The following is a 54,216-nucleotide window of genomic DNA, read 5'->3' as shown; positions in this document are numbered from 1 at the left end:
AGGAATGTTAGAAAAATTTTTTAAGTCTTATTTATTGCCATCCTGATTATCTTCTTTACCTCTTATTTTCTGGATAGCATGATATTTTACCGCTATGTAAATGATTAAAAAAAGTAGGGGATAAGAGAATAAATCTGAAAGTTCCATGAAATTTACACTATACTTTCCTAGCAATAGTTTAAAATCCATTAAAACTTGCATGATAGAAAGTACAATACGTACTAGCAGAAGCAGCCCTAATAATATCACTTCTTTTTTAAACATACGAATATCTTTCTAACTAAAATCAGACAACAGTTCATCAGCTTAACACCCCAATATTCCCCAAGATTGCCCTAATACTGGAGCCACAAAGTTCAGATTCATTTTATCATCCTTTATCATATTTTTCTTCACTTCTATAAAGTAAAATAAATGCCATCAAGAATAGTGAAATTGTAGGTATGTCAAAATTTTCAAACCATTCAGGTAGATTTATTTTGTTTACATCAGCGACTATTCTAACAATGATATAAACCATCGAACTGCAGCATACAGTAAACTCTAGCCAAGCTTTTTGTAACACTTGAACGACTTTCATCTCAAACCCCAATCTGATGTTCCATCAATTTCCAATCTTACTTTCTTTTGTTTTGTACTTATATCCTACATAAACCAACCCAAGCAGAATTGGATAGGCTTATAGATAAAACAAGGTATTGATCGGTTTTTTCAGAATCAAATACGTTACAATATAGATAATGACTGACACGATAAAATAACCTTCAGCAAATCCCAATAAAAATTTTTTCATAGCAGACTCCTATTTATCTGACAAGAATGGCAGAGTTTTTCCGCCATTCACACGCACAAAATCTTTTCATTCAGATTCATCATTTATAGTTTGGATTATTTTTTGACAAATCGTTGCAAAAAATCCCAAAATAGCCTGAGGCAATCAATCCAACTAAATACCATTTCCAATCAAAGGATAACAACGAACCTGTACGAATTACATGAAGTACGAGATTGAGACCCATTGCCACCAAAGGAACTATGGTAACAATGTATTGAGATCAGTGTTGCGATTCATACTTGATTTTCTTTTACGATTTGCCACAAATTTTTAAATTAACGTCTACTTCCCAAATGACGCCCATACATATAGGTAACGACTCCTAAAACACCCCAAGCCACTGCTGTAGAAGTAGTAACAATGAAACCTCCCTTAGTTACAGCCAAGTCTTCCTCTGTCATAATAGCAAATTTTTCATCCAGTTTCTTCATCTTTCATCTACTCCTTTTTAAATAATACTAGCTAATCCAATAGCTACTCCAACCAAAAGTCCTACTATTCCTGAGGCTGATATAATTATAGCCGCACATTCTTCTGAGATATTCATTTATTTCTCCATTTTTTTAGTTCTTATTTCATTGATAACAACTAAAAGATGATTATTCTATAGCATTTGCCACATACTAATAATAGTTCTCTTTAAACCTTGTCTTTACCTGAATCTAAATAACTCATCATCAAAATAAGCATCGGAACAAATAACTCTGTTTGGAAATATTTTTCAACATTAAAGGTGATTACATGTAAATCCCCCAATATACAAAGCACTCCAAAAATAATTAAAAAGGCTCCCATTATATTTTTTAGATTTTTCATACAAGTTCACTTCTATCCAAATTTACGTTTTAAATCTTGACCAATTAATCGACCACCAAGGAAAATTGCCAATCCTGCACCAACCGTGGCTATGGTAATTGATCCACCTTCTGTATTCATCAATTCTTCTTCTGTCAATTCTGTCCATTTATTTAAATTCATTTTTTCTCTCCTTATTATTACATAAAATAGCCCCAAGCAATACCACCAATTAGTAAGACACCTCCTACAACTACGGCGGTAACCGACCCCCCATCCACTTCCATTAGCTCTTCTTCTGTAAGAGCTACAAAGTTCTGTTCCATTTTGTCAAAGTTTGTCATCTTTTTTCTCCTTTATTTTTATAGTTTTTTGTTTGCAATTTTTAACCTTTAAACCATTTTAAAAGCCAAATTGGATAAATAACTGAAATAATCATTTCTAATCTCCTTCCTTTTCTTCTTACTTATCTATTCGAAAAATAATTTAAAATAAATTTATTTATTTCAAAAACCACTTAATTAACCATGGATACAAGCTTGGTATAAACATGAAGTAATCTCCTTCCTCTTCTTCTCACTTGTCTATTCGAGAAATCATTTTAAAATAAACAATTAAATCAAATTTATTTTAAAAACCACTTGATCAACCACGGATAAAGACCTGTCACATACATCAGCAATCCTCCTTTTTTGTTCTTATCTCTTTATTCGTAAACTCAACTATAAAATTTCAAAATCTTATCTTTTTCGAAAAACAAAAAAACAACATGACTTGCATGTTGCTATATGTTAGATTTTATCTTTAATGGCTTTTAATACATCTGCCACACTTTGAAGATGGTCGATTTCTTCATCACTGATTTCAATTCCAAATTCATCCTCAATGGTTAGTACGAATTCCATCAAATCTACCGAATCAGCATCCAAATCATCCTTCAAGCTCAAGGCCTCTGTGACTACAAAGTCTTCTCCTTGACGTTCTTGGATGATGGTCACGATACGGTTAAAAATTTCTTTATCTGTCATATATATTATTCTCCTGAAAATTCACGCGCAGTTTGAGCAACTACGTCTGTTTCTAGCATGGTACGAATCTGACGAATCGTACTGTACACAGCCTTGGCATCACTTGATCCATGAGTCTTGACAACCGGCGCCTTGACACCAAACAAGACTGCACCTCCAACGTCAGAATAGTTGAGCTGCTTTTTCAAACCTCTAAGACTATCCTTAAGAAGAAGAGCACCTAATTTAGCTCGCAAACCGCCACCTGTAATGGTATTTTTTAGTAAGCCCATGATTCCCATGGCTGTACCTTCAATGGATTTGAGCACAGCGTTTCCCGTGAAACCATCTGTTACGACTACATCAGCAACGCCATCCATTAAATCACGCGCTTCCACATTACCGATAAAGTTCAAACTCTCATCAGCTACTAGCAAGTCATAAGTTTCCTTGCGGAGTGGATCTCCCTTGCTGCTCTCGGTCCCGTTATTAAGCAAACCAACTCGTGGTTTTGCAATTCCACGAACATTTTTAGCGTAGAAAGAACCTAGGATGGCATATTGATGAAGGTGATGGGCTGTGTTTTCTGCATTGGCACCGAGATCTAGCATATCAAAACCTTTCCCATCAATAGTTGGCAAGGTTGACATAAGCCCAGGTCGATCGATATTCTTGATACGACCTACGATGAAAAATCCGGCCGCAAGCAAAGCACCTGTATTTCCTGCAGAAAGAACAGCATCTGCCTCTCCATCTTTGACAGCCTTGGCCGCCAAGACCATACTGGCATTTTTCTTCTTACGGATGGCTCTTGTAGGCTCATCGTCTGAATCGATTTTTTCATCAGTATGGATAATACTAACGCGCTCTGTAGCTGTTAGATATTGCTTAATTTTACTTTCATCTCCGTAAAGTTGAATCTCAATATCTGAAAAGTCAGCAAGAGCTTGATTGACTCCCTCTACAATAGCTTGAGGTGCATAATCGCCACCCATTGCATCTACTGCGATTTTTTTCATTTGTCTTCCTCTTTTAGTAATTGTCCCCAATCGGCTAGGGAATCAATAAATTTCTTTGATTTTAGGTGAATCCCGACGTACTCTTCGTAAATCTGGTCCATAAACTTACGCAAGTCTTGCTTAATTTCTGACTTGAGCGAAATAGTCTCCAGAGTATCAAAATCAATGGCTTGAAATTGATTGAGCAGATAAGGAATATTGGGATTTAGATGACATCGTTTCTCATCCTCATGATAATGCTCTGGGCAAAGACAGGCTCCATATTTGAAAGAAAAGTCAAAGGCCTGACCTACTCGATGACAAAAAGTACACTCATTAAAGTTTAGACCAATCCCAAACCGTGTCAAAATCTGAATTTCAAAAATATTAGTCAAGACCTGATAATCTAAGCCCTCTTCCATCAGCTCTAATGTCTTCTGCAAAAAAGCAAATAAAGGAGCGTCCTGCTGATTATCCTGCAAACTCGCATCAGCCAAGGCTGCCACATAGGTCGCATAAGCCATGGTAAAGAGATCACTATTGATCCCTGGAAAGGTCATCACCTCATGATAATCCTCAATATAACTGAGTCCATCATCATTGATGCGCAAGAGAAAACGAGCTAGCACCAAGGGCTGAATAACCGGAGCCAGTTTTGATTGACCAGCGTGTTTCACAAAAAACATGCGCTTGCCTGCCTGTTCTGTAAAGATTTTAACAAGCTTATCATCCTCTCGAAAATTTCGATTGTAAAGTACTAAACCCTGACTTGTGATAGATTGAATCATGCTTCTCTCATGTACTCCTCAAGTCGTTTCATAGCTTCTCTGATGGTTCCCATGCTAGCTGCATAAGATAGGCGAACATAGCCCTCTCCATACTGTCCAAAGGCAGCACCAGGGATGAAGGCGACAGCCTTTTTCTGGGCAAAATCTTTCAGAAAAGCAAAGGAATCTTGATTATAGCCTGCTGGAATCTTAGCAAAGATATAAAAAGCACCATCTGGTTTGATAATCTCAAAACCAAGTGCAGTCATCTTCTCGATAATGTAGTCCCGACGTTGGATATATTCCTTCTTCATAGGTTCCGCATCATTCTTACCAGCTGTCAAAGCTTCTACCGCTGCGTGTTGAGCCATGGTGTTTGCGGCAGTGACCAAGTACTGGTGACTCTTGATGAGTTGAGCTGTAAAGTTTGCTGGTGCAAAGATAAAACCTAAACGCCAACCTGTCATGGCATGGGATTTGGATAGACCATTGATGATAATGGCCTGATCTCTCAGCATAGTACCCAGCGATACATGATTTTCCCCTGTATAGGTCAATTCTGAGTAGACTTCATCACAGACTACGAAAATCTCATACTTACGTAAAACAGCTGCCAAGTCTTCTAATTGCTCGCGACTATAAGTGATTCCTGTAGGGTTGGCTGGATAGTTGAGAATAACTGCCTTGAGCTTGTCCCACTGCTCCAAAATTGCCTTTTCCAACATCTCAGGCGTCAAAACAAAACCATTTTCAGTTGTATCAATTTCGACAATCTCTGCACCAACTAGATTAACTATTGGCTCATAGCCAGGATAGGCAGGAGCTGGCAAGAGAACCTTGTCTCCTTCCTCCAAAATGGCTGTCAAAGTAGCTGATAAAGCTTCTGTCGCACCAATTGTAACCAAGATTTCATTTTCAGGATTGTAGTCCAACTGATACTTTTCTTTTACAAAATCACTAGCTGCTTGGCGTAAGGTCAACAAACCGCTCATCCCTGTATAGTAGGATTGGTCTTGATCGATGGCTCGCTTTGCAGCCTCCTTGACATGATCTGGCGTTGTAAAATCTGGTTCTCCCAAGGTCAACCGCAGGACTCCAGGAATCTCTGAAATAGCCTGGTCAAACTGACGAATCAAGGAAACTTGAATCTTATCTAATTGTTTATTAAATCGCTTGGTTAAGTCCATAGATACCCTCCTTGCTTAAAGAACATATGTCTATTATACTACAAAAGCTCTCTGACCGCAAAATTACATCCAGAATTAGCCTTCCAAAGGCTTTCTATTTACTTTTTTCCGAGATAAGATTATAATAAGGAGTATTTATTTTCGGAGGTTTTTATGTCATTTCTATCAAAAAATTGGGCAGGACTGTTAGCCTGTCTGATCATTTCTATCATCTCTTGGGTTTTAGGAGGCTTTCTGCCTGTTGTAGGAGCTCCTGTTTTTGCCATCTTTATTGGCATGATTCTCCACCCATTTCTCACTTCCTATAAACAACTAGATGCTGGTTTGACTTACAGCTCCAAGAAATTGCTTCAGTATGCTGTTATCTTGCTTGGGTTTGGACTCAATATCTCTCAAGTTTTTGCAGTAGGAAAATCTTCCCTTCCTGTCATTCTATCTACCATTTCTATAGCCTTGATTGTAGCTTATCTTTTCCAACGCTTTTTTGATTTAGATACAAAACTAGCTACCTTGATCGGTGTTGGTTCCTCTATCTGTGGAGGTTCTGCCATTGCAGCGACAGCTCCCGTCATCCATGCCAAGGAAAAAGAAGTCGCCCAATCCATCTCTGTTATCTTTTTCTTCAATGTCTTAGCAGCGCTTATTTTCCCAACCCTAGGAACCTGGCTTCACCTATCAAATGAGGGCTTCTCCCTCTTTGCAGGTACTGCGGTCAATGATACTTCCTCTGTAACAGCCACTGCCAGCGCCTGGGATAGTCTTTACCACACAAACACTCTTGAGTCTGCTACTATCGTCAAATTGACCCGTACCCTAGCTATTATCCCTATCACTCTCTTCCTCTCTTACTGGCAAAGTCATCAACGAGGCAACAACCAAGGAGTAAAACTTAAAAAAATCTTCCCTGTTTTCATTCTCTACTTCATCCTAGCTTCCCTGCTAACCACCATCCTTACTTCCTTCGGTGTCAGCAGTAGCTTCTTTGCACCTCTCAAACAACTATCTAAATTCCTCATCATCATGGCCATGAGCGCTATCGGTCTCAAAACCAATCTCATTGCTATGATTAAGTCCAGCGGTAAATCCATTCTTCTTGGTGCCTTCTGCTGGATTGCCATCATCCTGACTAGCCTGGGTATGCAAACACTCATCGGTATTTTCTAAGACAAAAGGTAGCCCGCAAGCTACCTTTTTATTGTTCAAGAATTAAGCGTGTATGTTCTCTCTTAATACAACGGTTCATCACGATATCATTGCAACCTCCAGCACACAAGATTTCTTCCGCTTCTAGACTTTCAAGTCCTAGTTGCGCCCAGAAAATCTTAGCATCAGCCTTGAGAAAATCTCGTGCCACATCTGGTAGAAACTCACTACGACGATAGACATTAACGATATCTACAGGAAAAGGAATCTCAGCTAGGCTGGCATAAGCCTTTTCTCCCAAGATTTCACCACCTGCAGCCTTGGGGTTTACTGGTATGATTTTATAGCCACGAGCCTGCATTTCCTTTGTCACTCGATTGCTAGTTGTTTCTTCACGATCAGACAAGCCCACTACTGCTAGAGTCTTACTAGTTGCTAGATACTGACGAATCACACCATCACTTGGATTGATAAATTCTTGAGTCATAAAAATCCTCCTTTTTCATCAGTATAGCATATTTTGAAAGGGTTTGCAGAATTCTGCTACCAAAAAACTCCCAACAAGGTCTATCACTTTGTTAGGAGTTTTGTCTTATCCAATGAATTCGTTAGATTTTTTTCTCAATACTAAATAATGGAGATAGAGGACGTTTTTCGTGGATACGGACGATAGCATCCGCAAGAAGGTGAGCAATAGAGATTTGCTCAATCTTATCAATCAAACGTTCTTCTGGTAAGTAGATGGTATCCAAAACAACTAATTTTTTAATCGCTGATTTCTGGATATTGTCCATAGCAGGCCCTGAAAGAACTGGGTGCGTACAGCTTGCGTAAACTTCGACAGCACCAGCTTCTGCAAGAGCATCCGCCGCATGGCAAATAGTTCCAGCTGTATCGATCATATCGTCAATCAAAATACAAGTCTTACCTTCTACCTTACCAATGATGTTCATCACTTCACTGGTATTCATCTTGTCCACGCTACGACGTTTATCAATAATGGCAATCGGAGTTTTCAAAAACTCTGCCAATTTACGAGCACGAGTCACCCCACCATGGTCCGGACTGACAACCACATAGTCAGAACCAACCATGCCACGACGCTCAAAGTAGTCTGCAATTAAAGGAGCACCCATCAAGTGATCGACAGGAATATCAAAAAATCCCTGAATCTGTGCAGCATGCAAGTCAATCGTCAACAAACGATCCACTCCAGCCACTTCAAGCATATTTGCCACAAGTTTTGAAGTGATTGGCTCACGCGCTCTCGCCTTTCTATCCTGACGTGCATAGCCATAGTAAGGCATAACAACGTTGACAGATTCTGCACTGGCGCGTTTCAAAGCATCTACCATAATCAAAATTTCTAGCAGATTGTCATTTACAGGTGAGCTAGTTGATTGTAGGATAAAGACGTGTTTCCCACGGATCGATTCTTCGATATTAACTTGAATTTCTCCATCTGAAAATTGACGTACAGTCGATTTTCCCAACTCTATCCCAATCTCTTGCGCCACACGCTCTGCCAATTCTCTATTTGAAGAAAGGGCAAACAGCTTTAAATCAGAAAAAGACATGATTTCCTCCAGTATTTATGTATCACTTGTGTTTTTTCACAACATTTTTCCAACTACCATTGTAGCGCTTTTTTCTTGATTTTTCAATAAAAAATAAGACAATAGTAGACATTTATACCCTTGCCTTGTGCTCATTTATATTCCTTATATTCAAGCTGAAATGTGACAACTTAGACATTCTATCTCATGGGAAGATAGGAACTCAAAAAGGAAACGTTAGTAGACCTCTCTCATACTACCTGTATCCACATCATAAACAGCCCCTGAAATAACGACATCATCTGGAATCAGTGGAGACTCTCGAAGTAACTGCATATCCTCACGAACACTCTCCTCAACATCTTGAAAAGGGAGAAAATCTTGACCCGAGACATCAACTCCTAATTCTGTTTTTAAATGTTCTTGAAACTCTTCGTTTTGAAATGTTTGAGCACCACAGTCTGTATGATGAAGAACCACAATCTCTCTTGTTCCCATTTGTTGCTGGGAAATCACGAGTGAGCGAATCATATCGTCTGTCACTCGACCGCCCGCATTCCGTAAAATGTGAGCATCTCCAAGTGCTAGCCCCAAAGCTTGTGCAACGTGCAGACGTGAGTCTATACAAGTCACAATGGCTACTCTTGTTTTCGGCTTGATTGGCAGATTTAACTGCCCATGCAGGGCAACATAAGCCTGGTTAGCTTGCATAAACTGTTCAAAATACGACATGACAACACACTTTCTTACTTTTAAGATAATTTGAAAACCAAATTATTTATCTTCTATCTTACCATCTTTTCTTTGTCTTATCAGTTTTCAACTTCCATATAAAAAAACTAGAACAGAAACTTCTAGCATCTAGCTTGGGTCCCTATCCTAGTTTTTATTGTTATGATTCTTTTTGGATATACTTGTTGAGAGAGCCTGCAAAGCTTTGAAGATTGAGACTTTGTACATAAACCTCACCAGTACCTCGGAAGGTATTCACCACTCCTTCACCTGTACCAATAGATTGCCAGAAACCATTTTCTAAGTGGATATGATAGTCCAAAGACTGGCTCCAAGCCACCACATGGGCATTGTCAATTGTCACTTCTTGGTTTTGGAGTTCAATTTTCTTAATCGAACCAAATGCATTTGCCAAAAGCGTTCCCTGACCTTGGGTTGTCATCACAAAGAGACCGCCTTGCCCTCCGAACAGAGCCTTCCCAATAGACTGACGCTCCATTGTATAGAAAGCTGTACCATCAAGAGCTAGAAAGGCTCCATCATTCAATCGATATTGCTTTTCTCCTAGCTCGAGAGCAATCACTTGACCAGGAGTATCTGGTGCTAAAGCAAGGTTGCCGTTGTCAGACTCAGCAACAGCTTGCGTGATAAAGGTACTTTCGCCAGAAACCATGGAACGCCCCACAGCTTTGACAAAACGTCCCAAACCAGAACCGCTAGCATTGAGCTGGGTATTGAGGCTTACGTTAGGCGTGTGGTAAACCATACTACCTCGCTGGATATAGACGGTTTCTCCTTGATTGAGTGACAACTCTACCAAAGGAAATTGCATATGACTGTCCATAGAAAATTTCATCAGAAATTCCTCCTTGTTTTAATAAATGTTAGCAATAAAATAATTAGTAATCTAAACCTGAGTACAACTATTAGGAGAATACTTTTTTCAAGACTTCTCCGATAGTCGTCACTCCAATTACCTGAATTTCCTTAGGGGACTTGATACCAGTCAAGGAATTTTTCGGTACATAGATTTTTGTAAATCCAAGTTTCGCAGCTTCATTGATGCGCTGCTCGATACGATTCACACGCCGAATCTCTCCAGTTAAGCCCAACTCTCCCACAAAACATTCTTGAGGATTGGTTGGTTTGTCCTTGTAGCTTGAAGCAATAGCAACTGCAACAGCCAGGTCAATAGCAGGTTCATCTAATTTGACACCGCCAGCTGATTTGAGATAGGCATCCTGATTTTGAAGCAAGAGACCTGCCCGTTTTTCCAAAACAGCCATAATCAAGCTAGCACGATTGAAATCAAGGCCTGTTGTAGTCCGCTTGGCATTTCCAAACATAGTCGGTGTTACCAAGGCCTGCACTTCTGCAAGAATAGGACGGGTTCCTTCCATAGTCACCACGATGGACGAACCGGTTGCTCCATCTAAACGTTCTTCTAGGAAAACTTGACTCGGATTGAGCACCTCAACCAAGCCACCTGATTGCATCTCAAAAATCCCAATCTCATTTGTCGATCCAAAACGGTTTTTGACCGCTCTTAGAATCCGGAAGGTATGGTGGCGTTCCCCTTCAAAGTAAAGAACCGTATCCACCATATGCTCCAACATACGAGGACCCGCCAAGGTTCCTTCCTTGGTCACATGCCCGACAATAAAGATAGCGATGTTATTGGTCTTGGCCAGCTGCATGAGTTCTGCAGTCACCTCACGCACCTGAGAAACAGATCCTTGAACTCCAGAAATCTCAGGAGACATGATGGTCTGGATAGAGTCAATAATGAGGAAGTCTGGCTGGATTCGCTCCACCTCTGCGCGAACACTCTGCATATTGGTCTCTGCGTAGAGATAAAACTCACTATCAATATCACCCAAGCGCTCTGCTCGTAGCTTAATTTGCTGAGCAGACTCCTCCCCACTGACATAGAGAACTGTCCCCACTTGAGACAGCTGGGTTGAGACTTGTAAGAGCAGAGTTGATTTCCCAATCCCAGGATCCCCACCGATAAGGACAAGACTTCCTGGTACCACTCCTCCACCAAGAACTCGGTTAAACTCCTCCATCTCTGTCTTGGTTCTATTGACATTGATGGAAGTTACCTCAGCCAATTTCATAGGTTTAGTTTTCTCACCTGTCAAGGACACACGCGCATTCTTGACCTCTGTAACCTCAACTTCCTCAACAAAAGAAGACCAAGAACCACAGTTTGGACAGCGCCCTAAATACTTGGGGGAATTATATTCACAATTTTGACACACAAATGTCGCTTTTTTCTTTGCGATGATAAACCTCTTTCTAAATCTCTATCTCACACTCAATCACTTGGCAAAAATCAATGGTTTCATTCGGTACAAATTGACGCATGAGCATGCGATGAGTGACAACAACGACTGTCTGATAGTCTAGGTACTTGGCCAACGATTCAATAAAGCGAACTCTCATATCCTCAGCGGTTTCATATTGTATCGGGCTATCCGGAAGGAGATTCCCATTATTTCCTAGAAACAGAGTACGAGCTTTTTCAAAATTCTCTACGCTACTTTCATAGACTTGCCATTCATGCAATAATGGCTCTACCCTCAAAGGAAGGCAAGTAGCACAGGATACATAAAAAGCCGTTTCTAAAGCTCGCGTCACTGCAGAAGACACCAGGATATCAGCTGAGGCAAACAAAGGATTTTTGCAAAGTTCCTGAGCTTGTTGTCTTCCTTTCTCAGATAAGGGTGCCAAATCTATCCCGAATCCAGTATAGGAACGCTCCTCTAACTCACGGTAATCTGGCTCTCCATGACGTACAAAGATAATCTTCATTCTAGTGCCCTGTCGATCCAAATCCACCAGTTCGAACACCCTCAGCCACATCTCCATCTGCGATTAAGAAAGGCGCAAAGACAGCCTGGACCACACGTTCCCCAACTTCAAGAACAACCTCTTGGTCTGTGATATTCTTCATCTGTGCAAAAATATGCCCTTCATTCCCAGGATTTCCATAATAATCCCCATCAATGACACCAACCGAGTTAATCAAGACCAATCCCTTCTTACGAGGATTTGAAGAGCGATCATAGAGATAAAGAACCTCAGTCGGCTGCATATAAGCCTTAACCCCTGTCGGAACCAATACAATCTCTCCTGGAGCAATAACCGTACGCACAGCAACCTTTAAGTCATAACCAGCCGCATGCGCTGTCTCACGCTTCGGCAACAAATTTTTATCTGTAAAAGTCGAAACCAATTCAAAACCACGGATTTTCATAATTTTCTCTTTTCTATTATCATTTATTCTAGATTATTCTATCTTATTTATTCGGAAAAAGCACGAAAAAAAGAGCACACAACAGCTTATGAAGATACGATAATTTACACTGTTTCACAATACGTTGAAATTTAGAGCTTTAAAGCGAGAGCAAAGTTGACTTTTTACATCGTTTTACAGACATTTACGACATTTTTGCCCCTTTTTTGCCCCTTATAAAACAAAAAAAGCCCGCAAGCCTGAGCCTGCGGGTCGTTAAGAAGAAAAATAGAATCTCCTTTCTTTATTTTGTGGTAATCAAGCCATCTGGCTCAATGTTAAAGGCTTCTTTATCAGCCATGCGACCGTCAGGAAGCAGCATGTAGTATCCACCATTGTAAGGCACAAATGTGTTCGATTTCATATCGCCGTTGACAGCATCCAGGTAATACCATTTTTCGTAGTATTTGACCCAGCCGGTCTGCATAGAGCCATCACGATTGAAGTAATACCATTTGCCATTGATTTTCTTCCAGGATGTGGCCATGTAGCCGCTAGAATCGAACCAGTACCAATTCCCGTCGGTGTGTTTCAACCAGCGGTCTGCGTACATATATCCACGACTATCGAAGTAGAACCATGATTTGTTCTCTTCGATGTACTCAAATTGATCTTTGGGATAAGAACCATTTGCACGAACCCACCAATAGCCCGTGTCGTTCTTCTGCCAACCTGTCTTGACCTCTTCGGCAGCTACAGATGGATTAGTCAGACGATACACATAGTAGTAAGGTCGTCCTGCATAGAGCCAAATATCGTCATGATCGTTCACTGTGATACCGTTGAAACGATAGTTACAGTGGATAATGTTATCACTATCCACGAAAATACCAGTATGGCCACCTGCTCCGCTAGAGTAGCCACGACGTCCCCAGATGAAGATATCCCCACGCTGAGCATCCCACGGAGTATTCTCAGAGATGAGCTCATATCCGTTCTTTTTGAGCCAGTCATGCTCATACTCAGTATTGACCGCCCATCCGGCGGACGCTGCTCCAGCGCTCGTCAAAGCGTAGTAGACCGAACTTGAACAATCGTAAGAGTCGGGGCCGTTACGATCGTCCATGCTGTAGGATACTTGACCTTGTCGTGCTCGCATCCAAGCAATAGCTGTTTCAATGTTTACTGCCATAATCATTCTCCCTTCCAGCTATCATTCATCTGCTTGACAGCTGACTCGACGAATGTATCTAGATCTTTATCAGTCATACTGATGTTATATTTGCCAAGCTCAGCACGAATTTTAGTGCGAGCTTGCTCCAGCTTCTCTTCACCTTTATAGCCAGTTTCTGAAGCGACCTGCTCAACTGCATTGACCGCATTCTTGGCCAAGATTTCAACAATCTTGATGGTCTTTTCTCCACCCTTTTTGATAAGAAAATCCTTAATCGATTTGACTGCGATGCCAGCCAAAATTACAAGAATGCTGATTGCTCCATTTGCGATAATTTCATTGATTTGTTGCATTTGTATTTTCCTCCGCAATTTCTAAATTTAAGTATTTGTTAAACAGGGCATCAATACGCCCATTCCCACCTAACTTCTTGTAGCTAGAGTGCATTTTGTGAACGATATCCGATTCATGAACCGTTGTATAACCACGCTTCAGAGCGGTCGTGATGTCACGCTCAAGTCTCAGATACATTGTTGCCAGATGTGCTTCATCATGCACAGCTAACTTGTTATTGATTTCAGTTATATTTTGCTTGTTCTCCTCACCGATTGCATGAATAGTGCTCAATTCGCCCTTCAGCTCCTTGAATTGTTCTTGGTTGAGGTGACCTGCTTTACTGGCTCTCATCCCAAACCAACCAGTAGCGACAACTCCGATTGTAGGAGCTAGCTGAGTGATCGCATGTATCATTTTCTCAATTATTTCAGACCATGACATAAAATCCCCCTCTAATCAATCCGTGGCATGACCACAGTCAACACACCTTGCTGAAGCATATCAGATAGTGACTGCTCTTTCCAAGTGTAGCCCTCTGTGGCCTGCATCTGGAACTTGAAAATGGTCAGCGTGCCCTTTGGCCATTTCGGATTAGTGTCAAACGGATAAGGCATGGCAATGATGTCTCCGTTGTTGTAACGTTTGTCCTTAGCAAGCGGTTTGATGAAATTTGCTACCTTTACATAGGCAAAGGTCGGCATGCCACCATTTTGAGATACTACCACGGCACTCAAGACCTCAGTGATAGCTGACACCATGTCGAGGTTTTCCTTATTCTCTACTGTCGCTTGCTCTACCTTAGTTGCCATTTCTTTATTTTGCTTGAGCTGCGCCTCTACCTGGTTGAATTTCTCCTTTTCGGCACGCAAAGGAAAGTTTTCCTGGTAAAGAGCCTCAAGAGCTAACTCAAAAAGTTCAGTATTGGACAAGCTGATTTTGTCAGCTGGTAAGAAAATTGGCACGATAGCACTGTCTGCATTGATTAGCGTGACCTTGGTAGCTGATGCTGTTCCACTTGCATCAAATTCTTGGGACTTTGTCCCGTACTCTAATTTCATAGTTCCTCCTTAAATTTTGAATGAAACATTATCGAAGTTGAGCCAAGTAGCGTCAACGTTCCCCTTTACGACTACGTTACCGCTTGGATAGATTCCGATAACCGCAGAACCATAATCATTGTTTAGTGCGGTCTTAAATAATGTTGTGGATGGTCTGAAATTTTCAGGCAAAGTAAAGATAATTGACTCACGGGTAGTATTTCCGCCTTTACACGTCCCTTTTAAATAAACAATCCCGTCGAACGTTTTTGAAAACTGCACTTTTTCATACTCAGGATGATGGCGCCACCCATTTTGTAGGTTGGCATTTTGCCAAGGTGTGCTCTGAATGTCATCTTTGGTAGCAATCTCTTTCCATTGCGTTGGAGCCCATTTATTGGCATTGTTGTAGGTCCTAAAGAAAAACCTATTTGATGTTACCCCAGTGAAAAATTGAACGCCTTTCCAACTATCAAGCCAATAGTTTTGAAATAGTCCCCAATCATTACCAGTAGGGTTATCTGCGTATTTTCCATTTCTCCAACCAAATTCTGTCGCCTGCTTATTCCAAACATCATCCCATTGAGCGCTACCTCTACTTAAGCCACCATAAGCATTAGTCAGCTGATACTGCTGAATTGGCTTGTTATTCGAGTAGATATCGCCTAGAACATCTAATGAGCCTGGTTTCCCAAATTCTGCAACCTTACCAATGCCTATACGTCCGTTCTTATCATAGGACATTACTACGCTTTCAGTTGCAACAGTAGCTGAAAATTCAACGCTTGTAAACTTGTCCTCAAGCTTACCAATAATCACAAAGGATTTATTCGATGGATAATTCCCCGCCATGTTAGCAGCTGAGTTAGTCAATGTATGAACACTTGTAAAATTACCAGATGCACTACCATTATCATCCGTGAAATTCTCATTACCTATCTGAGCAACTTTGAAAGTTAAGGACATTACATTCCTTTGCTTTCCTGACTGCATTATAGGAGCTATTCGGGCATTTCTTAACACTTGCAATGTATTTGGATTGCCTCTAGTTCTAAGCGCGGAAAAACTAAAGGAAGGGGCATAATACTCAATCACGTTGATAGTAATATCTTTAGTATCTGATTGTTTGCCCCGACTATCGACAACATAAGCTCGAATGGTTGCCAAACCGCTAAAGTTCATGATACCAAAACTACCACCGTTTTTAGTTACGACCATTTTTCTATTAACAATTTCAGCTCGATATCCAGTTATGGTAGAACCATATGCGCCAGACGCATTGTTGAAGTTTACTTGGATATCTGAAATGATTTGTAAAAAGTCATTTCCACCCAAAAGCCGTCTTGCGACCGTATTCATGTCAGTTAATGAAAGACCTGTGAAGGTAGGTTTTACACTGTCTGGGATTTTAAAGTGCCAGCCATTAGAGTACACATCGCTTCCAATTTGGGTAGACCCATTATATGTTCGAACACAGATGTCCATTAGCCCGGAACTAGATTTAGGTAAGTGTCGAGCAAGATCTAAAGATGGGGTAAAGGATACACTTGTCCCATGGTTCTTCCCTAGGTCAATCCATTCGCTTCCAAAAACTCTATACCAGACTTGATGAGTAAACGAGTTAACTTTTCGATTAAATATAACGGTATGAAGTGAGCCTAAATTTCGATTTCCTTCTAAGCTAGAAATTTGCGTAGACCTAGGAATTTTGTCGAATGTATAATTCGTCGAAATTGTAATGTTGCCATGAACTCCGTTATTGGGGTCAAAAGATGCCCAGACAGACATAGTCTTTGTCCCGTCACTGTCATGAGGGATTGTAACCTCTCCACTTGCGAGCGTTACCTCTTCTCCGGACGTATCGTAATCCGGGTGACTGCTATGAACACTTGCGCCATTTAACCAGACAGAAAGGTTACTGATATTTCCATAAGTCCATGTTCTATAAGCTCCATCGCGGTCGATAGTAGCCCGCCACCTTACTTTCGAAGAGTTATTAGTAATGTCCTGACTAACTTGTTCGACGTAAAGGTTCAAATGCAATGGGCCACTAGAATTGATAAATTTAGTCATTTTCCTCTTTTTAACCTCCTACATATCGAATAACATTCACATCTTTGTCAAGATAATACTGTTCTGTTCTAAAGCGTCCGATTTGAACTGACGCGGTGAAAATACCGTTGTCGATATGAATCACACCTTGCGAAATATACATTACTTCCTTACCTGCAGAAAACATAGAAATCCTATCATGACTGACTTTGATTGATGAACTAGCATTGTTCTTTCCAATGATGAGCCCCTCATTTGAAGCGCTCATATAGGTATCGATGAACTTTTTCATCTCCTTCAAGCCACCAAATTCTATTGATAAAAACTCAATTCTTCTGCCCGCTTCGATTAAATCAGATTCAGATTTTTTTTGGCTTTCTGCATTTGATTTTACCAAAGCATTATAGGCTTTTTCTAAATCACTGAACTGATCCATTGTCGCTTTAGCTTTTAATTCTACGTCATGAAGTTGAGCTTTTTCAGCTAGAGCATTTAATTGGTCATTAGTCAATTTATGGTCAGCTTTAGAATCAAGCTGTTTTTGAGTTTCTGACCAGTGAGGTTGCCAGCTCGTCATAGGTATAGCTCCAACTGTTAAAACAGCCCAATTAGCATTACCGACTCCCTCTGGTTCTACAGTGAAGAATGATACAACGTCTCCAGCGTTAAGGTTTTTCTTGGATGTAAAAGTAGCACTCCAAACATCCAACTCAAAGCTATATGCTAAATTTATCCACTGCCAGCTATCGCTAGAATTTTCACGAATCCCAAAGTTAAGTGTACTGTTATCACTCCTCCACCACCTAACACTCAATGTGTACTGTTTACCAGATTTCAAAGGTTCAGCTAAGATGAAATCTTGTCGGTGCTTATTTCTCCATCCAGTATTTGAATCCAGTAAGATATTACCCGATTGCTCTGTTGTGCCAAACAAAGCTGTCCACTTGTACAATTTAGGATTTTGACTATCTGCCTCAGTGAAATCCGTTAGCGTGCCTAGATAGCGTTTGTTAGTACTATCTGTTGTACTAAAGCCATCACGTCCATCAGCAGAGTTAGCCCAAGCACGGTGAATATAAGGAGTCCGCCCATCTGCTCCAGGCTTACCTGGAATGCCTTGAGGGCCATCCTCACCATTCTTTCCATCTGGCCCTCTCCATTTAGTCCAGCGATAGTCAGCAGGATTTTTGCTATTGGTTGCATTAAAGTCAACATACACCCCGACATAGGCTTTGTCAGCATTTGTTTGACTGAATCCACTACCTGTTACAGTGTCAGCGTAGGCCATGTGAGTGTACTGTGTACGGCCGTCAGCTCCCTTAGGGCCTGGAATACCTTGGTCACCTTTGACTCCTTGCAAACCTTGTAGACCTTGTAAGCCCCGGTCTCCCTTTTCTCCTTTTTCTCCTCTGTCGCCTTTTGGTCCGGTATCTCCTTTATCCCCTTTTTGACCAGTTTCACCCATTTTTGCCACAGAAAAACCTGTCTCAGAGGTATTATCTGTATAGTTCCAGGTTGTTTTAGTCCACAAATACTGACCAGCTGGAACGCTAGGGATTTGAGACAACCATCCACTAGTTGGTGGAACAGTTCCTGATGTGGAGCTAGCATAAACTACGGTTGTTGCACGGATACCCACGCCATCCTTGCCAGCGACACCATCTCTACCAGTATTTCCGTCCCTACCAATCCTAGCTACTGAGTAGCCAGTTTCAGAGGTGTTGTCTGTGTAATTCCAGGTTGTTTTAGTCCAAAGATATTGACCGGCTGGAATAACTGGAACAGTGCTTATCCATCCAGAACTAGGAGCGCTAGTCCCTGATGTAGACGATGCGTAAGCAATAACGGTAGATTTTAAACCCACTCCATCCTTACCAGCGATACCATCTCTACCAGGATCTCCCTTCGGCCCTGGGATACCTTGGTCGCCTTTCAGGCCTTGCAAACCTTGGACACCAGGTACCCCCTGTTGCCCACGTTCCCCTTGAGGTCCAGGAGTCAGTTCAATTTTTTTTAGATCTTCTTTCGTCGCTACATCTTGAGCATTGATAGTGAGCTTATCAATGTTCATCACAACTTTGCCGTCACGTACGGAAACAATCTCTTGCAAACCATTCATGATTCGCAAACGTGCTAAATCCAGATCTCCAGCAGTTATATTTTTGGCATTTAACGTAATGTAATTACCAATTGCTGCAGAAACTTTTTTTGCTAGCAATTCATCAGTGGTTATCGTATTGACAATTTCTCCGACATTAGCGCTGTCTGCCTTTTTAACCCATGAACCTTCTACACGTTCCCACATTTCAACATAGCCACCATTAGGTTTAAACCATATATCTCCATTTTTTGGTTTGGTAGGGCTTGATGTATCAAGGTACATACTACCTTGTTTAGTGATAAGTTCGTCCAAATACTCTATTTGACGTTGCATTGACCCCTTATATTTATAAGTACCTTGTGCAACTCCAGCAGCATTTCCACTACTATGGGCAGATAAACCACCATCAAACGAAAGTTTGTAGGACAGCATTGGAATATCAAAATAGATATTTTCATCCCAGTGTACTGTAACCCAGTCACCGGATTCCATGGCCATATCACCACGCCAGGACAATGTATATGGATAAAAGTTAAAATCACGGTATTCATTGAAGACACGATCCAGAATTTCTTGTGTAACCCATGGATTTTTTAACTTCATGATATTACCTGTGGACAATCCTGATTTATACACAACCTTATCAGCAGACTTACACTCAATACCTTTCAACCTGTAAGGTATCTCGTCACGTTCTAATCCACCTGGCTTATACATATCTTTTGTGATATGTCTTGATGTTGTCTTTAGCTTGATAAAATCAAGCTTCCCATTACGATTAAATCTGACGAAACTTCCTGATAATTGCGCTAAATAAACTAACGCCTCACGATAACTTGTTTTTTCTAGTTTCTTCGCAACTTGATCATTTACTAATTGGATATTAGTATCTGTCGTGATACCTGTCAATCTCACGATTTCTGATAAAATATCCCTTGTATAAGCTGGATAAGTAAGCTGACTATCATAAGCACCAGACAATCTAACAAACTCGTCCTGTAGCTTAATTTTGGTCTTTTTATCATTACGATCTAGCTTGACCTCGGTAACAAAAAACTTGCCAAGTGGGACGGTTTTACCCGCAATTGCTACCGACATTGTTGCTGGCATCATTTCTTGCAGACCTTCAATAATCTCTTTAATTTCAATTTCTAGACTATTGATGTACCCACCACCAATTGTAAAATCATTACTATTACCGATGGAACTGTCGTAAGTAGCTGATGCAATTTTGGTTTTTGTGTATCTCTTACCATTTAAGTCAAAGTTAGCCTCAAACACGCGCAGATGGTTCTCTATTGCTTTGATATAATCTGATGTTACTTCTAGCATAATTCCTCCTACTGCTCGATAATAGATACAGATAAGCCGTTGTAATAGGTCACACCGTCACTCAGACGCCCCATTACTGTCTCTGTGATAGTCCCGCGATAACCAGTGATAGACTGTCCTAAAATGTTTGCAGTAAAAAATCCGGCTACCAATTTAGACTTGATAAGATTTCTTTCTGCTTCTGTGATAATTCCCCATTTGATGGAGAATGTACGTTTTTCTGCAATGACGTCACCCGTCATCAATCCACTAGCACTACGACCCGTAGAAGATGACCAGATAATATCATTATTGATGCTGATTTCAACTGGAGAAGCAAGAGCTACTCCACCTACTGATATTTCACTCATGCATACCTCCTAAATCATGAGGGGGGATTCCCCTGTTTTAATTGCAATTTCATTGATTTTATCTACAATCTTCTTGGTGATTTTATCACCATCAATTGTCAAATCAAGAGCACGAACCGCTTGTAACAACTGTGTCAGTAAGGCTAGAACTTCTGGTCCACCGCCATTATTTGACAATTCCGCTGCACGACGTGCCATTTCAAGCATTTTATTTTCCGGAGCAACAATCTCACCGTAATGCTTGTTGTCACCAATCATGGCAATTTGTGGTGTATTGGCCTTAACAAAGCCACCTTGAGCAAGTCGAGGTAGTCCAATGTAACTAAATCCACCGATATTTACACCAGGTAATTTATTAATCACGCTAATAGCGCCATTGAGTAAGCTGATACCACTATTGATTGTGCTTTCTACCGTGCCAAGTACCCCGTTAATAACGCTACGTACAGCACCGCCAATGGCGCTTCCAACCATGGTTCCAACATGAGTAAACGTTGAGCGTATTTGCCCCCAAAGTCCGCTAAAGAACCCGACAATGCCCGAAAATGCATTCTTGACATTGTTATATGCTTCGCGGAATTTTGAAGAAAACCACCCTGGTATGCTAGCAAGAGCAGATTGAATATTACTCCACTTCCCTGCAAACCAACTTGCAATAGGATTGAAGATACCTGTTAAACCTGCCCACGCGCTGCGGAATTTGTCTTTGAACCAATCAGGAATAGAAGCAAGATTGCTTTTTAACTCATTGTAGCGTTGAGAAAACCAAGAACCAATACCGGTAAAGATAGCAACAATGGCATCCCAAGCTTGTTTAAACTTATCCTTGAACCATTGAACAACAGGTGCAAAAATGGTCTTAACAGATTCCCACCAACGGGTGAACTCTGCAATCATCGAATCGATGTCAATTCCAAGCGCGGCCAAGAGAGATTTGATAATACCGGAAAATAGATTTTTAATTCCGTTCCAAGCTAAATCCCAATCACCTGTAAAAACACCCGTTACAAAATCAATCAAACCAGATAGAGCTTGAGCAAGACCACTGATAATATCAGAGAGTGCCGCAATAGCATTGATCAACGTTGTACCGACAACTTCTACCAATCCACTAAGAATCTCCATGAATTTTTCGACATCTACATTCGAAACAAAGTCTTCCCAAGCAGCTTTGAAAAAATCAAAAAAACTACCTAAAAGCATAGAGAGATTATCGATAGCTGGTTTTACATGAGCGTCATAAACTTCCGAAAACTTTTCGCCTAATTTTGATAGAACTGGATTGAGGTAAGTATTCCACCCATCCAAAAAGCTTTTCATCAACTGACCAAAACCACTTGTCAAAGAGTCAATAAATGGTTTTGCTTTGTCATCGTACACACGTTTCAACGCATCACCAACATCATCTACCAGTGATTCTAAACTTTCAAAAACAGGAGCGATGCCATCTAATAATCCTGTCCAGGCTTTTACTAACTGTGGAACATTCGGAACTATTGTTTTTTCAATTCCTTTAGCAAAATCTCCTGCTATCTTACTGCCTAATTCGATTACTGTGCTACCAGCACTTAAAAACGCAGATACAATCGCACTGCCAATTCTAACAGCGCCAGAAGATGTGATGACATCGTAAAAACCATTTGAGAAAGCTTGAACGATATTACCAGCAACCTCAGCTACATTTCCTATGTTGGTGAGTAGAGACACGAGAGCACCTTTAATACGCTCTTTTTGGCGCTGTAGTCCGTTGGCTATACTTTCGGCTATAAAGACTCCTATCCCGAGAGCAACAGTCCCTATCGAGCCAATAAACTGCCCTAGAGCATAAGCTATCTTATCAAGCATGGTTTGGAATGAAGCCACAACTTTTGGATCTGTAAAAATCTCTTGCAGTAATTCACCGATTCGTTTTAAAGCACTCTGAAGGCGTTCAACACCATCGAATCTAAATGAAGCATTGAAACCGTCCTGAAATAATTTGACGAGTTCAAGCAATCGTTTAAATAATCCATCAAACAGACCGTCTAATTGATTCCCACCTTCAGCAATTTTCCCCATATCGACTTCAGCGCCTTTAGGTGTTCCACCACCTCCGCCGCCTGAACCACCAGGACTGCCTCCGGAATCTCCACCACCATCTCCGCTATCGGATGAGTCAGATAGTTTATTGACTTGGTCAAATCCCATGAGAGATTTCATTTCTTGAGCAGCTTTCTTAGCTGCTTTACCAGCTCCATCTGCAGCCTTCCCGGCTCCTTTGGCAGCTTTTCCTAAGTTGCCAGCTCCTCCTGCTGCACCATCAGAAGCCTCTCCTAAATTACCAACTGCATCAGCAGTTTCTTGAATACCGGATCCTTTCATAGACTTCTTGCCAGTAAATAGTTCTGTCAATGCTTTAAAAGCATTACCTACTGTCAGCAATTTGCTGAGCAAAAAGTTAATGACTTTGATAACTGGGGTAAAAATGTTAATCAAGCCAACTCCGACGCTTGCCATAAAGCTTTCGAACTGTAGCTTCATAATCCTAACTTGGTTAGCCCAACTATCAGATGTCCTAGCGAAGTCGCCACTAGCCAGTGAAAGCTTGTCTGTTACAAATGCGAACCGCAAAGCAACTTTTTCAGCCTCAGACATTTCTTGTGTCGTCTTTCCAAATCCATTAGCCATTGCATAGGCATCAAGTGCTGATTGAGTCATGACCACACCTAAATCTTTAAGTGTCTCTGTTTCACCAGTAAAGACTGATTTCAGCTTTGTGTAGGCTTCATCTTGACTAATATTATAAAAAGATGCCACATCGCCCGCTAAACTAGTTAAGGCTGTTGACATCTCATAAGCTTTTTGTTCGTTAAAACCAAAAGCTTTAGTCATCGCACCGAATGTACCGATGTATCGTTTTGCCATGGTCTCTGATAACCCAGAGGTATACATAGCTTGTTTTGCAAAGTCATCGACTTGCTTGCTCATGCGTGGGAAAGCAACGTCAACAACGTTTTGCACTTCGTTGAGATCTGAGCCGAGCTTGATAGCTTGAGCTCCAAAATCAACAAGTTTCTTGATTGCAAATGCTCCTGCAAGCATCTTGGCAGCTTTCGTCGCCATCCCTTGCAAGCCACTCATCTGCCCTTTAAATTGTTTGTCGTTGACGACAAGGTCAAGACCAATCTGGCCAACTGTCTGCGCCAATAGCTATCACCTCCTACTTAGCCATCTCAACAAAGGCTTGTTTTAATTCTTCAAGAACTTGAGTCAGATCTTGTTCAGTTTTCTCTTTGGCAAGTTTCAATCTCCATTCGTTGCGAATACGGTGCTGTCCTTCTGAAAATACCTCTAGCATTTTAGGGTCATCTTCGCTTCGAATTTGGACGATTCGACCAAGCGGTGTTTCTCCAGACAAACCAGCTAAGAGAGCCTTGAACTCTTTCCACTTCATATTCTTAAATTCATTAGAGTATACAGATAAGCCATACTGTGTCCTAAGAGAGCTGACGATTAAATCGAAATCCTCAAATAGGTCATAGTATGGCTCACTGTTCTCCCGCTTCTTCTTCTCCCATGACCAATGTCATCGCTGCTTCAATAACTTTAGTTAAATCAGCGAAATTCAAACGCATTTCATCAAGTGTTTTGCGACTATTTTCAGGGAAGATTAGCTCAAACATTTCCATCATTTTTTTGGCAGATGGAGTTCCTTCTTCATCACCGATAGTCTGCATCAGAGTCAGTACAGTTGTTGCATCTGTATTGACTTCAATTTCAGCATCTTTAATTTTCAATTTTGGATTCTCTTCAAAATTGAGTTTTTCTGTGATATCAATTACTTTTGACATTATTCGGTTTCCTTTTCTTCAGATAAAATGTTGATCAGTACTTGACCAGTTCGATTTTCTTTGTTTGCCATAGCTTCGATTCGCTCTTTGGATTTACCGCTTAAATCAACGGTATCTCCAGCCTTGTATTCGATACCTGTATCGATATCAATAAAAGCTATGGTTGCTGTTGCGTTGGTTTCTTCAGCTTCAACCATATTTCCTCCTTAAAATAAAAAGAGGGTCGAAACCCTCTAAATTAACCTGCTGGCACCACTTCCGGTTTACCATTTGACATGACGTCAAATGACAATGGTGCAACACCTGTTGAATCCCCCGAGATAAAGTCCTTAAGATTGATAACCGCGTCTTTAAATTTGATTTTAGTTCCATCTGGGAAAGTCCATTGGAAGTCCGCTTCAGAATCGCGACCATTTTTAAACGCAAGACCTGCAATGTAGTCGTTACCTGCATCACCTACGTTTCGTTTACCAGAAACAGAAATTGTAACTGACTTCGCAGTCATCAAACGACGTGTCCAACCTTTTTGGTCAAATGGTTTCCATTCTTCAACACCATTGTCAAATGATACTGAGAATGATTCCATGTCTGCAATATCAACAAGTGATTCAACTCCTGCAGTTCCTTTATTTACTTGGAACTGGTTTTCATATACGGGGAATACCCCAGTTTTCTGAGCCATTAGTTGCCCTCTCTTTCGTAATATAAATCAAGCTCGATAACACGCTCATACACGTTATTATCATCTGTTCCTACATCCACAGGCTCGTTCTGTAATAAGGCAATCATCTTAATAGGTGTTCCACCGATAACAACCGATTCAGCCTCAAATAGACGATTATAGAGGTACTGAGCACGCTTCTCAGTCTCATTCGCATTCTTGTTCCAGTGAATTAAGATGCTGATTGATTTGACATCATAGCTTGCCAGTGACCTGCCTCCGATTGCTACCCGAGGACCATCGATTGTCTTTCGTTGATAGATGCCTATACTGTTTTCTTGCTTATTATCGAGCTTGCCAATGTAGTAGTTGTTAGCTGCATTAAATGTTTTAATCCAGTCACGGACTTCAGCTAGTGTAATCATGCTTAAACCCCCGTGATTTGTTTGTAAAGTCGCCCGTAGGCTTGTTTTATTTTGTGTGACTTCTTGCCACCATCAGCCCAATCCTCAAACCACTTTCCTTTTGCATGAGGGTTTTCTTTCGTCTGAAATTGATATTCAGGATGAAAGTACAATCGTCTTGCGTAAGGAGTGGAATGTACCAGGCTTACTACACCTTGGGATGAACGTGAGTAGTCTGGAGCCATTGCTTCGCCTTGCAACACACCTTTATCAAATGGAACGACTTGTGCCTGCACAACTTCTGTATGCAGGTATTCAGCAGTCTGTTCCAGTGCTATGATTTGAGCCCTTTCCAGTTTGCGGATAGTGCCAAAATCTAGCTTTACTGTAGACTTCGCAAACATAGCATCACTCCAATCCGATGTAGGTATAGTTGACAGTCCCATCTGGATTTCTAGCTTTCCGGCTATCCACAATCCTCCTGACAATACCAAATACAATTGCAGTCCCACCGCTCAATGTAGGCAAATACGGTGCAATATCACCAACGAAATAAGCTGACCCAGTAATTTGGACCAGCTTCTTCTGTTCGGTTAGGACTGTTTTGGCACCGTCCTGATAATTGCATTTTAGATTTTCTCTAAACGCCTCCAAAGGTTCGCCATCTTCAGAAACTCCCTCTTGGTTGACTGTGACTGTGATTGGCGTCTGACAAAATTGAGGTAAGACAAGTTGTGGAAATTTCATCAAATAACCCTCCTCGTCAATCCTGTTTGCTTCAAAAGTTCATAGGTTTTGCGATAAATAACAATACCTTGTTCGGTGGCAATGTTCCAATTTGATCCTAATTGCATTGACACACCATTAATACTGTAGTTTGAAACTGTAGTAGCTATCAAATCAGCATTAACCTCTTCAAAGTCAACAATCTGACAACAAGCCTTTCGGATAACTTCCTGCTGAAATGGCGTCAGATTGTCGAATCCAATGCCACGGATTCGGTTGAACGTAAGTATATCAATCTTGTCAGAAGCTGATTTAAGTTTGCTAGCCAGAACTTCTGAATCAGCAGAAATCACACCAACAAACGTCTTTTTGTAATAATCTGGACTAGCATACATGACTGTTACTCCTTAGCTCCTTTGAGCTTCTTGATTTCATCCTTAGCATCTTTCAAGTCAGCTAAAACTTTTTCGTACTCCTCTTTTGAAACCTTGTCGACAGATTCACCATATTTTAATTCACCATCTTCGTAGATTTCAAAGCCACGACCAACAAAATCATTGATCGCTAACTCATCAATATCATAGACGCGAGCGCCTTTAATTGCTTTTAATGCCATATACTACACCATCCTTTCTTACGCTGTCGCGTTGATAAAGATACCAGCTGCTTTATTCTTGATCAAGAATGCATCCATGTAGAAGCGAGATTGGAGCAAATAGTTGTCAGCTGTACGTGAGTCATGACCTGGTGTAAATACTTTGATGTAAGAGTATTTTTCACGAGCAACTTCACAAGATGGGTGGATTAAGATGAAGTTCATTTGTTTCGCTTCATCTGTTGCGACACAACCATTTGTAAAGTTGTATTGTGATTTCATGCGAGCTGATTGCACTTGTTTGATTTTAACGTCATCAAGGCTATAGATAGAGCGTTTGACATCGCCATTTGAACCATTCACTCCTAGCACACGTTGGATGTCTTTAGCCTGTTTGAAGAGCTTGTTGACAGCTGGAGTGACATACAAAATGCGACCTTCAGATGGGACGCCTGCTTCGTCCATTTTTTCCATGGCGTCATCAAATTTTTGCAAGATATTTTCTGCAGTCAATGTTGTAGTGTCGATAGTGGCACCGTTAGCAGTATACTTACCTGCTTCTGTGTAGAGTTTTGAGAACACGTAGCAATCTTTTTCAGGAATACCTTGTTCAGTTTCCAGAGTGTTTTGGACATTGGCAATAGAGACGACAAGGTTTGTTTCATCAACATCCATAGGATCGATTGCAAATTCGATGTCGCGGTCATGTTCGAGTTTCTTTGGTTCCCAATCGTTTGAAATTGTTCCAGAATTAAAACCGATAGTTTGACGATTGTGGTCTTTGTAACCAGATACTGTGATGTTCGGCAACTTGATTGTTTGAGCGTTGATAAATTTCACTTGCGGATTTGAGTTAAACAAATCTACAGACGCAAGTTCTTTTGCATATTTCTGATGCAAAGCTTGTTCGAATTGTTCTGCGTAGTTATAAACTGTCATAATTTAATTCTCCTTTTTCTTAAAGACCAAACGCTGCAGCAATGGCATCAGTTTGGTTAGTTTGTTGTGTTTTACCGGTAGATCCGATTTGTTGAAACCCAGTTGATTCTTCTTTGTTTGGCTTCAGTGCAGGAACGTCTTCCAAAACTTTTGCGACAATAGCTTTGAAATCTTCTGGTTTCGATTCAAGTGTGAGAGTTGATATATCAGCCAATTTCATCACATAAGGTAGTACACCAACAGGCAATCCTTCCTCGATTGCTGCTAATTGTAGATTTCGCTCTAAATTAGCTTGTAATGCACTTGCTTGTGCCTGCGTTAACTGTTGCTGTAGTGATGTGACATCTGGTGTTGCATCAGCTTTCTGCGACTTAAAAGCAGTAATAGCTTGAGCCATTTCTTCACCACTCAATCCTTGCTGCTTAAAGTAATTTTTTAGCACGGTGTCTTCAGCAACCTTTTGCTTGCCTTCGACAATGCTAGCGATTTTGTCATAGTCAATCTCAGGAGTGCTAGCTGGTTGAGTTTGGCTTGACGTGTCTTGTCCACCTGCAGAGCCAGTTCCTGTATCTGCATTATGGAAAAATAGTTTGCGTTTGAACATAGCGTTCTCCTTTCAGTTTTAAGGGTGTCTCCCTATTTCAGTTATTGTCACTGGTGTCTCCACGTAGTTTTTAGTCTTCGGACAAAAAGAAAACCGTATGGAATCCCGTACGGTTAGGTTTTATAGTTTAATTTCTTCAATTTTCGCACGTTGCTCTAGAGTAGAAAGATAATCCCACATAACTGAACGCTGACGTTTTAACAAATCAATAGGACATTTAGGTTCAAACTCTAACTGTCCTTTCTCGTATTTGCCAATCATCATATCCAACTTTTGGAATCGTTCTTTCAATTCATAGTATTCTTTTTTAAATCTTATTTTCCAATCTTCCATATCTTTATTCCTTTCAAACATAAGAAAACCGCCTCGATTTCGATGCGGTTTATAGCAATTTACAGTAATTTATAGCAGTCTATTCCTGCAAGTCAAGATGTCGGATCACCACCTAATCTTTAATGGCACGATTTGAAATCTTGGCGTAAACATCCACATAAGTCTCTTTCTTGTCTCCGTTATGCGTGATTTCTGCATAGTTTCCACAAGGCTCACTTGATGTAATTGTATTCGTACTAACAAGAGCTTTCCAATTTTGCAGGGTCTTGCTAAACCAAACTACAAAGCAGTCTTCTACTTTGATTTCACGATCTGATAAGCGCGAAAATTCTTGTGATGCCAATTGTTTTGCTTTTTCTAACATTTCATTCCTCCGTTTTTTCATATGTTTGTGCAAAAATATCAGGCTTGCATGGATAAAATTCACCTTGCACGCCTTTGATGATGTAGTCACCTTCTGTTGCAATCATCAATCCTTCAAGTGTTTCTATCTTTAAAACCGGATTATCCAAATCAGCATAATCTACACGAATTGGATCCAATCCTAACTCTGACAATTTCAAAATTGATTCTTCCGTATCTACGAACCGAACCGCCTCAATGACTACTGGTTTCTTTCTGTATTTCATTTTTTCAATCCTTTTCTGAGTACAAAAAAAGCACCTTATAGGCGCTCTGTGATATTAACAATCGTAAAATACATGCTTCTCACGTTGCAGTCTACGTCTTTTCTCATCTGAATCATAGCCGTACTCATCTGCAAAATAATCGTATTGATCTTTGATACATTTGTCTAGTTTCGCTTCAAAGATATCACTCTCTTCTTGTGGTCCATAGATAGCCGCTACAGGAAAAATCGGGGCTACTAAACGATATCCAAAGATGTCGCTGAATGTATCTGCTTTTTCTGCTACACGTAGATAGCTTTCGATAATCCGCATGACTACCTCTCCTTTAGTTTATTTATAACATAATTATAACTCTCAGGAAAAGTTTTTTCAAGTATTTCTCTGCGTTCATCATCAAATTGTGCCTCAAACACATGCGCAAAAAACTCACTCTCTATATTTCCTTTTTTCTCCCAGTAAACGAGCGAGTGCGAATACTTACCTTGTATTCTACCTTCACTCAACGCTCCTAATATATCAGATGCCGAAGAGGCTTTATCGTTGATATGGATTGCTTCGAAAATAGCATCATCAGATAAATTGATAAAGTCTTTACGCAGAAGTTGAAGGATTTTTTTATCCTTTGTGAATTCCCAACCTAGTTTCTCATCTATTTGATGACCAAATTCATGGAAATAACCAGTACCAGGTCCGCGAGGGTCGTCTACGTCCTTATACATGTTCAGGAAGAGTTTTCCAGATTCATATCTCACAACTCCTGTTTCTGCAATAGTTGCAATCGCCGACTGGTCGGCTAGTCTTGCAAACAAGTCTTGCCCAAGCTCTGTACCTCCCTTGAATTTTTTTCGAGTCGCATCGATATACATGTGTCGTGTCTCTGCAGCAATCTTCTTCGAAGCTACGCCACTAGTATCTCTAGGCAATCTCTGACGATTGATGAATTTCTTGTAATCACTATCACTTTCGAGTGAAAGCTCTTGGTATAATTTGTATCCTTTTTCCGCTTCAAAGTATTTCAGATTTTCTTCTGCATTAGACTTAAGTTTAGACCATTCTTCCGCCCTTAATGTGTACTTCTGAACATTGTCTTCATCGAGACTGAACTGCGATAATCTGCTAAATCGTTTCTCCTGTCGCTTAGCATGCTGAACTTTGTTGTCCAGTAACTGTCTTTCCTTGATGTCGTCCAATTCCTGATTTGTAAATATTTTCTCTGGCTCGCTACTGATCCCAGGGAAATAAGTTGTATGCTTATCTTTGCAGTTAGGATGATACAAACCAGCTGCCATTGCAGAACTTAATAATGGATATGGACCATCATCCGCACTGCCTCCTGACCAGACATCATCAATCAATACTTTACCTTCAAAAGGCATACACAGAGGACATGCATTCGATCGCTTGTTTAAGATAACAGTATGAATCCCCCACTCCTGGCGCTTGACTCCCTCACCCATTAGGTAGGCTCTTTTGGTTGCTGTTCGAATGGCCATATCGGCGTACGATACGATATTGACCATGGCCCCGTTACTGTACTGGATGCATGTGATACCCCGACTTAGAAAATCCTTAGTGGCCATATCCACTGACTGCTCATAAGTCTTAGCTCCTGTGTTAGCTGCTACCTGAGCATCAAATATTGTGCGCCTGTACTGGTCGTCTGTATACCGCAATACAGCATGCTCTGCCGTCTTCATATCATGCTCGACCGAGTTAAGTAACGCATGCAACTTTCGTTCGTTGATAGCAAAAAATGAAGCCCCTAGATTATCTTTTCCACTGTTAAATTCAAAACCGTTCTTGATAGCTTCCAGGATAGACATTTCCTCATCATCCATGCCTTGCCTATAGGCTTCTTGTATAGCTGTGGAAATCTTGCTATTGATATTGGCAAACTCTTTGCTATATTTTTTGGCATTATCTCGCTTAAATCGTTCAAGCTCTTTCAATTGAGCGACCTGCCATTGTTCCCATTCAAAACCTTCAGCAGTTTCCTCTGCCTTATGCCTTCCTAGATTTCTAATCATGGAATCAAGCAGATCGTTTTCAATTCGCTCAAATGCTTTAGATACATCATAAGCCATTGCAGTACACCTTAAAACCTTGCGCTTTAAAACTTCTCAATTGTCGTTTCAAAGCTGTTTTACTAGGCATTTTGAGGTTGAGCATATCCAACTTGTTGTTCTTCTCAACAGCATAGATACCGAACTCTACATTATCGCTCGCTATCTGTAGAAGTCCCTGCGCTTCCTTCTGACTCATGTGATAGATCCTCTGTCCTATCGTCACCGTCTTCAGCATCTTCAGCCTCCTTCTCTATCTCAAAATCGTTAGCAACTTCATTCAATGATGGCACGTTGATTTCTGTCACACCTTGCTCCACTTTGATTCTTGCCACTTCCTGGTCTTTCCATTCCTGGTCTTTTGAGTCACCGTATAATTCCTCAACGCTCGCTTCAATCGACATGATACCACCTGTCTTAGCCTTAGAAACTGTCTCAACCTGTGATTCAAAACTAGGGTTAGCATACTCACCAAACGGCACGTCGACCTTGACTTTCTGTAGCGGGTTTTTCTTAAGCACACTATCAGCATTCAAAACCATACTAATTAACTTTGGCAGGTAATCTTGCAGAGCTGTCACAATAGCATTGCGAGTATAGAGAGTTGCCTTTTCTTTCTCACGTTGTGCCTCAGCATTATCTAGCTTCTTGACATCGATACCGAGTGTTGATGGGCTAATGATACCTTGTAAAGCTAAATCAAGCGCAGTCACGTATGTACTCAAATAACTTTCGTGCGGGATATTAGCTTGTTGCAATGTGATTGTGTTCTTTGCATCCTCGCCCATTGCTGTCTCAACCTTAATAAAGCGATGGTCAAAAGGATTGCCCTTACTAATTTCGCCTGTGTAGGGATCTCTGGGAAGTAAGTTCTCAGGAATATACTCTCGTGATCGTCCAGAACGAAGAGCATCCATCCACTGACTCCAAGACTCATCCAAGCTATCAAAGGCATCTGTCTTACGATCATAGATAGATTGACCACGGCCTTTTACTTTAGGTGACGTGTAAATCTTAAACGGCAAGCACAAGATAACAGATTTATCGAACTCCACATCGACAAGGTTAGCGGTGTACTCTGTCGCGCTCATATCTAGCTCAGTTTCACCCCTGTAGAGCTTATAAGTTAATGAGCCATATCCGTAGATTTCCTCGAGCAAATAGCTCCGTCTGTGTTCTGTGAAGTGCGTGCGGAAAATAACTTCTTTCAATCTTCCACGGTTGTAGATGATTTCAATTCTATCTCCACCAACCCATTCAACAATAGGCAATGCTGTAAGTTCCGGATCAAATGAAATACGAAAAGCACCATCACCCATCACAAGACTATCTTTAATCGCCTCCTGCAGTTGATCGTGGAAGTTGCTATCTTCAGCAATCTCTTCCCACAATTTTCCTTGTGTTTCCTCGGAAAATTCTAAATCATTCATATCGTGCAGCGTGATATCTACCAACCTATCAACGATGAGACCAGGGATTCCTGTATGAATCTTTTTAATTTCTTGCCCAGGAGTGCTTGTCGCTCCCCAAAAGTTGATGTTGCTGTGTGGTAATTGCTTGTAGAGCTGGTCCAGTTCGTATGAGTCACCGCGATACCAAATTTGGTTCTTTGCTGCATTATCTTCAAACGTCATTGCCTCTGTAATTGTGATGACATTTGGCTGTGCCTGTTCCAGTTTGAGAAAGCTTCTCATACTCCTTCTGATCATATCCATTATTCCCACTTTAGTTTTCCTTTCTTCCGATTATCTTCCTGTATGGCAACCATGCATACTGATTCGCATTGATTGTGTGATCATTTGCATCTTCCGGCTCATCTTTTCCTTCTTTCCATGAGTAAGTGTTTAGCTCTTTGATATGATTCATACAATGACTTAACACATAGTAGCAACCTTGAGCTAACCAACCAATTTGGAAGTTGATCCGATCAATAATCTTGGTTTTCTTATAAGCATTGTTAAAGATATACAGACAGCCGTATTGTCGCTTGTATTTGTTTAATTCTGTAATTGTCGCTTGGTCCGCACTATCAACAAATACATCACGCGCCAGCCCCCACTCAGCACGATTCTTTTCTAGGAAATTGATAAACTTGACCACAGTATCAGATGGTGCAATCGGTACATCAAGCTCAGCGTTGTTGTAGACTTCCTCATCCAGCGTATATAATTTCCCGTCATCTGATATCCCTTGGAAAATCATTGCAATTGTATCCGGACTACTTGCTGAGTAAGCTGTATCTAGTCCAGCTGTGAACCGCTGGAACGTGACCGTATTCTTTACAAAAGACTTACTCAACACATGTCTTTTACTATCAAAGTTAACGAAGACAATTCCTGTTGCTCGGCCACGTAGACCAAGTATTTTATTTTTGTAGAGCTTAGTCCCAACTGGTGCAGCATCCTTTTTCTTCTGGATGGCTTCTGGTGTTAGTGACAGGTTGTCATTAAACGTAAAAAACCAGTAACGCCATTTAGGGTTAGCTGGCTCTGATAGGTCTCGCATAATTTCTTCCGGCACATCGCCTGCGTATTTTTTGTACGGTCTCGCCTTGTTGATGAACTCTTTGTAGACTGGTAAATCAGGATTATCCGGATTGAGCGTTGCCATCAAATAATCATTCCGTGTGGACAACTCACGAACAAACTCAATGTCAGCCGTGTTGACCTCATCAATATAGACACATCCATACTGACCACCAAGGACCAGCTTCCATTTTTCCTTATTGTCATATCCCAGTACATAAATGATTTTCCCCTCAAACTTGATGTGAGGAATCTTCGAATCTTTATCACCATTACCACAGTAGACGGCTGATTTGTGTATGTCTAAAATTCCGTTATCCTGATTAATGATGTTCTTTTCGGCTACACCAACTGTCTTTGCTGCAATGATGTGAAACTTCTTCGAACTTCTGCTGACTGCTCGCATAAACTTGACACCAACACCAACCGTTGTTTTTCCAGCTGCCGTTGTACCTTCCAAAAAGTCCGCATCAACATTATTAAAGCTGTTGCAAAAGTCGATGTACTTTTGAGATAAAGGGAAGCTATTCGTCAAGTCCATCACCGCCCAACTGACTGACGATATCGTCAAACTTCTTAGTCTCGGTAACCGTTGCATTGATGTCTACTTTATCAGTCCACATTTGATGTCGTTTCCCTAGTAACTCCAAAGCTTTGTTCCTATCGCTGTTCTTTGTTGGATATTCGACAAGTTGAGGGATTTCATTGTAGACTTTTACAGACTTACCAGTCACGGGATCAGTCATCAACTCAGCTACTTTTGTCGTGACCACAATTGTCTCTTTTGCCTGACCTGATGCAATCTCTGACAACATCACAAGAATTTGTTTTTGAGTCAGGATTTTTTCGTCCTGAATTTCATCCATTCTTTTTTTGATATATTCAGAAATGTCAACTTTTGTCAACAATCTTTGTCCTTGACTTCTAGCAGTCTTTTCACTATACCCTGCCTTAATAGCTGCATCTGTTGCATTCCCGCTGATGATGTACTCATCTGCGAATCGTCTTTGTCTTTCATTCAATTTTCCATCACCACCTTTTTAATAATTAAAAAAGCCACTCGATGAGTGACTTAATGCAAGGCGACTACTACCTTGCGTGTTAATTAGAAATCAATTTGAAGTTTTCCTTTTTTTATTTTTTGTAGTCATTTAAAACCTCTGAGGGAATCAAACCCTCTAGCTTATAACTTACCTAGGATATAAGTAGCTATGCAATCATGCAAGGTCCAGTCGCTCCGCAACCATTTGTAAGTTAATGAGTGATATATGAATGCTAAGCCTACTGCCTACCCCATTCTGGGACACAAACGCTCAAAGGAGAGTGTGGGATTTGAACCCACGGACCGCACATAGGCGACCACCCGTCTAGCAAACGGGCGCATTCAACCTGACTCTGCCAACTCTCCATATCAGGGAAGACTTACTGCCTTACCCCTAATTCTTGATACTACCATTCTAACAGATTTTTAGAACCGTGCCGTCCCAAATAGTCCCATTTTGAACTTATGACATCAGATAACTTCTTCTAAGGCTAAAATTGCCTCATTCTTCAATCTGTAATAGGTTGTACGACTCATTTTCAAGTCATAACAAATACTATCAGCCGTACCTTTATTGATATAAGTCATTCGTAGGATTGTTCTATGCTTAGGATTTGTCAGCTTGTTAATCATCCGCCCCAATTCCATTTTTCGATTGATTACAACATTGGTATCTTTCTCAATTTCGTCTTTCATCGTGATCAACTGAGCGTACACATCATCAATCTTTCTTGTCTGCCCACCTTTTACTTTAGCTTCGGCCCACTTTGGACTTGAGAGCAGGCCAGCCTCAAGTTCGTTGATTTCGTCAATACGACTCTGGATATCCATGTCAAGGTTCTGTAATTCGCTTAAAAGCTCTTTAGCCTTCACTCTCTATCTCCTTTGTGATATAATAATAGTGTTTGAAATTATTGCTGAGGTAGAGAGTGCCTTGGCTTTTTTTAATGCCATTATCGTCTATGTTCTACAATGGTTTTTCCTCAATTGTGTCTGCTCGTTCTCTATCTCCTCGATTAGCCAGTCGAGATTCTTTCTGGCTTTCTTCAGGTCTTCAAGACCGTTTTTCTTCTGAAATCTCAATTGATACTTCAAGGCATTTCCAAGATAAAATCCTTTCAGCTGTTCTGGTGTCATGAAGTTTCTTAAAGCATCGATAGATTCCATGCCGTATCTACCTTGGTAATGGCTCGGTTTATTTATATTGTCAATTATTTCTAGGTTCATTATTTATCCTCTTCCTTATTTTCTAAAACTGCATCTTGTATAAAAGTATTACCAATTCCATAGCGCATGTATTCCTCAGCTGTCACTTCAAATGTTTCTTCAATTTGCTTATTACCTGCATATCCTGAAACGACCAGAATGTATTTTCTTTTGGTTCTTGTTGGTACAAGTACTGAACTTTTCCCAGACACCACGGGTATGAATGTTGTGTGAGGTTCATCAATGTACTTATCTACTACTGTCCCACTCGAAATCTGGTGACATGCCACGAGGAATGATGCGAGTAAAACAACACATAGGATTTTTAAATTTTTCATGAATATCCTCACAAGAACAAACTAGCTAACCATATCAAGAATGCACATGTAATGATTTTCGAAATACTGCTTTTTACAGCATATGAATAATCCTCTTCAGATTCTTTTTTGCTAGATAGCACAGGCCAGATGAAAGATAGTAGTGCATCCATCCCTAATGCTTGCCAGACTGTAATTTTACCAACTGGAACAATTGTTGTGATAATCTCATTCCAACCATACTGAACCACAAATGGCGATACAACGATTACAAATATCGCTCCTAAAACAATTCCTAATTTTTTCATTTTACTTTTCCTCCACTTCTTTAACTGATTCCATAGTCTTAATAATTTTTTCTAACATAGATTTATGTAGCGTGATGTAATTATTTTTCTTCACTTGTTCACAGAAGATACAAATTCGTTTGCCAAAATAATTACAATTTTCAGTCGAACGGTAACTTTTATCTGCTTCAATTTCTTCTTTATTAGCAAAACTAACAAGAATTACTTCATCAGATTCGTTCCAATCAGGAATTCCCAGACATTTGTGTACATTTTCAAATGCTAGATCCGTTAAAATATCTTTAGCCATCATTCTCCTCCGTTTTCTAAATCCCGAATCCTGCCCATCTGCCAGATATTCAATGCAGCAGATAGAACAATCCATATTGCTATGAATCGCTTCACATTGCACCTCCTGAAAAATTATTAGCAATATTTTGTACCTCAGTATCAATTAATTTATTTCTATAATTCAATATCGGGGCCATAACATCATTTGTCAATGCAGGCTTCAAAATGATTTCATTTGTTTCCAAAAATCTTTTACCGTTGATTTTGATTTTGATGTCATAACCGTTAGCGATATGTTCAAGGTCATCTTTAGACAGGGAGATTTCAAATTTACTCATTCTTCCAACTCCTCAAGTTTCACCTTATACAATCGCTCCCCTCGATACTTGCTCTCAAGCTGAGCCTTGCATTTAGCAGCATCACCCACTTTCTTAAAGAAGTGAGTTTCATCTACCATATTGTCAAAATATAGTGTTACTGTGTATGACATTTTTACCTCTTTTTTTCAAACTGCTACCGTACTACCGATAAATTCTAAAAAGTAAAAAATATTTTTAAAGAATCCCTATTTTATAGGCTTTCTCTATTATTACTATTATTTTATATACTTTTTTTAAAAATATAGGTAGAAGAGTAGTATTATATATAAATATTAAATAAAAGTCAGTAATATCAAGGGGTTAGACTGCTACCGATGTCTCATTTTATCGGTAGAATGCTACCGATCTACCCCCTCAACTGCTACCGATGACTACCGATAATTTTTAAATTGCTACCGATTAGTTTTTTCCGAATTCTTCACTCTTACGAACCCTTTTGTACTTTTACCTCCTGCCCGGAAAACACTTTTTTTCCAATCAGGATGATTATCCATGATCATGTTAATCTTCGTTGACAGCTTCCTGTCATTCGAATTTCTCATAAATAAGTTGTACATCATTTCACGAGTTGAGACCTTATCTAGTTTTTTGCTTCCGGGATCAAAGTCGCTACTGTTATCGAAATATTTACTTGTGTATTGATGTTGTTGCTGAATAGACCAGTTTTGCCAATTTTCAGGGACGGGCATATCAAGATATTCAAGCACTTGTAATTCAACTTCATCACGATACATGAACTGTTCGCGGTAGATATTCAATTCATCCTCTGTATTTTCATCAAACATCAAATCAGCACCAGCACGATAAATTGTAACAGCTTCCCCCCAAATTTGTTCGATTGTATCAGGCTCGATTTCCATTGGATGTTTCTTTTGTCGTTTACTATCTGCCATAATCGGGAGAAATCGACGTTCACCGGTTTTGTCCTTGAGGTATTCTGTTTGGTTAGTAGTCCTGGCTAAAATGAAGTTTTTGGCAAATTCTTCTGTGCGTTTCATGTAGGGCTTACGATACCGTAGGCTGGTTTTAGAAATAAAGGCTTTAGTTTCTGCAAAGCTCATACGATTACTGGCCACCATTTCGTCGTCGTTGACGATTAGGCTTTTTAACATGATGTCGTAATTATCTTTATTAGAGAAATCTGTTACGGCATCCGTATACCATTCGCCACCCAATTTTTGAAGGAGGGACGTTTTCCCGACTCCTTGGCCACCGACCAAGTCCAGAACATAGTCAAATTTAACGTAGGGATCATAGACCTTGGCAACTGCACCAACTAGCCACATTTGAGCGATTTTAGAAATTAAAGGGTTATCTTCAGCGCCAAGATATACTTGAAGCATGCGGTCAATCCGGTTTCTCCCATCCCACTTTTCAGCTGCTCTCTCCATATACTCAATAACTGGATTGTATGATCTTTCTGAAAAGAAAGTCTCCATGCCATCAAGCATCGCTTGATTTGAGAAAGCAACACCTAACACACTTTCAAAGTAAACTTTTACGACTGAATCAAAGTTAGAAGGGAGCTCACCTTTTTTAAAAAGAGTGTTGCCAATCTTGATGTCTTTAAGGAGTTCATGTTCCTGAGAGAAATCATTGTGTTTTAAATAAATACTTAGTTGATCGTCAGCTTTAAACGCCACAAGTACATTCATCGGGCTATTTGCTTTGATGTCACCTTTTGCATTTGTAATCATTTTATCTTGTGAATTTATACTTACTACATCACCGATTACTCTCACCTCCTATCTTTTTTAATCATACTTTCAACAGTACGCATCACTTCCTTTTCAGTTAAAGGGTTTGGGCTATTTGCATTTGCCAATCTTGCAAGTTGAACAACTACACCATCGTCGACTGCCCGATATAAGAGACCACCTACAAACTTGGCTAGTTTGTCATTTCGTCCACCCTCATCACCAAAACCAAGGGCAATTGTTTCAAAGAGATCTGTTGTTTGGGTTCGGTCTCTAATATGCGAACGTCTAGCTAAGTCCCTAAGACCGTCCTTACCATCATACTTATAGCCGTGAGTTTCGCCATACTGTTTTTTAATAGCATGTATTAATTCTTTGGAAGGAGTAACCATCGTACCACCTTCCTTGGATTTTTCCAGATCCCACTCATACTGTCCTTTTTCTGTTGCTGATGGAGCAACCAAAACATAATTGTTTTCATGGGCCTTGATGTCCACACCAGGTAAAAAACCAATCATCTGCGTTATGGGGGTGTCATCCCTTTTGAAGTAGAAAAGGTGTTTTCCGCCGCTGGCCGTTTTGGCTTGCAATGTTGGTTCAATCAATCCCAGATATTTCCATTTTTTCAAGGACTCAAAACCATTTGACTTACCGTGCTTGTCAATATCAATAACAAAGAAGTTAGTTGTTTTTAAAGCGATGTTGGCATTAGGAAAGCCATCCCAAAAACTTTCAATTTCCCTTGCAGTCATGGCAGGTTTATCAGCAAAATCAATCAAAGGCATCTTGTTTTTAGGATTGATTGGAATGACTGAGAACCCTAACTTTTGATACTGTAATGCGTATTCTTTCATCGACGGCATGATTACTTCTCCTCTTTGTAAATATAAACAAGTTCTTGGGCCATATAATTTGATTCATATTCATCTTCAGTCATTTTTAAATAAAATAACAACGATTGATAAGCCTCTTCAAATGTATTGAATGGTCCTAATCTTTCATCAGTTTCATCAATGACCCAAAACTTGCTATTTTTTAGAAAGGGAGGTCATCTTCATCAATATCAGCTTCAGTCAGCGGTTGTGCTTCTTCTTCTTCAAGGTCATAGTTTCGAAACTCACGGCCATCTTTTCCCTTAGTCACAGAGATAACAAGGTTGTAGTAAGAGCCAACTGCCTTACGTTGTAGAGCCTCTTCCAAGGCTTTACCGTCTTCTTCATTTCCTTGCATACTGTCGCCAGCAAGGACCAAGGCTTTGATAAAGAATTTCATGGTGCGTTCAACTGCCCAGTTAAGGTTCTTACCGTTCCATTCAGTCAGTGTGCCAAATGTTGCAAATTCAGAGCGTCCACTGTAATCACCGCCACGGATTTCAAATTGATAACCAAGGCTTTCCCAGCCTTTGTCCGATACGTTGAAGGTTGCTTTCTTCAGGACTACTGGATAAGTACCAGCTGGGATTGGTGCAGGACCGTTGGCGCTGTCTTTGCGTGGGTCAAAGCCCTCTTTTTTGATTGATTTTGCGATATCTAGTAAGCTCATGTGTATTCTCCTTTATTTCTTAAAATAGTTCATCATCAGAGGCAACTTCTTTCTTAGGCGCCTCTTTTGGCTTTTCGGTTTTCGCTGGTTTAGTTGTCTTAGCTGCTTCTTTCTTTTGCGCTGGCTTACCTTTTGCAGGTTCAACAGCCCCACGGATAGTTGCTAAGATTTTCAAAATAGCCTTGTCATCAACATGGTTCACATAGTAGGTCTTACGCTTGCGGTCAACCTCACGGTTGTAGTTGTTGCCGAGTTTTTCAGTGTGGATCATCAAATCAGAGTTTCCATTGATAAGATTGACATACTTATCTTTCAAGCTTGGTTTGTCTTTGGTGGCATTGCCATTGTCATCATATTCAGATACCTGACGGCTGATGTAAATAACATTCATTGGCAATGCTTTGAGGTCAATGACTAATTCTGTGATAGCTTGGTTAAAGAAGTCGTATCCTTTGCCGTATGGAATTTCCGACAAGGATTTCAAGCGAGGTTTACCAACTGGGGTTAATTCATCACAAACTGCAATCTTAATCATTTCAATAACATCGTCAATTACATCAATAACGACTGTTTCATAAGAGTGCTTCTGTGTCTGGAGAGCAAGCAAGATATCTCCAAGCTGCTTAATTACTGAATTGGTAATTCGTCCCTTGTCATCTTTTTCATTGATCAGCTGAATGCTTGGAACCGTGTTAGCTTCTGCATTCCCGTCTGTGTTCAAAACGATTGGATTTGGGAATTCATTTGCAAGATAAGACTTTCCGCTCATGGTTTCACCGTAGATGAAAAAATTTCGTGGGGTATCTTTAGGAACTTGTGGTTTATTTGCTGGAAGTGTAAATGCCATAATCATAATCCTCCCAAAATATCTTCGATTAAATCTTCAATGGATGGAAGATTATGCTTGATAGGTTCAACTTCTGATCCGTTCGGATAGCTCATCTTGTATTCAATTTCCAGGGCGACAATCTCACAGTCAAAAGCTGCAGCGAGAGCCTTGTAGGTCTTTTTGTCTCCTTCATATTTTTCACGGGGGATTTTTAAACAGTGAGTGATGCAGCAATATTCTGCTTGAAAGGCTAGGCTCCCACGATCTTTGTAAGATTCAAGAAATTTTCCGGTTTTACGGCTACGAAATACGATCATTTCAGTTTTTTTGTTCATTTTGTTTTCCTCTTTTTTTACTTTCTTTATAATAAAATTCGATAATATTCACATCATGCTGCTGCCGTGAACCAGTCACGCGCCACAACAATTGACGATAGTCATCATATTCACCAGAAGACTTATCCACCGGATCCAGCACGACAACCGTTTGATATTTATGCTGCAGACCATCAACCCCCACTCCAAGAACTTGACTGGTAGCAACCACGATTTTCTTATCAAGTCCTTCTTGGATATCGCCCGTCCAGATTCCAATTTCAGGGTGGCGCTCGCGAATGACGTTGACAATCTGCTTAGACTTGCTGACAATCAGCATGTCATGAGGTGCTCTCTCAATCAAACCGTCTAGCTTTAGCATGAGAGGGGTATCAGCGTTAACTGGTTTCAACTTTGGAAAATCAACGGCCACACCAGTTTGATTTAGGTACTGTTCAAAGGTCTTGCGACCAAAGGACTGTTTGGCCATAGCCGTCTTGTCTCCAACAGTGACCAGGTTAAGCTGCCTAAACTCAGCTAATTTCTCAGGGTTTCCAGCTTTAACTGTGACTGGATAGAACTTGGTTTCAAAACCGTTATTTTCAGTGGCATTCTCAATCTTTTCAATGTCTTCCCAGCGGAAGAAGTTCGGCAAGTTTGAGATATAACTTTCATAATTCCTGAAATCTTCCCACTTCTCTTTTGAGTAGCTGAATGGATCATAGACCATTTTCCCATGAGTCTTTTGCCAGTCAAATTTATTATTTGGGGTTGCCCAACCAAATACCGTTTTTTCAAGCGGATAGAAATTTTGTCCTTTTTTCCGGATTGGTGTCGCTGAAAGACCTATCGTGTATTTTCGCTTTATTTTGCGATATAAGGCCACTTGTTTGTCAGACGACATGTTCTGCCATTCATCTACTATCAGCACATCACAATCTAATTTATGCCCCTTTTTGACTTGATTTTGAAGATATCTATCCGTTTGAATGATAATCTCAACATCTTTATCAAAATTCATAAACTTGACTGCATCAATCCAACCATTCAAGATTGCCAATCTGTTGTTTGTGATGATGATTTTCTTAGCCTTTTTATGTTTTGAGATAGCTAGAGCGCATATAGTTTTACCCCGACCCCCTAAAGCTTCAAGAAAAATTCCATTTGATAAGTGGTCACTTCTTTTGACTGCTTCAGCTTGCCACTTTCTTAACGTTATTGTTATACTCACTCACCACCTTTCCAATATCTTGAATTACTTCTTCAATATCATTTCTCATTGCCCAAAATAATCCAAGTCTTGCTACCGCTCTGACATCCTGATGGTGGCTTTTCTCGAATTTCCATAATCCCAAAATTTTTAATAACTCATTTGGAACATCTGATTGATACCCCGCGTTTCGTTGCAATACGGATTTTGGAAAAAGAATTTGAAATAAAGCTATTGTCTCAAGAACCGAATTATCTTTTGATTTATCGTTGTCTCTAGCTTCAAATTTCTCAATGACGACTACATCAGCTTGCAGGAAACATCCCACTTCTTCAAACCACTTACGAATGTCATGAATTTTTGCGGAGGGTACCACCCAATGATCTACTAATTTTGCGTTATCGAGTAAAACTATGCCATTTGTGCTATCTACAGCCTTTGCGCTACCAGGATCAATTGCTAAAATTTTCATCAGACACCAACTTTCTCCGTTAGCACTCCTGGATAAAGGGCCGTGTTAAACCAATTTTGTTTGTTAACTTTTGCAAAGGCAAATAGCGCCTTAATTTCTTTTGCTTGTTTTTCGAATCTTCGAATATCTTCCTCGGATTCAAAAATAGGTTTTTCCTTGTATTTAGCGACTGTGACCAGTTTGTACTCTGGAGTAAATACCGGTTTTTCATTTCCTTGATCAAGATTTGTTTCGTCTACTTTCACAAAACGAATCGCAACATCGAATAGAAATCCTTCTGTAACAAGTACTTCAATTGATTCTGGTCCAATCACAACTGCTAGCGAATCCGTTACTCGTGTTTTGTTCATCAATTCCATTACTTAATCCTCAAACTTCTACTTTCTTGCAAGGTAGCACCTTTGACCTTCTTACCAGCGTTCAATACTTCCTTAATTGCGTTTTTATCAGGTTTTTTAGTAATTACAAAATATTTCTTTGGTAATAACTCTTCGTCAACAACCACAGATGGTTGATTTTTTGCCAGATAAACAGTAAAAAGTAGCCCCTTAACCTTGTCATGTCCGGTGATTTCAAAAGCTCCTTGTAAGCCAGTTTTAAGCCGTGTGATGTCATTATCGATTGACTTACATCGTGCAGTCAGACGATCAATCTCTTCTTTGAGCTGTTTCTTATCAGCTTCTTTATTTTTGATAACCTTGACCGTATTTTCGACTTTCTCCTCGAACTGATCAGTCCAATCAATCGAATCAAGGGTATCAGCTTTTGTTTCTTCGTCCAGCCCTTCCATATCATTGATTTGTTTAAAAATCCCTGTTAGTTCGTATAAACTAGCCATTTTTTTCTACCTCTCTAATTTTGTTTGTAAGTTTTGTTAGCCCAATACCAGATTTAGTCAAATCAGCGTTGGACGTGAATAGATGATTTTGATTCATTCTAGCAATTTCGTTTTTAGATAAACAAGCTAGGTTTGAAATATCATAGTTTGTTTTATCTCCGTCTAGGAAGACAATCGAATGCCCTTTGGGTATTGGCCCATGATGTTCCTCCCAGACCTTGCGATGTTTCAAAACCCATCGATTAGGCTCTCCGATTTTTTCTTTCGGGTAGCCGTCGGTTGTGTAGTTGATTGTACCAACTGGTACATAATTTGGAGGTCGATTACCTTTTTTGAAGTAACCACTATTGGGTGGTCTGTTCGGGTACTTCTTCCCCTTATTGTGGGGAGTCTGACCTTTCTCAAATCTTCCTGTCAAGCCACTATGTAGATTATTATTTCTTCGATAACTCTTAATCTGTTTCTCTGTTAGCGATAAGCCAAATTTTTGGTTCATTTCATTTGCGACATCACGAGAAATCTTATTTTTTTGGATCGATACAAGATAATCATGTTGCTCCTTTGTCAACAATTTACCTTGATAGATTTTTCCAACCGGTAATCCAAGGCGTTTGCGTACGCCACCTATTTGAGTTTTGGTATAGTTCGTCCCAAATTTCTCATTCAGCAACCTGGTTACTTCAGGAGTTAAACGACCAGGGCATATCTCATGCATGTACTCCGTGTACTCATCCTTCCAGCAAAGCGATCGGGGCATTAACCTCACCTACCTTATCTTTGAACTTCTCAGCATCCAGGGCGAGCTGTCCTGCTTGTAGAATTTGACCTGAAATAGCGACCATTTGTTTTGAGCGCTGCAATTCCACTTTTAATTCATCTGCTGTAAGATCCCTGTCATCCAAAGTTTCTAGTTGGGCAAACAAAGTATTTGTTAAATCTGTCAATTTATTTCGAACCATCTACTTAGTCACCTCTTTCATTAGTTTATTTGCTTCTTTAATCAGCAAACGCATAACGTTGCTATCCGTTTCTTTCTCTGCTGCTCTTGTCAGCATATCCACCCACTCACGTCTGTTGTCATTCTTCCAATCAACCAAATCTGTGAGTTCCTTTGTATGGTTGAAGTAAGGCGAATAGTCGTATGACTTATCTTCCAAGCGGACACATCTGCCCGCCTTGATGTCTTTGGCCAGGTTCGCCCTTACGTTGCTATTTGTTGTACCAACAACCTCAGCCACTTCATCACATGAGGCAGCAGGATGCTCTCTATAATATTCCCTAATTCGTTCCGCTTGTGTCATGTCTTTCTCTCCTTATTTCAACCCTACAGGTGGCTCTACATCATAAGTAAATCGCTTGTCTGAGTTTCTCAGATTCATGCGTGCGACATTACTTGCCATCAGCTGACGTTCTTTCTGCTTCATTTCAGCGTGATCATCTAGTTTATTTACTAGTGACCACAGGATGATTCCAACGATTGTTACCAGGTAAATGTACTCCATCATCTCGCCTTCTCCTTTTCTTCATAAATCGCCACAATATTTTCAAGATCTGCTATACGCTGATTTGCTTGTTGGTATTTTTCTTGAAGGTCAATCAATGCTCTGTTTAAATCCAAAGCTACGATTCTCCAATCAGTATTTATTTCTTTTTCCAACCAGTTTTTTATTTTTGTTAAAAAGTTCATCCGACTGACCTCATTTTCTTGCTTTTTTTCATTTCTTTCTCCCATGCTTGAGTCCCACGATATTGCAGATATTCGTCAAAACCTTTGATTGTGACAAGCTGGCCATCATTTCTAAGATGTCTCTGTTGGCTAGGTAGCTTCTTCATCTCTCGTCTCATGTCTCCTGCTTGTCGTTTTGAGCATCCGAAGATGTGTTCTAATTCTTTATCATTAGCCGAAACTTTTTCGATGATCACATCTTTAATTCTTACAATTTCAACTGCTTCCATTTTTGCTCCTTTCGTGTTATAATTCAGTTAGTTATTTTGATTAGCGCCTGACTTCTGTTAGGTGCTTTTTTGTGCTATTCAATCCCATAATCTTCAATAACCTGAAGAATGAAACTGTTGGCTCGTGGACCTTTTGTCGTCCCACTTAGAATGTTTGTTACTTCCTGTCGCTTAAAGCCGTAAGCAACTGCTAGAGTTGTCTTTTTAATGCCTTTCTCTTTTAAGAAAGCATTAACCTTTTCACGACCGTTTGCGATATCTGGCATATGCGTTCCTCCTTTTTACACTTTATGTAAATAAGAAACAACTAAATTTTTAACTATTTTTCTGCATTACACTTGACAACTCACACCAAATTGGCTAAAATGAAAGCATAATAAAAACAATGATAAATCTATAAATACCGTTCGCCAAAACATTTTTATAATTTATTTTCTTAGTTGTTTTTTTAGTTATTTCTTACTTACAAAAAACATTTTACACCATTTGGGATAATTAGTCAATCTTTTTACACCAAATTTGTTAAATTTTTTTGTAATGTCTTAGAAAGGTTGATTTAACAATGTTTGAGACATTTGAAAAAATTAAAGAATTAGCAAAAAAGCGTGGAAAAGCTCTTGGGCAAGTCGAAGAAGACTTGGGTTATGGAAGAAATACACTGTATAAGATAAAAAACTCTACGCCAAATGCTGAGCGTATCGCAGAAATTGCTAACTACTTCAACGTATCCACCGATTATTTACTCGGACGGACAGATAATCCTGCTATTGCAAAGGATGACAAGGAAAATGCATATCTTGGTCCAGCTGAGACTGAACTTGTCGCAGCGTTCAGAAATCAGACCCAGAACATGACCGAGGAAGAAAAGGTTCGTTTTAATAAGGCGATTGAAAGCTTGATGGTAACTGCTAAAACCCTGATGGACGATGACAGTAAGTGGAGGTAATTATGGCTAGAGAAATTATTTCACGTAGACAGTACATCCGACACTGGGATTACGCCGTCCCGGTGATCGAAGCAGTTTCTCGACAGAATAATATTCCACTTGAACAAGTTACTTTTCAGCACATTATCCGTTACTTTGAACAGACTTACAACCTTCATTTTATCTTCTTTGAAAAGGACCCGTTTCCTATGCTTCCTTCAGCCGGTCTACTTGGGTCTGAATACATTAGATATCGAGGGCTTGTCAATCATCCAGATGTTACCTACTTGGATGATATCATCTGTAAACACAATGACGGCTTTACCATTTATAGCAAAGAAAAAGAAAAGTACCTTGTTTATATCAATCAAACACATATCAAAAGACGGGTTATCTTTACCATTTTGCATGAATTAGCCCATATTGCAGCCCATTTTAGCACGGGCCGTTCTGATGAGGTCGCCCTCGCTTGCGCTAACAACTATCAGAGCAATCCGCTAGAAATAGAGGCTAACACCATGGCCTCTCTCTTTTACATCAATAATGAGCGCATGGTCTGGCACCTCAAAAACAAGCACTCATACGAGCAAATTAAACAAGCAAATACAATCAGCGATAACGCCCTTTTTAATCGATTAGTTGATTTTGTTCATTATCGGATATTGAGCTATGATGAATATTTGTTGGACGATCAACAGCAACGACGAGTAGCTATTGACCTCGTTACAAAATACAAACAAGGGAACAATATCTTACAACAATATTATGATATTGACGTGTAATGTTAAAAGCAGATGTGATAGCTGGTGCATTGTGGCGAGGTATTGAGAAAAATAAAAAACCATAACCTCGTCGGCTATGGGTAGAAAAAAGAGCATAAAAGATTCTAAATAGTTATTATTTTGGAGGTTATTATGAAATTTTGTCCTGAATGTGGCAATCCAGTAGAAGGTTACAAGTTCTGTCCTAACTGCGGTTATTCTATTGCTAACCAAGAACCAACCGAACAAGCTCAGCCAGTCAATAAAACGGCTTCTCCATCTCCTGCTCCACGAAGCAGAAAAACGGACAAAGTCGGACCACTTGAGATCGATAGATATAATCGTACCTATCGTATTCATGGATCTCAAAAAGCAAAAGGCTCTTCTGGATTGGTCGGAGGAGCAATTAAAGGCTCGGTAAAAGCAGGGCTTGCAATGGGAACGATGGGATTGTCTTTGATACCGTCCTTGATCAAGAAAGATAAGAATGACACAGATTGGTATTCGTTCGAGGATTTAGTATCGTACGAATTGATTATCAATAATCAAACTGTTGTTTCTGGAGGAGTTGGTCAAGCATTGATTGCAGGCGCTATGTTTGGTGCGATTGGCGCTGTCGCAGGCGGTATTGTTGCGAAAAGAAAATCAACTTCTAAAATTTTAAACATGACAGTCCGTGTAACCTCAAATGACTTCACTAAACCAGTCGTATTTATTGACTTGATTAGAAAGCCAGTAAAGAACACTTCGAAAGAATACAAAGAAGCCGTCGAGAACGCTCAGCGAATCATGGGAGCATTGGACGTTATCGTTCATAATTCGTAAGTAAAAAAACCCCACACTCGCAAAGTTTGGCGACTCTGAGTGTGAGGAACTTACGTATAAGAAACAACCATTCAAAAGGTCGTTTTCTTATACCCATTTTAACAAAAAAGTGAGGTAAACGCAATGTGGATGGAAGAACTTCCCAACGGAAAATACAAATTTTTTGAGCGATATAAAGATCCATATACTGAGAAATTAAAAAAAGTTTCAGTGACCATGGAGAAGAAAACTCCCCAGGCAAGAAATCAAGCTGCTATCTTGCTGCAGGAAAAGATAAAACAAAAGTTAGGAGAAAAACAACATTTTGTTTCTGATATAACTTTTGAAAAACTATATGAGGAATTCGAGGAGAATTGGAAACACGGTGTTAAAAATTCAACAGTCTATGCTTCAAAAAATGTAAAAAAAGAGATTTTAAAGCAGATAGAGGGCGACTACCTAGTTAGAAATATTGATAGACGTTTATTACAAAAAGTAATAGATCAACTATTACAAGACGGGAGATCTCATAACTATGTTTCTAAAATCAAGTTCAAGCTCAATCAGATAATGAAATTCGCTATCAGAATGAATTATATTGATACAAATGAAATGCTATTTGTTGAAACGCCTAGAAAAGTAATTACATCCGACGAACTCAGGAAGAAAAACATAAAATACTTAGACCAAAAAGAGTTTAAGTTATTCATCCAAAATTTAAAAGACGAGGCCCTATGTGATTATCGAATTACAAAGTATATCCGAATAGCTAAAGTTCTTTTTCTTACTGGCATGAGGTATGGAGAACTGGCAGCCTTAAACTACAAGGAGGATATAGATTTTTCTAAAAAGACTATTCACATCAAGCATACATACGATTTCAGACAAAAAGAGAGAACTACACCAAAGACAATCAAGTCTGATAGGGTTATAACAGCACCTCAAAAAGTGTTAGATATCATCAAAGAGCAGATAATAGAGAATGCGACAAATGGATTTGATACAGATTTTATTTTTATCAATACTCTAGGAGAACCAATAACAAATGCCAGGGTTATTTGTGCATTGAAAAGACATGGTCAAAAAATCGGCATAGAAAAAAATATAACTACACATACATTTAGACATTCTCACATATCCCTACTTGCTGAGCTAGGCATTCCTTTGACTGCCATCATGGATAGAGTAGGACATAGTGACTCAAAGACCACACTAGAGATTTATTCCCATGTCACTCAAAAAATGGTATCAGACATATCTAGTAAGTTAGAAAAGATAAAACTATAAATTATGCCCCTCGCCTGCCCCTTTTTATCATATAAGACAAACAAAAACCCTTTAAAGTGTTGATATTAAAGGGTTTTTAAATTGTACGAAAAAAGAGCACACAATTCAAATCGCTTAGGGCTGCTGGATTCCTCCCCTGACCCGCTTCACGCAGAACTGTTGCTCCATTAGTTATTATACCACATTCCCAAAGATTTTAAAAGAGAAATTATTTTTTCCGTCGATTTCTAAAAAATTCCTGCATAATACCTGCACATTCACTCTCTAAAATCCCTATTTCAACATCTACACGATGATTAAGGCGCTCATCTGTCAAGATATCATACAGACTTCCAGCTGCACCAAATTTCTGATTTTTAGCCCCATAGACTACCTTTGGGATACGGGCAAGCCCAATCGCCCCGCTGCACATCACACAAGGCTCAATGGTCACAAAAAGTGTGCAGTCCAACAAACGCCAGCTCTCTTCCCTCAGATTCGCATTCTCGATGGCCATAATTTCCGCATGCATGACCGCACGTTGCAACTCCTCACGTGCATTGTGCCCCCGACCAATGATTTCTCCATCCTTTACAATTACGCAACCTATTGGGATTTCATCATGCTCTAAAGCAATTTCTGCCTCCTTTAAGGCCTCTCTCATAAATGCTTCTTTTTCTTCAACTGTATAATCCATAGCTTCTCTCTTTTCCTGCTTATTATCTTTTAAAATCTCTTCCAAATATATCAGAATTCCCTTAGCATTAATGTAATACTAACATCTGCAACTTCAAAATAATATCTTTATCGGTTCATAACTAATTTACTAGTTTACTCTTTAATTTTCACTGACTATCATCAATTTTATCATTATACCATGTTTCACTACATAAAAAAAGCCACCGAATGCGGTGACTTTATAGGGAGATTATTATGAAAAAGAAAAGTTTAGGATATTTGTTACAACAAGTTAGGAGGTCTTCTTGTAACTGTCTATAGTATACCCGACCAGTCTTAAACAAATCTTAAAAAATCTCTTACGACCAAACACTTTCTAAAATATTTGTTTGTTCACGACCAGGACCCACTGAGAAAGTAGAGATACGAACACCAACCAATTCACTCACACGACGAACATAGTTACGTGCATTCTCAGGAAGATCTTCCAAAGTACGAACTCCAGTGATGTCTTCTGACCAACCTGGTAACTCTTCATAGATAGGCTTGCAACGTTTCAATTGCTCAAGACTAGCTGGATAGTAGTCAATACGTTGACCATCAAGATCATAGGCCACACAGATTTTCACTGTATCTAAACCACTCAAAACATCGATAGAGTTCAATGAAAGATTAGTGATACCAGAAACACGGCGGCTATGACGCATGACAACTGAGTCAAACCAACCCACACGACGTGGACGACCAGTTGTTGTACCATATTCATGACCAACTTCACGAATGCGATCTCCCACTTCATCAAACAATTCAGTTGGGAACGGACCATCGCCTACACGACTTGTGTAAGCCTTACATACACCTACAACCTTGTCAATCTTACTTGGACCAACACCAGAACCAATGGTCACACCACCAGCCACAGGGTTTGAAGAAGTAACAAATGGATACGTACCTTGGTCGATATCTAGCATAACACCTTGTGCACCTTCAAAAAGCACACGTTTACCATTATCAAGCGCATCATTCAAAATGACAGATGTGTCTGTCACATATTTCTTGATTTGTTGACCATATTCGTAATACTCTTCAAAAATATCATCGAAAGCAATCGCTTTACTATCATACAATTTTTCAAAAAGACGATTCTTTTCAGCAAGATTACGTTCTAAACGCTCACGGAAAATATCCTTATCTAAAAGATCTGCAATACGAATCCCAACACGAGCGGCCTTGTCCATATAAGCTGGACCAATTCCCTTAATTGTAGTACCAATCTTATTGTCGCCCTTAGCTTCTTCTTGCAGGCGGTCTAATTCGATGTGATAGGGCAAAATGACATGCGCACGATCAGAGATACGCAGATTATCTGTTGTCACACCTTCATCATGAAGATAACTCAACTCTTTCACAAGTGATTTAGGATTTACAACCATCCCATTTCCAATAACAGAAATTTTTTCAGGGAAGAAAATTCCAGAAGGAATCAAGTGCAACTTAAATTTCTTTCCATCAATCACAATTGTGTGACCAGCATTATCTCCACCTTGGTAACGCGCAATCACTTCTGCATTAGCTGAAAGGAAGTCTGTAATCTTCCCTTTACCTTCATCACCCCACTGGGTACCTACAACAACAACTGAAGTCATAATCTTGTCTGAGCCCTTAGGCTCTTCCTTTCTCACATACATGGCAGGAATCTCACCTGCAATTATATCTTACAATTTATTATAATAAAGATTCTCAATTTTTTCAAGACCAAAGACCAGAAACATTAGGAATTTAGAGAAAATTGAAAAAATCATATTGAAAAAATATTGCAAATTTTTATTATGATAAGATAAAACAATAAAATTGTTCGGAAATAACGATAAATAAAGATTAAACTAGAACATAATCCTTTGAAATTAACAACTGTTCAATGTATAAACGGTAGCAAGCACGATAGTGGTAAGAAATCAACGGATGAATAACATCAATGTTATAACGAAGCAGATAATAAAGTAAAAATCGAAGATGGAAAACTTCCCACTCCAATTCGTTATTAATTAGTTGACTATACTCATTTTCAATAACTTTATAAAAATCAAGATATTGTTCATAAATCTGTTCAATCATTTTATTTGACTCCATTTCTATTGATAAAATGAGTATAACAAAAAAATAGAAGAACCAGGGAAGATACTTCTATCATGTACTATAAGGAATATTCAAATAAATAACAGATAAAGACAACTAACAGATCAGGTGCACAATACTACATTTCAAAAAAAGATCTAAAATTTTCCTAATGAAAGAAAAACACTGTCTAAACTATGATGGCAAGATCACACAATCTATTAAAGAATTACTTATAATACCTATTAAAAAGACTTAAAATAAAACACTCAAATCTAACAAACGTATAAAAATATTAAATATTAATAAAGTGGCAAATATAAAAAGACAAAAATGACCTCTGAAAGATAAATCATGACAACCCGTCTAACAGGTGGTTTGAACCAGGACTATAAGCCCAAATTACCAGCCAGCGCCTAAAGATGCTGGCTTTCACCTTGTTCAAGCCTCATTGCTCTTGACTCGTCACTTGCCTCTTAAAGAGGCCTTGGTATTACTTACCACTATCCCTAAAGGGATCCTCATATTCTTTTACACTCAATTTATCTAGTGCTATATCATGCTTTACTCGTTCTCAAATCATCAACTGGATAATTTCTTTAATCTTGAATATATTTCTTAATTGTGGCTTCATTAAGCCCTACTGTACTCACATAATAACCTTCCGCCCAGAAATGGCGATTACCAAACTTGTACTTGAAGTTGGCGCGTTTATCGAACATCTATCGAACATCATGAGTGCACTTTTGCCTTTTAAATACCCCATGAAACTTGAAATACTTATCCTCGGTGGAATATTTCTCCCAAACTACTTCGATATTGATTATAGATCACTTTTCGTCTATACTTAGGGGTGAACACAATGTGATATTTACACATCCACTTTGTGTGTGATAAACTATGAGACTTTTATGTCATGGTTTTCTCCTTTCGCTTTACAATTGGCTTGAATACCTTTATTGTATCGCGTTTGGAGTTTTTTTGGTATAACCTTCGACGCGCACCCGCATAGCGGGTGGTTTATTTGTCTCGCTCCGTGAGGTGCAAGACAGACTGAAAGTCACATAAAAAAAAGACGTTCCTTGGAACGTCTACATACTCCGCCAGTAGGACTCGAACCTACGACATCATGATTAACAGTCATGCGCTACTACCAACTGAGCTATGGCGGATTAAAGCTAAGCGACTTCCTTATCTCACAGGGGGTAACCCCCAACTACTTCCGGCGTTCTAGGGCTTAACTTCTGTGTTCGGCATGGGTACAGGTGTATCTCCTAGGCTATCGTCACTTAACTTTGAGTAATACCTACTCAAAATTGAATATCTATCAAATT

Annotated in this window: 75 protein-coding genes, 2 tRNA genes, 1 rRNA gene, 1 other RNA gene and 2 pseudogenes; 5 read left to right on the top strand and 76 right to left on the bottom strand. The window is 39.8% G+C overall.

Annotation, left to right across the window (positions count from 1 at the left end; translation table 11 throughout):
- Positions 1-27 precede the first annotated feature (27 nt).
- The 11 genes and pseudogenes from QM469_RS05585 to QM469_RS05535 form a co-directional block, all read right to left on the bottom strand.
- Entirely contained in the window at positions 28-264 is a 237-nt protein-coding gene (locus QM469_RS05585) for a hypothetical protein (protein ID WP_315640244.1), read from the bottom strand.
- 106 nt (positions 265-370) lie between these two features.
- Positions 371-580: a bacteriocin immunity protein gene (locus QM469_RS05580; protein WP_315640242.1), complete on the bottom strand. Its 210-nt coding sequence runs from the start codon at positions 578-580 to the stop codon at positions 371-373.
- 24 nt (positions 581-604) lie between these two features.
- A pseudogene (locus QM469_RS05575) lies at positions 605-793 on the bottom strand (hypothetical protein).
- 317 nt (positions 794-1,110) lie between these two features.
- Entirely contained in the window at positions 1,111-1,266 is a 156-nt protein-coding gene (locus QM469_RS05570) for a hypothetical protein (RefSeq protein ID WP_162837517.1), read from the bottom strand.
- Between the two features lie 208 nt (positions 1,267-1,474).
- Positions 1,475-1,651, bottom strand: a complete 177-nt coding sequence (locus QM469_RS05565; protein WP_414276230.1) for a hypothetical protein — start codon at positions 1,649-1,651, stop codon at positions 1,475-1,477.
- Between the two features lie 12 nt (positions 1,652-1,663).
- Positions 1,664-1,813 (bottom strand): class IIb bacteriocin, lactobin A/cerein 7B family, encoded by a 150-nt coding sequence (locus tag QM469_RS05560; protein ID WP_311522410.1) that lies wholly within the window; start codon positions 1,811-1,813, stop codon positions 1,664-1,666.
- A 17-nt stretch (positions 1,814-1,830) separates the two neighbouring features.
- On the bottom strand, positions 1,831-1,974 hold the full coding sequence (locus QM469_RS05555) for a class IIb bacteriocin, lactobin A/cerein 7B family (protein WP_075229712.1): 144 nt from the start codon (positions 1,972-1,974) through the stop codon (positions 1,831-1,833).
- Between the two features lie 447 nt (positions 1,975-2,421).
- Positions 2,422-2,658: an acyl carrier protein gene (locus tag QM469_RS05550; RefSeq protein ID WP_311522409.1), complete on the bottom strand. Its 237-nt coding sequence runs from the start codon at positions 2,656-2,658 to the stop codon at positions 2,422-2,424.
- A gap of 5 nt (positions 2,659-2,663) precedes the next feature.
- On the bottom strand, positions 2,664-3,656 hold the full coding sequence (gene plsX / locus QM469_RS05545) for a phosphate acyltransferase PlsX (RefSeq protein WP_311522408.1): 993 nt from the start codon (positions 3,654-3,656) through the stop codon (positions 2,664-2,666).
- Positions 3,653-4,423, bottom strand: a complete 771-nt coding sequence (gene recO, locus QM469_RS05540) for a DNA repair protein RecO (protein WP_311522407.1) — start codon at positions 4,421-4,423, stop codon at positions 3,653-3,655. The genes plsX and recO overlap by 4 nt, the downstream gene beginning before the upstream one ends.
- On the bottom strand, positions 4,420-5,589 hold the full coding sequence (locus tag QM469_RS05535; protein WP_311522406.1) for a pyridoxal phosphate-dependent aminotransferase: 1,170 nt from the start codon (positions 5,587-5,589) through the stop codon (positions 4,420-4,422). The genes recO and QM469_RS05535 overlap by 4 nt, the downstream gene beginning before the upstream one ends.
- Positions 5,590-5,742: 153 nt before the next feature.
- Here QM469_RS05535 and QM469_RS05530 point away from each other — a divergent pair, with 153 nt between their 5' ends.
- Positions 5,743-6,753, top strand: coding sequence for a YeiH family protein (locus QM469_RS05530; protein WP_371607959.1), 1,011 nt, complete (start codon positions 5,743-5,745; stop codon positions 6,751-6,753).
- A gap of 28 nt (positions 6,754-6,781) precedes the next feature.
- On the opposite strand, the gene QM469_RS05525 is transcribed toward QM469_RS05530, so the two are convergent.
- From QM469_RS05525 to QM469_RS05240, 58 genes are all read right to left on the bottom strand, one after another.
- Entirely contained in the window at positions 6,782-7,219 is a 438-nt protein-coding gene (locus QM469_RS05525; protein ID WP_414273054.1) for a CoA-binding protein, read from the bottom strand.
- Between the two features lie 121 nt (positions 7,220-7,340).
- Positions 7,341-8,309, bottom strand: coding sequence for a ribose-phosphate diphosphokinase (locus QM469_RS05520; RefSeq protein WP_075231173.1), 969 nt, complete (start codon positions 8,307-8,309; stop codon positions 7,341-7,343).
- Positions 8,310-8,525: 216 nt separating this feature from the next.
- Positions 8,526-9,020: a beta-class carbonic anhydrase gene (locus tag QM469_RS05515; RefSeq protein ID WP_414276229.1), complete on the bottom strand. Its 495-nt coding sequence runs from the start codon at positions 9,018-9,020 to the stop codon at positions 8,526-8,528.
- A 160-nt stretch (positions 9,021-9,180) separates the two neighbouring features.
- The gene (locus tag QM469_RS05510) at positions 9,181-9,876 is read right to left on the bottom strand and encodes a TIGR00266 family protein (RefSeq protein WP_153225591.1); all 696 of its coding nucleotides are present in this window, start codon (positions 9,874-9,876) and stop codon (positions 9,181-9,183) included.
- Positions 9,877-9,946: 70 nt separating this feature from the next.
- Positions 9,947-11,308, bottom strand: a complete 1,362-nt coding sequence (gene radA, locus QM469_RS05505) for a DNA repair protein RadA (RefSeq protein WP_414276253.1) — start codon at positions 11,306-11,308, stop codon at positions 9,947-9,949.
- A 13-nt stretch (positions 11,309-11,321) separates the two neighbouring features.
- The gene (locus tag QM469_RS05500) at positions 11,322-11,888 is read right to left on the bottom strand and encodes a histidine phosphatase family protein (protein WP_414276228.1); all 567 of its coding nucleotides are present in this window, start codon (positions 11,886-11,888) and stop codon (positions 11,322-11,324) included.
- Positions 11,839-12,282 (bottom strand): dUTP diphosphatase, encoded by a 444-nt coding sequence (locus QM469_RS05495; protein ID WP_414276227.1) that lies wholly within the window; start codon positions 12,280-12,282, stop codon positions 11,839-11,841. Before QM469_RS05495 ends, QM469_RS05500 begins: the two co-directional genes overlap by 50 nt.
- Before the next feature lie 283 nt (positions 12,283-12,565).
- Positions 12,566-13,453, bottom strand: a complete 888-nt coding sequence (locus tag QM469_RS05490; RefSeq protein WP_414276226.1) for a peptidoglycan amidohydrolase family protein — start codon at positions 13,451-13,453, stop codon at positions 12,566-12,568.
- Positions 13,454-13,455: 2 nt separating this feature from the next.
- Entirely contained in the window at positions 13,456-13,788 is a 333-nt protein-coding gene (locus QM469_RS05485; protein ID WP_414276225.1) for a phage holin, read from the bottom strand.
- Positions 13,772-14,212 carry a hypothetical protein gene (locus QM469_RS05480; protein WP_414276224.1) on the bottom strand — a complete coding sequence of 147 codons (441 nt, stop codon included), beginning with the start codon at positions 14,210-14,212 and terminating at the stop codon, positions 13,772-13,774. Before QM469_RS05480 ends, QM469_RS05485 begins: the two co-directional genes overlap by 17 nt.
- Before the next feature lie 11 nt (positions 14,213-14,223).
- The gene (locus QM469_RS05475; protein ID WP_414276223.1) at positions 14,224-14,829 is read right to left on the bottom strand and encodes a DUF1366 domain-containing protein; all 606 of its coding nucleotides are present in this window, start codon (positions 14,827-14,829) and stop codon (positions 14,224-14,226) included.
- A gap of 9 nt (positions 14,830-14,838) precedes the next feature.
- Positions 14,839-16,881, bottom strand: coding sequence for a DUF859 family phage minor structural protein (locus QM469_RS05470; RefSeq protein WP_414276222.1), 2,043 nt, complete (start codon positions 16,879-16,881; stop codon positions 14,839-14,841).
- 10 nt (positions 16,882-16,891) lie between these two features.
- Complete coding sequence (locus QM469_RS05465; protein WP_414276221.1) at positions 16,892-20,293, bottom strand: hypothetical protein; 3,402 nt, start codon at positions 20,291-20,293, stop codon at positions 16,892-16,894.
- An 8-nt stretch (positions 20,294-20,301) separates the two neighbouring features.
- A complete protein-coding gene (locus tag QM469_RS05460) occupies positions 20,302-20,643 on the bottom strand; it encodes a hypothetical protein (RefSeq protein WP_414276220.1) in 342 nt (113 codons plus the stop codon).
- A 9-nt stretch (positions 20,644-20,652) separates the two neighbouring features.
- Positions 20,653-23,829, bottom strand: coding sequence for a phage tail protein (locus QM469_RS05455; RefSeq protein WP_414276219.1), 3,177 nt, complete (start codon positions 23,827-23,829; stop codon positions 20,653-20,655).
- Between the two features lie 13 nt (positions 23,830-23,842).
- A complete protein-coding gene (locus tag QM469_RS05450) occupies positions 23,843-24,136 on the bottom strand; it encodes a Gp15 family bacteriophage protein (protein ID WP_239682736.1) in 294 nt (97 codons plus the stop codon).
- Positions 24,137-24,170: 34 nt separating this feature from the next.
- Entirely contained in the window at positions 24,171-24,473 is a 303-nt protein-coding gene (locus tag QM469_RS05445; protein WP_414276218.1) for a hypothetical protein, read from the bottom strand.
- Positions 24,473-24,670, bottom strand: coding sequence for a hypothetical protein (locus tag QM469_RS05440; RefSeq protein ID WP_414276217.1), 198 nt, complete (start codon positions 24,668-24,670; stop codon positions 24,473-24,475). The genes QM469_RS05445 and QM469_RS05440 overlap by 1 nt, the downstream gene beginning before the upstream one ends.
- A gap of 41 nt (positions 24,671-24,711) precedes the next feature.
- Positions 24,712-25,155, bottom strand: a complete 444-nt coding sequence (locus QM469_RS05435; RefSeq protein ID WP_007518781.1) for a phage tail tube protein — start codon at positions 25,153-25,155, stop codon at positions 24,712-24,714.
- Positions 25,155-25,559, bottom strand: a complete 405-nt coding sequence (locus QM469_RS05430) for a minor capsid protein (protein ID WP_414276216.1) — start codon at positions 25,557-25,559, stop codon at positions 25,155-25,157. Before QM469_RS05430 ends, QM469_RS05435 begins: the two co-directional genes overlap by 1 nt.
- Positions 25,560-25,561: 2 nt before the next feature.
- Positions 25,562-26,014, bottom strand: coding sequence for a hypothetical protein (locus QM469_RS05425; RefSeq protein ID WP_414320620.1), 453 nt, complete (start codon positions 26,012-26,014; stop codon positions 25,562-25,564).
- Positions 25,947-26,285 carry a hypothetical protein gene (locus tag QM469_RS05420; RefSeq protein WP_049479258.1) on the bottom strand — a complete coding sequence of 113 codons (339 nt, stop codon included), beginning with the start codon at positions 26,283-26,285 and terminating at the stop codon, positions 25,947-25,949. The genes QM469_RS05425 and QM469_RS05420 overlap by 68 nt, the downstream gene beginning before the upstream one ends.
- Positions 26,285-26,659, bottom strand: coding sequence for a hypothetical protein (locus QM469_RS05415; RefSeq protein ID WP_049493565.1), 375 nt, complete (start codon positions 26,657-26,659; stop codon positions 26,285-26,287). The genes QM469_RS05420 and QM469_RS05415 overlap by 1 nt, the downstream gene beginning before the upstream one ends.
- A gap of 5 nt (positions 26,660-26,664) precedes the next feature.
- On the bottom strand, positions 26,665-26,880 hold the full coding sequence (locus QM469_RS05410) for a hypothetical protein (protein WP_414276215.1): 216 nt from the start codon (positions 26,878-26,880) through the stop codon (positions 26,665-26,667).
- Between the two features lie 18 nt (positions 26,881-26,898).
- A complete protein-coding gene (locus QM469_RS05405) occupies positions 26,899-27,798 on the bottom strand; it encodes a hypothetical protein (RefSeq protein ID WP_007518769.1) in 900 nt (299 codons plus the stop codon).
- A gap of 19 nt (positions 27,799-27,817) precedes the next feature.
- Positions 27,818-28,402 carry a hypothetical protein gene (locus QM469_RS05400; RefSeq protein WP_414276214.1) on the bottom strand — a complete coding sequence of 195 codons (585 nt, stop codon included), beginning with the start codon at positions 28,400-28,402 and terminating at the stop codon, positions 27,818-27,820.
- Between the two features lie 120 nt (positions 28,403-28,522).
- On the bottom strand, positions 28,523-28,735 hold the full coding sequence (locus QM469_RS05395) for a crAss001_48 related protein (protein WP_414276213.1): 213 nt from the start codon (positions 28,733-28,735) through the stop codon (positions 28,523-28,525).
- 112 nt (positions 28,736-28,847) lie between these two features.
- On the bottom strand, positions 28,848-29,099 hold the full coding sequence (locus QM469_RS05390; RefSeq protein ID WP_247941271.1) for a DUF6275 family protein: 252 nt from the start codon (positions 29,097-29,099) through the stop codon (positions 28,848-28,850).
- A 1-nt stretch (position 29,100) separates the two neighbouring features.
- Positions 29,101-29,364, bottom strand: coding sequence for a hypothetical protein (locus tag QM469_RS05385; RefSeq protein ID WP_414276212.1), 264 nt, complete (start codon positions 29,362-29,364; stop codon positions 29,101-29,103).
- A 54-nt stretch (positions 29,365-29,418) separates the two neighbouring features.
- Complete coding sequence (locus tag QM469_RS05380) at positions 29,419-29,676, bottom strand: peptidase (RefSeq protein WP_216728938.1); 258 nt, start codon at positions 29,674-29,676, stop codon at positions 29,419-29,421.
- A gap of 2 nt (positions 29,677-29,678) precedes the next feature.
- Positions 29,679-31,448 (bottom strand): phage minor capsid protein, encoded by a 1,770-nt coding sequence (locus tag QM469_RS05375; protein ID WP_414276211.1) that lies wholly within the window; start codon positions 31,446-31,448, stop codon positions 29,679-29,681.
- A gap of 131 nt (positions 31,449-31,579) precedes the next feature.
- A complete protein-coding gene (locus QM469_RS05370; RefSeq protein ID WP_414276210.1) occupies positions 31,580-33,121 on the bottom strand; it encodes a capsid protein in 1,542 nt (513 codons plus the stop codon).
- A 31-nt stretch (positions 33,122-33,152) separates the two neighbouring features.
- Positions 33,153-34,550: a terminase gene (locus QM469_RS05365; protein WP_414308237.1), complete on the bottom strand. Its 1,398-nt coding sequence runs from the start codon at positions 34,548-34,550 to the stop codon at positions 33,153-33,155.
- On the bottom strand, positions 34,477-34,974 hold the full coding sequence (locus QM469_RS05360) for a terminase small subunit (protein WP_084911577.1): 498 nt from the start codon (positions 34,972-34,974) through the stop codon (positions 34,477-34,479). The genes QM469_RS05365 and QM469_RS05360 overlap by 74 nt, the downstream gene beginning before the upstream one ends.
- Positions 34,975-35,269: 295 nt before the next feature.
- A tRNA-Ser gene (locus QM469_RS05355) sits at positions 35,270-35,360 on the bottom strand.
- A gap of 105 nt (positions 35,361-35,465) precedes the next feature.
- Positions 35,466-35,825 carry a DUF1492 domain-containing protein gene (locus tag QM469_RS05350; protein ID WP_049479278.1) on the bottom strand — a complete coding sequence of 120 codons (360 nt, stop codon included), beginning with the start codon at positions 35,823-35,825 and terminating at the stop codon, positions 35,466-35,468.
- A 129-nt stretch (positions 35,826-35,954) separates the two neighbouring features.
- Positions 35,955-36,221, bottom strand: coding sequence for a DUF3310 domain-containing protein (locus QM469_RS05345; RefSeq protein WP_414276208.1), 267 nt, complete (start codon positions 36,219-36,221; stop codon positions 35,955-35,957).
- Positions 36,221-36,538 carry a 3-dehydroquinate synthase gene (locus QM469_RS05340; RefSeq protein WP_414276207.1) on the bottom strand — a complete coding sequence of 106 codons (318 nt, stop codon included), beginning with the start codon at positions 36,536-36,538 and terminating at the stop codon, positions 36,221-36,223. Before QM469_RS05340 ends, QM469_RS05345 begins: the two co-directional genes overlap by 1 nt.
- A gap of 8 nt (positions 36,539-36,546) precedes the next feature.
- Entirely contained in the window at positions 36,547-36,825 is a 279-nt protein-coding gene (locus tag QM469_RS05335; protein ID WP_195216007.1) for a hypothetical protein, read from the bottom strand.
- A 1-nt stretch (position 36,826) separates the two neighbouring features.
- Positions 36,827-37,114: a hypothetical protein gene (locus QM469_RS05330; RefSeq protein ID WP_050228805.1), complete on the bottom strand. Its 288-nt coding sequence runs from the start codon at positions 37,112-37,114 to the stop codon at positions 36,827-36,829.
- A 91-nt stretch (positions 37,115-37,205) separates the two neighbouring features.
- Entirely contained in the window at positions 37,206-37,433 is a 228-nt protein-coding gene (locus tag QM469_RS05325) for a hypothetical protein (RefSeq protein ID WP_414276206.1), read from the bottom strand.
- The gene (locus QM469_RS05320; protein ID WP_414276205.1) at positions 37,430-37,585 is read right to left on the bottom strand and encodes a hypothetical protein; all 156 of its coding nucleotides are present in this window, start codon (positions 37,583-37,585) and stop codon (positions 37,430-37,432) included. Before QM469_RS05320 ends, QM469_RS05325 begins: the two co-directional genes overlap by 4 nt.
- Positions 37,586-37,867: 282 nt before the next feature.
- A complete protein-coding gene (locus tag QM469_RS05315; protein WP_414276252.1) occupies positions 37,868-39,172 on the bottom strand; it encodes a VapE domain-containing protein in 1,305 nt (434 codons plus the stop codon).
- A gap of 41 nt (positions 39,173-39,213) precedes the next feature.
- On the bottom strand, positions 39,214-40,035 hold the full coding sequence (locus tag QM469_RS05310; RefSeq protein WP_414276204.1) for a bifunctional DNA primase/polymerase: 822 nt from the start codon (positions 40,033-40,035) through the stop codon (positions 39,214-39,216).
- A gap of 172 nt (positions 40,036-40,207) precedes the next feature.
- Positions 40,208-40,714: a hypothetical protein gene (locus QM469_RS05305; RefSeq protein WP_414276203.1), complete on the bottom strand. Its 507-nt coding sequence runs from the start codon at positions 40,712-40,714 to the stop codon at positions 40,208-40,210.
- A 19-nt stretch (positions 40,715-40,733) separates the two neighbouring features.
- A complete protein-coding gene (locus tag QM469_RS05300) occupies positions 40,734-41,561 on the bottom strand; it encodes an AAA family ATPase (RefSeq protein ID WP_050199814.1) in 828 nt (275 codons plus the stop codon).
- Between the two features lie 2 nt (positions 41,562-41,563).
- Positions 41,564-41,878: a hypothetical protein gene (locus QM469_RS05295; protein WP_414276202.1), complete on the bottom strand. Its 315-nt coding sequence runs from the start codon at positions 41,876-41,878 to the stop codon at positions 41,564-41,566.
- On the bottom strand, positions 41,862-43,088 hold the full coding sequence (locus QM469_RS05290; RefSeq protein ID WP_414276201.1) for a DEAD/DEAH box helicase family protein: 1,227 nt from the start codon (positions 43,086-43,088) through the stop codon (positions 41,862-41,864). The genes QM469_RS05295 and QM469_RS05290 overlap by 17 nt, the downstream gene beginning before the upstream one ends.
- Positions 43,051-43,539 (bottom strand): hypothetical protein, encoded by a 489-nt coding sequence (locus tag QM469_RS05285; RefSeq protein WP_414308236.1) that lies wholly within the window; start codon positions 43,537-43,539, stop codon positions 43,051-43,053. The genes QM469_RS05290 and QM469_RS05285 overlap by 38 nt, the downstream gene beginning before the upstream one ends.
- The gene (locus tag QM469_RS05280; RefSeq protein WP_007518727.1) at positions 43,539-43,898 is read right to left on the bottom strand and encodes a hypothetical protein; all 360 of its coding nucleotides are present in this window, start codon (positions 43,896-43,898) and stop codon (positions 43,539-43,541) included. The genes QM469_RS05285 and QM469_RS05280 overlap by 1 nt, the downstream gene beginning before the upstream one ends.
- On the bottom strand, positions 43,898-44,377 hold the full coding sequence (locus tag QM469_RS05275; protein WP_132974041.1) for a siphovirus Gp157 family protein: 480 nt from the start codon (positions 44,375-44,377) through the stop codon (positions 43,898-43,900). The genes QM469_RS05280 and QM469_RS05275 overlap by 1 nt, the downstream gene beginning before the upstream one ends.
- Positions 44,370-45,092 carry an HNH endonuclease signature motif containing protein gene (locus tag QM469_RS05270; RefSeq protein ID WP_414276251.1) on the bottom strand — a complete coding sequence of 241 codons (723 nt, stop codon included), beginning with the start codon at positions 45,090-45,092 and terminating at the stop codon, positions 44,370-44,372. The genes QM469_RS05275 and QM469_RS05270 overlap by 8 nt, the downstream gene beginning before the upstream one ends.
- Before the next feature lie 13 nt (positions 45,093-45,105).
- Positions 45,106-45,336, bottom strand: a complete 231-nt coding sequence (locus QM469_RS05265; protein ID WP_049524821.1) for a hypothetical protein — start codon at positions 45,334-45,336, stop codon at positions 45,106-45,108.
- Positions 45,337-45,678 carry a hypothetical protein gene (locus QM469_RS05260; RefSeq protein WP_414276199.1) on the bottom strand — a complete coding sequence of 114 codons (342 nt, stop codon included), beginning with the start codon at positions 45,676-45,678 and terminating at the stop codon, positions 45,337-45,339.
- A gap of 12 nt (positions 45,679-45,690) precedes the next feature.
- A complete protein-coding gene (locus QM469_RS05255; RefSeq protein WP_414276198.1) occupies positions 45,691-45,882 on the bottom strand; it encodes a hypothetical protein in 192 nt (63 codons plus the stop codon).
- Positions 45,879-46,064 (bottom strand): hypothetical protein, encoded by a 186-nt coding sequence (locus QM469_RS05250; protein ID WP_060954991.1) that lies wholly within the window; start codon positions 46,062-46,064, stop codon positions 45,879-45,881. Before QM469_RS05250 ends, QM469_RS05255 begins: the two co-directional genes overlap by 4 nt.
- The gene (locus QM469_RS05245; protein ID WP_414276197.1) at positions 46,061-46,333 is read right to left on the bottom strand and encodes a hypothetical protein; all 273 of its coding nucleotides are present in this window, start codon (positions 46,331-46,333) and stop codon (positions 46,061-46,063) included. Before QM469_RS05245 ends, QM469_RS05250 begins: the two co-directional genes overlap by 4 nt.
- A gap of 74 nt (positions 46,334-46,407) precedes the next feature.
- Entirely contained in the window at positions 46,408-46,599 is a 192-nt protein-coding gene (locus tag QM469_RS05240) for a DNA-binding protein (protein WP_001112858.1), read from the bottom strand.
- Between the two features lie 296 nt (positions 46,600-46,895).
- On the opposite strand from QM469_RS05240, the gene QM469_RS05235 reads away from it, so the two are divergent.
- The 4 genes from QM469_RS05235 to QM469_RS05220 all read left to right on the top strand — a co-directional run bounded on the left by QM469_RS05235 (position 46,896) and on the right by QM469_RS05220 (position 50,110).
- Entirely contained in the window at positions 46,896-47,279 is a 384-nt protein-coding gene (locus tag QM469_RS05235; RefSeq protein ID WP_049479658.1) for a helix-turn-helix domain-containing protein, read from the top strand.
- Between the two features lie 2 nt (positions 47,280-47,281).
- Complete coding sequence (locus QM469_RS05230) at positions 47,282-48,040, top strand: ImmA/IrrE family metallo-endopeptidase (protein ID WP_414276196.1); 759 nt, start codon at positions 47,282-47,284, stop codon at positions 48,038-48,040.
- A 132-nt stretch (positions 48,041-48,172) separates the two neighbouring features.
- Entirely contained in the window at positions 48,173-48,844 is a 672-nt protein-coding gene (locus QM469_RS05225) for a zinc ribbon domain-containing protein (RefSeq protein ID WP_414276195.1), read from the top strand.
- A gap of 129 nt (positions 48,845-48,973) precedes the next feature.
- A complete protein-coding gene (locus QM469_RS05220; protein ID WP_414276194.1) occupies positions 48,974-50,110 on the top strand; it encodes a tyrosine-type recombinase/integrase in 1,137 nt (378 codons plus the stop codon).
- 78 nt (positions 50,111-50,188) lie between these two features.
- Here the strand turns inward: QM469_RS05220 and ffs are convergent.
- The 7 genes and pseudogenes from ffs to rrf form a co-directional block, all read right to left on the bottom strand.
- Positions 50,189-50,286: signal recognition particle sRNA small type (gene ffs, locus QM469_RS05215), an RNA gene on the bottom strand.
- Positions 50,287-50,318: 32 nt separating this feature from the next.
- Positions 50,319-50,786 (bottom strand): tRNA adenosine(34) deaminase TadA, encoded by a 468-nt coding sequence (gene tadA, locus QM469_RS05210; RefSeq protein ID WP_414276193.1) that lies wholly within the window; start codon positions 50,784-50,786, stop codon positions 50,319-50,321.
- A 340-nt stretch (positions 50,787-51,126) separates the two neighbouring features.
- Positions 51,127-52,413, bottom strand: coding sequence for an adenylosuccinate synthase (locus tag QM469_RS05205; protein WP_414276250.1), 1,287 nt, complete (start codon positions 52,411-52,413; stop codon positions 51,127-51,129).
- Positions 52,414-52,645: 232 nt separating this feature from the next.
- Positions 52,646-52,882, bottom strand: a complete 237-nt coding sequence (gene comW / locus QM469_RS05200; RefSeq protein WP_414276192.1) for a sigma(X)-activator ComW — start codon at positions 52,880-52,882, stop codon at positions 52,646-52,648.
- Between the two features lie 493 nt (positions 52,883-53,375).
- Positions 53,376-53,761, bottom strand: a pseudogene (tnpA, locus tag QM469_RS05195) (IS200/IS605 family transposase).
- A gap of 219 nt (positions 53,762-53,980) precedes the next feature.
- Positions 53,981-54,054: transfer RNA gene (locus QM469_RS05190), tRNA-Asn, on the bottom strand.
- A 5-nt stretch (positions 54,055-54,059) separates the two neighbouring features.
- Positions 54,060-54,175, bottom strand: a 5S ribosomal RNA gene (gene rrf / locus QM469_RS05185).
- Between the last annotated feature and the right edge of the window lie 41 nt (positions 54,176-54,216).

It is taken from the genome of Streptococcus infantis (assembly GCF_047464215.1).
Lineage (GTDB): Bacteria > Bacillota > Bacilli > Lactobacillales > Streptococcaceae > Streptococcus > Streptococcus infantis_P.
This window is presented reverse-complemented; position numbering and strand designations above follow the sequence as displayed.

What these genes read in the sequence shown, in the direction of transcription:
- QM469_RS05435 (WP_007518781.1), bottom strand. Translation starts at nt 25,155, where the DNA reads ATGGCTCAGAAAACTGGGGTATTCCCCGTATATGAAAACCAGTTCCAA.
- QM469_RS05415 (WP_049493565.1), bottom strand. Translation starts at nt 26,659, where the DNA reads ATGTATGCTAGTCCAGATTATTACAAAAAGACGTTTGTTGGTGTGATT.
- QM469_RS05550 (WP_311522409.1), bottom strand. Translation starts at nt 2,658, where the DNA reads ATGACAGATAAAGAAATTTTTAACCGTATCGTGACCATCATCCAAGAA.
- QM469_RS05400 (WP_414276214.1), bottom strand. Translation starts at nt 28,402, where the DNA reads ATGTTCAAACGCAAACTATTTTTCCATAATGCAGATACAGGAACTGGC.
- plsX (WP_311522408.1), bottom strand. Translation starts at nt 3,656, where the DNA reads ATGAAAAAAATCGCAGTAGATGCAATGGGTGGCGATTATGCACCTCAA.
- QM469_RS05560 (WP_311522410.1), bottom strand. Translation starts at nt 1,813, where the DNA reads ATGAATTTAAATAAATGGACAGAATTGACAGAAGAAGAATTGATGAAT.
- QM469_RS05525 (WP_414273054.1), bottom strand. Translation starts at nt 7,219, where the DNA reads ATGACTCAAGAATTTATCAATCCAAGTGATGGTGTGATTCGTCAGTAT.
- QM469_RS05430 (WP_414276216.1), bottom strand. Translation starts at nt 25,559, where the DNA reads ATGATTACACTAGCTGAAGTCCGTGACTGGATTAAAACATTTAATGCA.
- QM469_RS05390 (WP_247941271.1), bottom strand. Translation starts at nt 29,099, where the DNA reads ATGTTAGAAAAAGCAAAACAATTGGCATCACAAGAATTTTCGCGCTTA.
- QM469_RS05410 (WP_414276215.1), bottom strand. Translation starts at nt 26,880, where the DNA reads ATGGCATTAAAAGCAATTAAAGGCGCTCGCGTCTATGATATTGATGAG.
- QM469_RS05375 (WP_414276211.1), bottom strand. Translation starts at nt 31,448, where the DNA reads ATGGCTTATGATGTATCTAAAGCATTTGAGCGAATTGAAAACGATCTG.
- QM469_RS05485 (WP_414276225.1), bottom strand. Translation starts at nt 13,788, where the DNA reads ATGCAACAAATCAATGAAATTATCGCAAATGGAGCAATCAGCATTCTT.
- QM469_RS05385 (WP_414276212.1), bottom strand. Translation starts at nt 29,364, where the DNA reads ATGAAATACAGAAAGAAACCAGTAGTCATTGAGGCGGTTCGGTTCGTA.
- QM469_RS05365 (WP_414308237.1), bottom strand. Translation starts at nt 34,550, where the DNA reads ATGCAACGGTTACCGAGACTAAGAAGTTTGACGATATCGTCAGTCAGT.
- QM469_RS05370 (WP_414276210.1), bottom strand. Translation starts at nt 33,121, where the DNA reads ATGAGAAGCTTTCTCAAACTGGAACAGGCACAGCCAAATGTCATCACA.
- QM469_RS05490 (WP_414276226.1), bottom strand. Translation starts at nt 13,453, where the DNA reads ATGGCAGTAAACATTGAAACAGCTATTGCTTGGATGCGAGCACGACAA.
- QM469_RS05515 (WP_414276229.1), bottom strand. Translation starts at nt 9,020, where the DNA reads ATGTCGTATTTTGAACAGTTTATGCAAGCTAACCAGGCTTATGTTGCC.
- QM469_RS05530 (WP_371607959.1), top strand. Translation starts at nt 5,743, where the DNA reads ATGTCATTTCTATCAAAAAATTGGGCAGGACTGTTAGCCTGTCTGATC.
- QM469_RS05585 (WP_315640244.1), bottom strand. Translation starts at nt 264, where the DNA reads ATGTTTAAAAAAGAAGTGATATTATTAGGGCTGCTTCTGCTAGTACGT.
- QM469_RS05265 (WP_049524821.1), bottom strand. Translation starts at nt 45,336, where the DNA reads ATGGTTCGAAATAAATTGACAGATTTAACAAATACTTTGTTTGCCCAA.
- QM469_RS05460 (WP_414276220.1), bottom strand. Translation starts at nt 20,643, where the DNA reads ATGAGTGAAATATCAGTAGGTGGAGTAGCTCTTGCTTCTCCAGTTGAA.
- QM469_RS05440 (WP_414276217.1), bottom strand. Translation starts at nt 24,670, where the DNA reads ATGGTTGAAGCTGAAGAAACCAACGCAACAGCAACCATAGCTTTTATT.
- QM469_RS05555 (WP_075229712.1), bottom strand. Translation starts at nt 1,974, where the DNA reads ATGACAAACTTTGACAAAATGGAACAGAACTTTGTAGCTCTTACAGAA.
- QM469_RS05350 (WP_049479278.1), bottom strand. Translation starts at nt 35,825, where the DNA reads ATGGATATCCAGAGTCGTATTGACGAAATCAACGAACTTGAGGCTGGC.
- QM469_RS05320 (WP_414276205.1), bottom strand. Translation starts at nt 37,585, where the DNA reads ATGTCATACACAGTAACACTATATTTTGACAATATGGTAGATGAAACT.
- QM469_RS05250 (WP_060954991.1), bottom strand. Translation starts at nt 46,064, where the DNA reads ATGAACTTTTTAACAAAAATAAAAAACTGGTTGGAAAAAGAAATAAAT.
- tadA (WP_414276193.1), bottom strand. Translation starts at nt 50,786, where the DNA reads ATGGATTATACAGTTGAAGAAAAAGAAGCATTTATGAGAGAGGCCTTA.
- QM469_RS05535 (WP_311522406.1), bottom strand. Translation starts at nt 5,589, where the DNA reads ATGGACTTAACCAAGCGATTTAATAAACAATTAGATAAGATTCAAGTT.
- QM469_RS05380 (WP_216728938.1), bottom strand. Translation starts at nt 29,676, where the DNA reads ATGCGGATTATCGAAAGCTATCTACGTGTAGCAGAAAAAGCAGATACA.
- QM469_RS05255 (WP_414276198.1), bottom strand. Translation starts at nt 45,882, where the DNA reads ATGATGGAGTACATTTACCTGGTAACAATCGTTGGAATCATCCTGTGG.
- QM469_RS05570 (WP_162837517.1), bottom strand. Translation starts at nt 1,266, where the DNA reads ATGAAGAAACTGGATGAAAAATTTGCTATTATGACAGAGGAAGACTTG.
- QM469_RS05580 (WP_315640242.1), bottom strand. Translation starts at nt 580, where the DNA reads ATGAAAGTCGTTCAAGTGTTACAAAAAGCTTGGCTAGAGTTTACTGTA.
- QM469_RS05345 (WP_414276208.1), bottom strand. Translation starts at nt 36,221, where the DNA reads ATGAACCTAGAAATAATTGACAATATAAATAAACCGAGCCATTACCAA.
- QM469_RS05280 (WP_007518727.1), bottom strand. Translation starts at nt 43,898, where the DNA reads ATGGAATTGATGAACAAAACACGAGTAACGGATTCGCTAGCAGTTGTG.
- QM469_RS05445 (WP_414276218.1), bottom strand. Translation starts at nt 24,473, where the DNA reads ATGTCAAAAGTAATTGATATCACAGAAAAACTCAATTTTGAAGAGAAT.
- QM469_RS05520 (WP_075231173.1), bottom strand. Translation starts at nt 8,309, where the DNA reads ATGTCTTTTTCTGATTTAAAGCTGTTTGCCCTTTCTTCAAATAGAGAA.
- QM469_RS05565 (WP_414276230.1), bottom strand. Translation starts at nt 1,651, where the DNA reads ATGAAAAATCTAAAAAATATAATGGGAGCCTTTTTAATTATTTTTGGA.
- QM469_RS05220 (WP_414276194.1), top strand. Translation starts at nt 48,974, where the DNA reads ATGGAAGAACTTCCCAACGGAAAATACAAATTTTTTGAGCGATATAAA.
- comW (WP_414276192.1), bottom strand. Translation starts at nt 52,882, where the DNA reads ATGATTGAACAGATTTATGAACAATATCTTGATTTTTATAAAGTTATT.
- recO (WP_311522407.1), bottom strand. Translation starts at nt 4,423, where the DNA reads ATGATTCAATCTATCACAAGTCAGGGTTTAGTACTTTACAATCGAAAT.
- QM469_RS05495 (WP_414276227.1), bottom strand. Translation starts at nt 12,282, where the DNA reads ATGAAAATCCGTGGTTTTGAATTGGTTTCGACTTTTACAGATAAAAAT.
- QM469_RS05405 (WP_007518769.1), bottom strand. Translation starts at nt 27,798, where the DNA reads ATGACAGTTTATAACTACGCAGAACAATTCGAACAAGCTTTGCATCAG.
- QM469_RS05295 (WP_414276202.1), bottom strand. Translation starts at nt 41,878, where the DNA reads ATGAACAAAAAAACTGAAATGATCGTATTTCGTAGCCGTAAAACCGGA.
- QM469_RS05310 (WP_414276204.1), bottom strand. Translation starts at nt 40,035, where the DNA reads ATGCCGTCGATGAAAGAATACGCATTACAGTATCAAAAGTTAGGGTTC.
- QM469_RS05325 (WP_414276206.1), bottom strand. Translation starts at nt 37,433, where the DNA reads ATGAGTAAATTTGAAATCTCCCTGTCTAAAGATGACCTTGAACATATC.
- QM469_RS05500 (WP_414276228.1), bottom strand. Translation starts at nt 11,888, where the DNA reads ATGTGGCTGAGGGTGTTCGAACTGGTGGATTTGGATCGACAGGGCACT.
- QM469_RS05330 (WP_050228805.1), bottom strand. Translation starts at nt 37,114, where the DNA reads ATGGCTAAAGATATTTTAACGGATCTAGCATTTGAAAATGTACACAAA.
- QM469_RS05205 (WP_414276250.1), bottom strand. Translation starts at nt 52,413, where the DNA reads ATGACTTCAGTTGTTGTTGTAGGTACCCAGTGGGGTGATGAAGGTAAA.
- QM469_RS05270 (WP_414276251.1), bottom strand. Translation starts at nt 45,092, where the DNA reads ATGCATGAGATATGCCCTGGTCGTTTAACTCCTGAAGTAACCAGGTTG.
- QM469_RS05335 (WP_195216007.1), bottom strand. Translation starts at nt 36,825, where the DNA reads ATGAAAAAATTAGGAATTGTTTTAGGAGCGATATTTGTAATCGTTGTA.
- QM469_RS05240 (WP_001112858.1), bottom strand. Translation starts at nt 46,599, where the DNA reads ATGCCAGATATCGCAAACGGTCGTGAAAAGGTTAATGCTTTCTTAAAA.
- QM469_RS05245 (WP_414276197.1), bottom strand. Translation starts at nt 46,333, where the DNA reads ATGGAAGCAGTTGAAATTGTAAGAATTAAAGATGTGATCATCGAAAAA.
- QM469_RS05225 (WP_414276195.1), top strand. Translation starts at nt 48,173, where the DNA reads ATGAAATTTTGTCCTGAATGTGGCAATCCAGTAGAAGGTTACAAGTTC.
- QM469_RS05230 (WP_414276196.1), top strand. Translation starts at nt 47,282, where the DNA reads ATGGCTAGAGAAATTATTTCACGTAGACAGTACATCCGACACTGGGAT.
- QM469_RS05305 (WP_414276203.1), bottom strand. Translation starts at nt 40,714, where the DNA reads ATGAGCTTACTAGATATCGCAAAATCAATCAAAAAAGAGGGCTTTGAC.
- QM469_RS05340 (WP_414276207.1), bottom strand. Translation starts at nt 36,538, where the DNA reads ATGAAAAATTTAAAAATCCTATGTGTTGTTTTACTCGCATCATTCCTC.
- QM469_RS05235 (WP_049479658.1), top strand. Translation starts at nt 46,896, where the DNA reads ATGTTTGAGACATTTGAAAAAATTAAAGAATTAGCAAAAAAGCGTGGA.
- QM469_RS05315 (WP_414276252.1), bottom strand. Translation starts at nt 39,172, where the DNA reads ATGATTACAAATGCAAAAGGTGACATCAAAGCAAATAGCCCGATGAAT.
- QM469_RS05510 (WP_153225591.1), bottom strand. Translation starts at nt 9,876, where the DNA reads ATGAAATTTTCTATGGACAGTCATATGCAATTTCCTTTGGTAGAGTTG.
- QM469_RS05300 (WP_050199814.1), bottom strand. Translation starts at nt 41,561, where the DNA reads ATGGCATTTACACTTCCAGCAAATAAACCACAAGTTCCTAAAGATACC.
- QM469_RS05260 (WP_414276199.1), bottom strand. Translation starts at nt 45,678, where the DNA reads ATGACACAAGCGGAACGAATTAGGGAATATTATAGAGAGCATCCTGCT.
- QM469_RS05465 (WP_414276221.1), bottom strand. Translation starts at nt 20,293, where the DNA reads ATGCTAGAAGTAACATCAGATTATATCAAAGCAATAGAGAACCATCTG.
- QM469_RS05420 (WP_049479258.1), bottom strand. Translation starts at nt 26,285, where the DNA reads ATGAAATTTCCACAACTTGTCTTACCTCAATTTTGTCAGACGCCAATC.
- QM469_RS05480 (WP_414276224.1), bottom strand. Translation starts at nt 14,212, where the DNA reads ATGTCATGGTCTGAAATAATTGAGAAAATGATACATGCGATCACTCAG.
- QM469_RS05275 (WP_132974041.1), bottom strand. Translation starts at nt 44,377, where the DNA reads ATGGCTAGTTTATACGAACTAACAGGGATTTTTAAACAAATCAATGAT.
- QM469_RS05285 (WP_414308236.1), bottom strand. Translation starts at nt 43,539, where the DNA reads ATGAAAATTTTAGCAATTGATCCTGGTAGCGCAAAGGCTGTAGATAGC.
- QM469_RS05470 (WP_414276222.1), bottom strand. Translation starts at nt 16,881, where the DNA reads ATGACTAAATTTATCAATTCTAGTGGCCCATTGCATTTGAACCTTTAC.
- QM469_RS05395 (WP_414276213.1), bottom strand. Translation starts at nt 28,735, where the DNA reads ATGGAAGATTGGAAAATAAGATTTAAAAAAGAATACTATGAATTGAAA.
- QM469_RS05475 (WP_414276223.1), bottom strand. Translation starts at nt 14,829, where the DNA reads ATGAAATTAGAGTACGGGACAAAGTCCCAAGAATTTGATGCAAGTGGA.